This is a genomic window from Lacihabitans sp. CS3-21 (assembly GCF_024343675.1).
Classification (GTDB): Bacteria; Bacteroidota; Bacteroidia; order Cytophagales; family Spirosomataceae; genus Leadbetterella.
In genome coordinates, this window is the sequence record NZ_RJUD01000010.1 from 1 (window position 1) to 57671 (window position 57671).

At 36.8% G+C, this 57671-nt stretch carries 41 protein-coding genes and 1 pseudogene (1 of these 42 running past the window's edge); 23 read left to right on the forward strand and 19 right to left on the reverse strand.

Annotation, left to right across the window (positions count from 1 at the left end):
• Positions 1-365: pseudogene (locus EGI24_RS08085) on the reverse strand (D-aminoacylase); the annotation flags it as partial.
• A 178-nt stretch (positions 366-543) separates the two neighbouring features.
• On the opposite strand from EGI24_RS08085, the gene EGI24_RS08090 reads away from it, so the two are divergent.
• The gene (locus EGI24_RS08090; RefSeq protein ID WP_255047862.1) at positions 544-876 is read left to right on the forward strand and encodes a type II toxin-antitoxin system RelE/ParE family toxin; all 333 of its coding nucleotides are present in this window, start codon (positions 544-546) and stop codon (positions 874-876) included.
• Positions 877-887: 11 nt separating this feature from the next.
• Complete coding sequence (locus EGI24_RS08095; protein ID WP_255047863.1) at positions 888-1190, forward strand: HigA family addiction module antitoxin; 303 nt, start codon at positions 888-890, stop codon at positions 1188-1190.
• A 17-nt stretch (positions 1191-1207) separates the two neighbouring features.
• On the opposite strand, the gene EGI24_RS08100 is transcribed toward EGI24_RS08095, so the two are convergent.
• The 4 genes from EGI24_RS08100 to EGI24_RS08115 all read right to left on the reverse strand — a co-directional run bounded on the left by EGI24_RS08100 (position 1208) and on the right by EGI24_RS08115 (position 10119).
• The gene (locus EGI24_RS08100) at positions 1208-1375 is read right to left on the reverse strand and encodes a hypothetical protein (protein WP_255047864.1); all 168 of its coding nucleotides are present in this window, start codon (positions 1373-1375) and stop codon (positions 1208-1210) included.
• Positions 1376-1560: 185 nt separating this feature from the next.
• Entirely contained in the window at positions 1561-4875 is a 3315-nt protein-coding gene (locus EGI24_RS08105) for a VCBS repeat-containing protein (protein ID WP_255047865.1), read from the reverse strand.
• A 280-nt stretch (positions 4876-5155) separates the two neighbouring features.
• Positions 5156-7012, reverse strand: a complete 1857-nt coding sequence (locus EGI24_RS08110; protein ID WP_255047866.1) for a RagB/SusD family nutrient uptake outer membrane protein — start codon at positions 7010-7012, stop codon at positions 5156-5158.
• A gap of 5 nt (positions 7013-7017) precedes the next feature.
• Complete coding sequence (locus tag EGI24_RS08115) at positions 7018-10119, reverse strand: SusC/RagA family TonB-linked outer membrane protein (protein ID WP_409035473.1); 3102 nt, start codon at positions 10117-10119, stop codon at positions 7018-7020.
• 478 nt (positions 10120-10597) lie between these two features.
• On the opposite strand from EGI24_RS08115, the gene EGI24_RS08120 reads away from it, so the two are divergent.
• The 4 genes from EGI24_RS08120 (at position 10598) to dtd (ending at position 14794) form a co-directional block, all read left to right on the forward strand.
• Positions 10598-11602, forward strand: a complete 1005-nt coding sequence (locus EGI24_RS08120) for a LacI family DNA-binding transcriptional regulator (RefSeq protein ID WP_255047867.1) — start codon at positions 10598-10600, stop codon at positions 11600-11602.
• A gap of 61 nt (positions 11603-11663) precedes the next feature.
• Positions 11664-12872 (forward strand): cytochrome c family protein, encoded by a 1209-nt coding sequence (locus tag EGI24_RS08125; RefSeq protein ID WP_255047868.1) that lies wholly within the window; start codon positions 11664-11666, stop codon positions 12870-12872.
• 109 nt (positions 12873-12981) lie between these two features.
• Positions 12982-14340: a magnesium transporter gene (gene mgtE, locus EGI24_RS08130; RefSeq protein ID WP_255047869.1), complete on the forward strand. Its 1359-nt coding sequence runs from the start codon at positions 12982-12984 to the stop codon at positions 14338-14340.
• Between the two features lies 1 nt (position 14341).
• Positions 14342-14794, forward strand: coding sequence for a D-aminoacyl-tRNA deacylase (dtd, locus tag EGI24_RS08135; RefSeq protein ID WP_255047870.1), 453 nt, complete (start codon positions 14342-14344; stop codon positions 14792-14794).
• Positions 14795-14873: 79 nt separating this feature from the next.
• Here the strand turns inward: dtd and EGI24_RS08140 are convergent, their stop codons facing one another.
• From EGI24_RS08140 to EGI24_RS08150, 3 genes are all read right to left on the reverse strand, one after another.
• Positions 14874-15182 (reverse strand): rhodanese-like domain-containing protein, encoded by a 309-nt coding sequence (locus tag EGI24_RS08140; RefSeq protein ID WP_255047871.1) that lies wholly within the window; start codon positions 15180-15182, stop codon positions 14874-14876.
• 12 nt (positions 15183-15194) lie between these two features.
• Positions 15195-15977, reverse strand: coding sequence for a PASTA domain-containing protein (locus EGI24_RS08145; RefSeq protein ID WP_255047872.1), 783 nt, complete (start codon positions 15975-15977; stop codon positions 15195-15197).
• 131 nt (positions 15978-16108) lie between these two features.
• Complete coding sequence (locus tag EGI24_RS08150) at positions 16109-16705, reverse strand: riboflavin synthase (RefSeq protein WP_255047873.1); 597 nt, start codon at positions 16703-16705, stop codon at positions 16109-16111.
• Positions 16706-16798: 93 nt separating this feature from the next.
• On the opposite strand from EGI24_RS08150, the gene EGI24_RS08155 reads away from it, so the two are divergent.
• Both EGI24_RS08155 and EGI24_RS08160 read left to right on the forward strand, forming a co-directional pair.
• Complete coding sequence (locus EGI24_RS08155; protein WP_255047874.1) at positions 16799-17377, forward strand: DUF1684 domain-containing protein; 579 nt, start codon at positions 16799-16801, stop codon at positions 17375-17377.
• A 14-nt stretch (positions 17378-17391) separates the two neighbouring features.
• Complete coding sequence (locus tag EGI24_RS08160; protein ID WP_255047875.1) at positions 17392-19812, forward strand: zinc-dependent metalloprotease; 2421 nt, start codon at positions 17392-17394, stop codon at positions 19810-19812.
• Positions 19813-19929: 117 nt separating this feature from the next.
• On the opposite strand, the gene EGI24_RS08165 is transcribed toward EGI24_RS08160, so the two are convergent.
• A complete protein-coding gene (locus EGI24_RS08165) occupies positions 19930-20394 on the reverse strand; it encodes an Lrp/AsnC family transcriptional regulator (RefSeq protein ID WP_255047876.1) in 465 nt (154 codons plus the stop codon).
• A gap of 190 nt (positions 20395-20584) precedes the next feature.
• Here EGI24_RS08165 and ald point away from each other — a divergent pair, with 190 nt between their 5' ends.
• Both ald and EGI24_RS08175 read left to right on the forward strand, forming a co-directional pair.
• Positions 20585-21700: an alanine dehydrogenase gene (ald, locus tag EGI24_RS08170; RefSeq protein WP_255047877.1), complete on the forward strand. Its 1116-nt coding sequence runs from the start codon at positions 20585-20587 to the stop codon at positions 21698-21700.
• Positions 21701-21849: 149 nt separating this feature from the next.
• Complete coding sequence (locus EGI24_RS08175; protein WP_255047878.1) at positions 21850-23592, forward strand: metallophosphoesterase; 1743 nt, start codon at positions 21850-21852, stop codon at positions 23590-23592.
• Here the strand turns inward: EGI24_RS08175 and EGI24_RS08180 are convergent, their stop codons facing one another.
• The 6 genes from EGI24_RS08180 to EGI24_RS08205 all read right to left on the reverse strand — a co-directional run bounded on the left by EGI24_RS08180 (position 23593) and on the right by EGI24_RS08205 (position 38639).
• Positions 23593-26829 carry a CotH kinase family protein gene (locus tag EGI24_RS08180; RefSeq protein ID WP_255047879.1) on the reverse strand — a complete coding sequence of 1079 codons (3237 nt, stop codon included), beginning with the start codon at positions 26827-26829 and terminating at the stop codon, positions 23593-23595.
• Positions 26830-27087: 258 nt separating this feature from the next.
• A complete protein-coding gene (locus EGI24_RS08185; RefSeq protein WP_255047880.1) occupies positions 27088-27330 on the reverse strand; it encodes a hypothetical protein in 243 nt (80 codons plus the stop codon).
• 103 nt (positions 27331-27433) lie between these two features.
• Positions 27434-33205: a CotH kinase family protein gene (locus tag EGI24_RS08190; RefSeq protein ID WP_255047881.1), complete on the reverse strand. Its 5772-nt coding sequence runs from the start codon at positions 33203-33205 to the stop codon at positions 27434-27436.
• 273 nt (positions 33206-33478) lie between these two features.
• The gene (gene nagA, locus EGI24_RS08195; protein ID WP_255047882.1) at positions 33479-34579 is read right to left on the reverse strand and encodes an N-acetylglucosamine-6-phosphate deacetylase; all 1101 of its coding nucleotides are present in this window, start codon (positions 34577-34579) and stop codon (positions 33479-33481) included.
• 141 nt (positions 34580-34720) lie between these two features.
• Positions 34721-35986 carry a carboxypeptidase-like regulatory domain-containing protein gene (locus EGI24_RS08200; protein WP_255047883.1) on the reverse strand — a complete coding sequence of 422 codons (1266 nt, stop codon included), beginning with the start codon at positions 35984-35986 and terminating at the stop codon, positions 34721-34723.
• Positions 35949-38639 (reverse strand): DNA gyrase/topoisomerase IV subunit A, encoded by a 2691-nt coding sequence (locus EGI24_RS08205; RefSeq protein ID WP_255047884.1) that lies wholly within the window; start codon positions 38637-38639, stop codon positions 35949-35951. Before EGI24_RS08205 ends, EGI24_RS08200 begins: the two co-directional genes overlap by 38 nt.
• Positions 38640-39006: 367 nt before the next feature.
• Here EGI24_RS08205 and pfkA point away from each other — a divergent pair, with 367 nt between their 5' ends.
• Positions 39007-39981 carry a 6-phosphofructokinase gene (pfkA, locus tag EGI24_RS08210; protein WP_255047885.1) on the forward strand — a complete coding sequence of 325 codons (975 nt, stop codon included), beginning with the start codon at positions 39007-39009 and terminating at the stop codon, positions 39979-39981.
• Positions 39982-40077: 96 nt separating this feature from the next.
• Here pfkA and EGI24_RS08215 read toward each other — a convergent pair whose 3' ends face one another.
• Positions 40078-40842, reverse strand: a complete 765-nt coding sequence (locus EGI24_RS08215; protein ID WP_255047886.1) for a YdcF family protein — start codon at positions 40840-40842, stop codon at positions 40078-40080.
• A gap of 63 nt (positions 40843-40905) precedes the next feature.
• Between EGI24_RS08215 and EGI24_RS08220 the strand changes: the two genes are divergently transcribed.
• Together EGI24_RS08220 and EGI24_RS08225 are read left to right on the forward strand one after the other, a co-directional pair.
• Complete coding sequence (locus EGI24_RS08220) at positions 40906-42336, forward strand: TlpA disulfide reductase family protein (RefSeq protein WP_255047887.1); 1431 nt, start codon at positions 40906-40908, stop codon at positions 42334-42336.
• 206 nt (positions 42337-42542) lie between these two features.
• Positions 42543-43898, forward strand: a complete 1356-nt coding sequence (locus EGI24_RS08225) for a TlpA disulfide reductase family protein (protein WP_255047888.1) — start codon at positions 42543-42545, stop codon at positions 43896-43898.
• A 212-nt stretch (positions 43899-44110) separates the two neighbouring features.
• On the opposite strand, the gene aroQ is transcribed toward EGI24_RS08225, so the two are convergent.
• Positions 44111-44527, reverse strand: coding sequence for a type II 3-dehydroquinate dehydratase (gene aroQ / locus EGI24_RS08230; protein ID WP_255047889.1), 417 nt, complete (start codon positions 44525-44527; stop codon positions 44111-44113).
• A 102-nt stretch (positions 44528-44629) separates the two neighbouring features.
• Between aroQ and hemN the strand changes: the two genes are divergently transcribed.
• The gene (gene hemN / locus EGI24_RS08235) at positions 44630-45997 is read left to right on the forward strand and encodes an oxygen-independent coproporphyrinogen III oxidase (RefSeq protein ID WP_255047890.1); all 1368 of its coding nucleotides are present in this window, start codon (positions 44630-44632) and stop codon (positions 45995-45997) included.
• Positions 45998-46383: 386 nt separating this feature from the next.
• Here the strand turns inward: hemN and EGI24_RS08245 are convergent, their stop codons facing one another.
• Positions 46384-46809: a hypothetical protein gene (locus EGI24_RS08245; protein ID WP_255047893.1), complete on the reverse strand. Its 426-nt coding sequence runs from the start codon at positions 46807-46809 to the stop codon at positions 46384-46386.
• 89 nt (positions 46810-46898) lie between these two features.
• On the opposite strand from EGI24_RS08245, the gene EGI24_RS08250 reads away from it, so the two are divergent.
• The 4 genes from EGI24_RS08250 to EGI24_RS08265 all read left to right on the forward strand — a co-directional run bounded on the left by EGI24_RS08250 (position 46899) and on the right by EGI24_RS08265 (position 53644).
• Positions 46899-47522 (forward strand): ATP-binding cassette domain-containing protein, encoded by a 624-nt coding sequence (locus EGI24_RS08250; RefSeq protein ID WP_255047894.1) that lies wholly within the window; start codon positions 46899-46901, stop codon positions 47520-47522.
• Positions 47519-48619 carry a hypothetical protein gene (locus tag EGI24_RS08255; protein ID WP_255047895.1) on the forward strand — a complete coding sequence of 367 codons (1101 nt, stop codon included), beginning with the start codon at positions 47519-47521 and terminating at the stop codon, positions 48617-48619. The genes EGI24_RS08250 and EGI24_RS08255 overlap by 4 nt, the downstream gene beginning before the upstream one ends.
• Before the next feature lie 237 nt (positions 48620-48856).
• Positions 48857-52090 (forward strand): SusC/RagA family TonB-linked outer membrane protein, encoded by a 3234-nt coding sequence (locus EGI24_RS08260; RefSeq protein WP_255047896.1) that lies wholly within the window; start codon positions 48857-48859, stop codon positions 52088-52090.
• 21 nt (positions 52091-52111) lie between these two features.
• Complete coding sequence (locus EGI24_RS08265; protein WP_255047897.1) at positions 52112-53644, forward strand: SusD/RagB family nutrient-binding outer membrane lipoprotein; 1533 nt, start codon at positions 52112-52114, stop codon at positions 53642-53644.
• A gap of 92 nt (positions 53645-53736) precedes the next feature.
• Here the strand turns inward: EGI24_RS08265 and EGI24_RS08270 are convergent, their stop codons facing one another.
• Positions 53737-54357 (reverse strand): porin family protein, encoded by a 621-nt coding sequence (locus EGI24_RS08270; protein ID WP_255047898.1) that lies wholly within the window; start codon positions 54355-54357, stop codon positions 53737-53739.
• An 88-nt stretch (positions 54358-54445) separates the two neighbouring features.
• Here EGI24_RS08270 and radA point away from each other — a divergent pair, with 88 nt between their 5' ends.
• The 5 genes from radA to EGI24_RS08295 form a co-directional block, all read left to right on the forward strand.
• Entirely contained in the window at positions 54446-55819 is a 1374-nt protein-coding gene (gene radA, locus EGI24_RS08275) for a DNA repair protein RadA (protein ID WP_255047899.1), read from the forward strand.
• A 12-nt stretch (positions 55820-55831) separates the two neighbouring features.
• Positions 55832-56290: an Lrp/AsnC family transcriptional regulator gene (locus tag EGI24_RS08280; RefSeq protein WP_255047900.1), complete on the forward strand. Its 459-nt coding sequence runs from the start codon at positions 55832-55834 to the stop codon at positions 56288-56290.
• 25 nt (positions 56291-56315) lie between these two features.
• Entirely contained in the window at positions 56316-56471 is a 156-nt protein-coding gene (locus EGI24_RS08285) for a DUF5522 domain-containing protein (RefSeq protein ID WP_255047962.1), read from the forward strand.
• Between the two features lie 94 nt (positions 56472-56565).
• Positions 56566-56805: a 50S ribosomal protein L28 gene (gene rpmB, locus EGI24_RS08290; protein WP_255038089.1), complete on the forward strand. Its 240-nt coding sequence runs from the start codon at positions 56566-56568 to the stop codon at positions 56803-56805.
• A 76-nt stretch (positions 56806-56881) separates the two neighbouring features.
• Positions 56882-57671, forward strand: partial view of a purine-nucleoside phosphorylase gene (locus tag EGI24_RS08295; protein WP_255047901.1) — the 5' portion only. The gene runs 26 nt beyond the window's last position; the window shows 790 of its 816 coding nt (coding positions 1-790); it begins with the start codon at positions 56882-56884; its stop codon lies off the right edge, out of view.

Sequence of the window (57671 nt, forward strand, 5' to 3'; positions counted from 1 at the left end):
ATGGAATCCGTCAACGGACCCATGGAATCGCCCTCGCCCATGACTTCGAGCGTAATGCCTTGCATAATGTCACTCATGGAGCGACCGTCGTGTATCAAACTCTCGGTAGCCCAACTTAGCATATTTACAAAACCTGGAGCCACCGCCAAGCCTTTGGCATCAATCGTTTCCAAGCTTGCCGTTTCGCTGGACAAATCCCCAATAAACGCTATCGTATCGTTTTTGATACCAATATCGGCCATAAAAGGGGCTTTTCCATTGCCGTCATACACCATACCATTTTTGATAATCGTATCGTATTTTGGGCTTTTTTGGCAGGAGATAGTGGTTAAAAGTGAGAAAAGGGCAAGCAGGGTTAATCTCATGGGTGATTTTTTTGTTGAAATTAATAAAAAAATGGTTTCTAGCTTAGATTTAAACCTTAAGGTAAGGGGAATTTGATTTTTTATCGCAAAGACTAAATAGAAAGCCGCAGCAGGTTTAAAAGCTGATAATTAAGTCGCTGTGATACTCCGTGGTAAATAAGTGATTGAAATTTTGAAAATGAAAAGTGTAAACTATATCTTTACAGCAAGTATTAAATTTATGATTAAATCCATTCAGCATAAAGGCTTAAAGCATTATTGGACAAAAGGTGATAAAAGTAAATTACCTTCTAAAATGATGGCCAAAATAGAAAGAGTGCTCAATTTAATCGATTATTTAGAAAAAGTACCTGGCGATTTAGAGAATTTAACTTTTTTAAAACCACATCCATTGAAGGGTAATTTGAAAGGATTCTGGGCAATGCAAATTACTGGGAATTGGAGAATAATTTTCAAATTTGACAATAATACTCGGGAAGCAACTGAGGTAGATTTGGTTGACTATCATTAATAATTTACAAAATGGAACGACATAAAAAAACAAACATTCATCCAGGAATAATTTTGAGGGAGGACATTCTCCAACCAGCAGAATTATCGGTAAGCGAAGCTGCAAATTTGTTACAAGTTTCAAGAGTTACACTTTCAAAAATATTAAATGGCTCAGGATCGATTACTCCAAATATAGCTTTGAGAATCGAAGCTGTTTTTGGTGGAAATGCCGATTTTTGGCTTAGAATGCAACGTGGCTACGACTTATTAGAAGAGAAAAGCCGTTTTGAACTAAATCCTCCAAATTTGAAGCCTTTTTTGAGGGTGGGGTAGGATTGTGACTAAACTTCTTATATAAGTGCTATCGTGTCGTTTTTGATACCAATATCGGCCTTAAAAGGGGCTTTTCCATTGCCATCATACACCAATCTATTTTTGATAATGGTATCATATTTCGGGCTTTTTTGGCGGGAGATAGTGGTTAAAAGTGAGAAAAGGGCAAGCAGGGTTAATCTCATGGGTGATTTTTTTGTTGAAATTAATAAAAAATTGGTTTCTAACTTAGATTTAAAAAGGAAAGGTCTCTGAGTTTGATATTTTATCGCAAAGACTAAATAGAAAGCCGCAGCAGGTTTAAAAGCTGATAATTAAGTCGCTGTGAAACTCCATGCAAAACTCTGAGATACTCCGTGGTAAAAAAAACTCACCACCCAGCCCCCACTACCTTCCCACCATTCACCCCAAATAAAACTTTATTATCAAACACCAAAGAACTCCTCACATCTCCCCAAATTTTAAGTCCAGAAAGCGTTTGTGGAATGTAGGTAAAACCGCCCTTGCCATTTCCTTGGAGTAGGGTACCGTAGTTGGCGTCAAATTTTCCTAGTCGGAGTTTTGCGTAACTGTTGTTGCCTGTCAGGAGTAAGTCTTGGTGGCCATCTTGGTTATAATCTATTATGGCTATGCTATTTACAGACGAATATTGGGCTTGTAGCGGCAGTTGGCTTTCTTGGTATTTACCGTCTTTTCCACTCAAAAATAGGGTAGTGGCCATGTGGTTGGCTTCCAAGTGTTGGGCATCATTGAGGTCGTCGTTTTTGAATATTTCGGCCATGATTACCTTTGAAAAGCTCTCAAAATTGGTGTAATTGGGCTTTAGGTAAGGCAATTGGTTGAGCAATTCATCTCGGGTTACAAAAGGGTAGCTTTTCCCTTGAATGTAATAGCACAAAATGGGGTCAATTGAGCCGTTTTTGTCAAAATCTTTGGCATACATTTCTACAGGTTGGTCTTTGGAGGCTCCAAATTGCGTGTTGAGGCCCATATTTCCTATCAAAATATCCGGTTTTTGGTCTTGGTTAAAATCTCCAATGGCTATTTTATTCCACCATCCGGCATATTTTTGGTCGAAATAGTCTTCAGTGGTATTTTCGAAAGCCTGGCCTTTAAGCTGGAGAACAGTTAGCGGAACAAACTCACCTACCAAAAGGAGTTCATTGGTTTTGTCTGCATTCAAATCTACCCAAACGGCATCGGTAATCATACCGATATTGGCCAATTCTGGACTGTAAGCCTTGGTTAGGTCCGTAAATCCGCCCTTTTTGTTGTTGATAAGTAAATAACTACCCGGACTTTGCGGGTATTTGCCAGGTGTAAAACGCGTGCCCACAAACAAATCTAAAAAGCCATCTTTGTTGATGTCGTTTACCCGAACACAAGATTTACTACCTGATAGTTTTGGAAATGCAGCACGTGCGAAAGTGTTATTTCCCTGATTTATATACAGTCGGTCTTGCAATAAACTATCGTTTTCGGCCAATTGGTGGTAGCCACCACTAACTATCAAAATATCGTTTTTCCTGTCATTATTTGCATCAAAAATGACAATATCTCCGTCGTTGAAAGCCTTGTCTTTCTCAAAAATAGCCATGTTTTGCTTCTGGAATTTCCCGCCTTTCTGTTGAAAATATATGGTCGTAGCTTGATTTTTCCCTCCACCAATGGCTATATCTTCTAATCCATCAGCATTCAGGTCACCTTTGGTCATGCAGGGTCCTGAGTAGGAGAGTTGGCTAGGCAAAAGCAGCTGACGCTCAAAGTCGTTCACATTTTCTATTTGATGAACAAAGTCGATTCCTGAGGAGGCATCTTTGAAAATTGGACTTGAAGTTTTTTCGAATCTGTTTATTTTAAGTTTAGCATCTGTTTCGTTCAAAGTAAACGTTTGATTGGCTTTGGTTTTACCGATTTTTTGTGAAAGACCACTGTTCCAAGTTACGACGATGGAATCTACTTCGTTGGCTTTTCCCAATCCAAAATGTAGAATTGGAGAAACCGAAGACAAATAGCCTCGACTCAAATACTGCTCACTTTGCTGTACTTTTCCTTTCACGAATACCTGAACCGTTGCACCTATACCCAAAGTATTTTGTTGACTTCCTTTTAGGTTTATTTTAAGATAGTTAGCGGTTTTGTTGGCTTCGTTTTGGTATAAAAACACGGGTTGGTTGATGTTGTTGATAAGTAAATCCAAGTCACCATCATTGTCAAAATCGGCATAAACCGATCCGTTGGAGTTGGAAGCTCGCTCCAATCCCCAGTTTTTGGTTTGGTTTTTAAAGGTCAAATCGCCTTTGTTCTTGAAAATATAGTTGGATACATTGGAGGCAGGCATTTGTTTGATGATTTCCAAAACATCTTCTCGCTGCAAGCGGCCTTTCATGGCCACGTAGTTTTCCATGTATTTGATAAAATCGAGGTTGGTGTAGTCTCTTAAGTAGCCGTTACTCACGAATAGGTCTTTCCAACCGTCATTGTCATAATCTGCTAAAAGAGCAGACCACGACCAGTCTGTATTGGATACCCCAGCGAGTTGTCCAATCTCCGAAAAGGTGCCGTTTCCGTTGTTGAGGTGTAGCATGTTTCTCATGTATTGGTAGTAAAAACCACTTCGTACATTTTGCTCGAATTTTGCGAAATTGTCGGGAGCTAAAAGTAATTTCTGTCGGGCATTGTCTTCTGGCAACATGTCGAGCGTGAACACGTCGTTGTGGCCGTCGTTGTTGATGTCTGCAATGTCATTTCCCATCGAAAACTGACTAGTATGGCCCATTGAAGTGGACAACTGATTGGTGAAGGTGCCGTTTTTGTTGTTGATGTACAGGTAATCGGGAACGGAATAGTCGTTAGAAACATAAAAATCTGGCCATCCATCGTTGTTGAGATCTGAAATACCTAATCCTAGTCCATAACTCAATTCAGAGCCACTTATTTTAGCTGCTTGCGTTTGATCTTGGAATTTGCCACCGTTGTTTTTATAGAAGCGTAAGCCCATTTCTGGACTATCCACTTTCAACATTGCGGCTGTACCTGTTTCATTTAGTAATGGAAGGTTTTTGGGATTATGATTCAACATCAATGCATCCAAATCTCCATCTTTGTCATAATCAAAAAAGTAGGCTTGGTTGCAATATCCTGCGTGATTCAAGCCAAATTCGGCTGCTTTTTCTTCAAATAATGGTGTTCCTGATGCATCATTTCCTTTGTTGATAAACAATTGATTAACACGTTTTTCGGCTGGTAAACTTCCTGAATAACTCAAGTAAATATCCATTTTACCATCCGCGTTTATATCTACTGAAGTTACACCCGTTTTCCAGGGGCCAGGCCTTCCACCGGCACCTGATTCTATCGTATAATCTTCAAAACGCATTTTTCCACGATTGAGATATAATTTGTTTTCGCCCATGTTGGACACAAAATACACATCCAGTAGTCCGTCATTGTTGTAATCAGCCGTGCTAACTCCAGCACCATTGTAGAAATACTCATACATCAAAATGTTAGTATTGGGGCCTTCCTCTAAGTTGTTTTGAAAACTTAAGTTGGTTTGTTCATTGCTCAATAAAGTAAATAGGGGTGAACCTTCAGATTCTGAGGTACTTTCGCCTTCATTTTTGCATGAACATAAAGAACAGATGATGGCTATAAATGAATATTTTAAGAATTTTAAGGTCATGGTTGATTGGTCAAAAACAAGAAGTTAAATTATTGAATATAAGTATTATGTAAGTTTGGTTAGTGTATTTCTTTGTGGAACTTTGTGAAATTTCTTTGTGTCTTTTGTGGTATGGCTTTACTCAAAATCTTTTCAATACGTTTTTTTTTAACGAAACCAAGATTCTAATTTCCAGGTTAAATCTATTCCATTGACATTTTGTTTTAAGATTCTTTTTCAAAAAAAAACTATCCCAAAAATAGGGATAGTTTTCCGTTTCCATCAAGTGATTGAATAAAAATTAATAACCAGGGTTTTGAATCAATTTATTATTCCTGTTGATTTCATCGCGATGAATCGGTAGGAAATAAATTTTATCATCCCAGTTACGGTTCTCTTTACCCGGGTCAATTTTTCCTACAGTGTAAGAATAATTGTAGTTTTCGGGATCATATTTGTAAACAGCTACTGTTTTACCAGGTTTTAGCGTTCCTTTTACATTTATAATACTTGCCTTACGGCCCAATGTTTGTGCTGGAATCATCCAACGACGAGCATCATGGTAGCGTTGCTCTTCAAATACCATTTCTACTCTACGCTCGTTTCTATAACGATCTCTAAGGGCTGTTCCAGTTTCGGTTATAGCTGGCATACCTGCTCTAAAACGTACTTTGTTTAACCAAGTTTTGGCTTCAGTTTCCTCGCCTAACTCTATACAGGCTTCCACATAGTTAAATATGGCTTCCGTGTAACGTAAGAATGGCCAAGGTATTTGTTGCCAAGAGTTTTGGTCAACAATAGCTGGACTTGGGTTTGTAAATTTACGCATGTAGTATCCAGTGTAACTTCCGTTCCAGTCTTCAATTGTACTTTTACGTGTATCTAAGCCAAAATGTGTTTTCTTAACACCACCTGGATTTACTTCATACTCTCCTGTTTGAATCTGGTTAGCAGGGTCCAACGGTGCAGCAGATGCCGAACGCGGTTTCCAAGGAGAACCTTCATACATGATGGTAGCTTTCATCCTTGGGTCTCTGTTGGCATAAGGATTAGACGCATGCTCAGGTTTTGACCAGTCAAATTTACTTCCGTCCATCATTTCATAATCATCTACAAGCTCCTGAATCGGTGTATTACCTGCCCAGTTGTTGTAACCGTTTGGTCCGTTGAAAAGGCCAATTCTACCGCCATCTTCGTTTTTAGTTGGTATAAAATATCTACCAAAAATCATTTCAGATTGACCGCCATTTTGTGAAAGCGACTGATTCATGTAATTGGCTGTACCTACTTCAGCAGAAACTGGTGCCGTAAGATTGGTTTGAAAACCAAATCCAGAAAGGTCCAAAACAGCTTTAGCCGCTGCTTTGGCTTTTTGCCAACGATCAGCACGACTACCAGAAACATATCCTACCAATTGAGGCGTTGCATAGGAGGCCAAAGCCTTTGATTTTACTTTCGCTGTTGGAATGTCGGCCATATCGCTGGCTGCATAAATCAACACTCTTGATTTAAGAGCTAGAGCTGCAGCTTTCGTAGCTCTACCTTTTTGTAAAGATTTACCATCCAATTTTGTAGCGGCTTCATCCAAATCTTTGATAATGAAATTTACACATTCTTCGTAAGTATTTCTAGCTCCCAAAAAGTCTGAGTCATTCAAAGAAAAAGCTTTGTCAACAATAGGCACACCACCGTAATATCTCAACAACTGATGATAGTAATAGGCTCTCATAAATTTAGACTCCCCTATTAATCTATCTACTATGTTGTTGGTATTAGGAAACTTTGGAGCAGCCAAGTTTTCCAATGCCAAGTTGGCAGCTCTGATTCTCTGGTACATGTTTACCCATGAAAGCGTGCCATTTATCCAACCTGGATCCGCTGGGTTTATTCTGCCCTCGGTGTGTGTCGTAATGTTACGACCTGGGTGGGTAAATATGGCTTCATCAGTAAGTGAGGCCAACATTTGCTCATTAAAACCACCTACGCCAAGGCCACCATAAAGCTCACTTACAAAAGCCTCTGCGAGTGAAGCATCGCCCCAAACCACTTCTTGCGAAAGCTGGTCGAGCGGAGTTGTATTTACAAAGTCGTCGTTGCAACCTGTGGCAAAAAACGAAACTGTAAAGAGTGAAATTATTATTTTTTTATACATTTTCATTTTCATTAAAATTTAATATTCAATCCCATGTTCATAACTCTCGACTGAGGATAGTACTGTCCAGTAGTACTTGCAGTTTCAGGGTCAAAAACCTTCAATTTGTCAACAGTGAAAACGTTGATACCACTAACATAAATTCTGGCACTACTTGATCCGATTTTTTTAGTCAAAACTTCAGGTAATGAATAACCCAATTCGAAGTTTTTCAAACGGATGTAATCTGAACTTCTTAACCAGTAAGTATTGTTGTTTGAATAATACTGATCAGAACGGTTGGCTATTCTTGGATGTACGCTAGATGGATTGTCGATTGTCCAACGATCTTCATACATGTCTAACAAATAGTTGCCTATGTTACCCATTTCACCAGCCGACACGTATTGTTTGGCACCTGCAGCACCTTGGATCAAAATAGTCAAGTCAAAGTTTTTGTATTGTCCACCCAAATTGATACCACCTTGGAACATTGGCAATGTCGTATTGTCAGTTCTTACTTGGTCATCAGGAGTTATTTTGCCATCACCATTGTAATCTTGGTACTTCATATCTCCAGGTCTCAAAGTTTTCACAATTGCTGAATAATCAACAGTTCTAGCATCAATATCAGCTTGGTCTTTGAAAACACCATCGTACAAGTAAGCCATAAAGGTATTCATAGGTTTACCAGTAGTTCTTTGCCATTCAGGTGCACCCGGTGCCTCATCCCAGAATTCTATCTTGTTTTTGGCATAGCCACCATTTACACTTACGTTGTATTTGAAGTCGCCTTTTCCACCTCTATAACCAATGTTAAAGTCGAAACCTTTGTTTGAAACCTCTCCTATGTTTTGAGCAGGTAAAGTAATACCAGTTGATTGAGGAACTGATGCATTTTTAAACCAAAGGATTTTCGAACGGTAGTTAGAGAAATAATCCATTTCGAAGAATACTTTTCCATTCATCAACTGACCCTCCAAACCTACGTTTGAATTGGATGCCACCTCCCATGTGATGTTTTCGTTTGGAAGACGAGTTTCAAACAAGGTTTTTTGCTCGGCATCTCCCAATATATAGCTTCTGAAACCATAAGTTGAAAGATACTGATAGGTAGCTGGAGTTGATGAGTTTGGTAAGTTAACTTGGTCATTACCCAATTGTCCCCATGAACCTCTCAATTTCAAGAAACTGAAAACGTTTTGTTCTTTCATGAAATTTTCTTCAGATACAACCCATCCAGCCATAAATCCAGGGAAGAAACCATAACGGCTTTTTGCAGGGAATCTATCAGAACCGTCATATCTCCAAAGGAACTCTGCCAAATACTTTTCTTTGTAGTTATAGGCCATTCTACCAAAGTAATTGATACGTGCAGTTTCAAATCCGCCTCCGCTGTTGGTTCTTTCTAAGTCGCCTCCAGCAAACATTTGATCCAATGCTGGTGAAATGAAGTACCTTCTGAAAGCACTGAAGTTGTTACCATCAATAGTCTCACGGTTCATACCTGCCAATGCTGTTATACCGTGCACACCAATTTGTTTTTCGTATGATACTACACTTCCAAGTAGAATATTTAGTTGGTCTTCGTAAAATTCATCCAAGCGAGGTTCAGCTGGTCCTCTTTTACTTGCAACAAGCTTAGGAGTTGTTCCATCGGCTTCAAAACCTGAGCCTTGTTGATACAGAGTCCAAGGAATTTGCCATAATTTTCTGAAAACAGTCTTTTTATCTACGGCTGCAGTTCCAGTCCATTTCAGGCCATCGATCCATGGGATTTTGACATTTATCGATCCATTCGTTTGAATATAATCGTCTTTCTTTTTGTCGTATCCCGAAAGATCGGTAGTGATCACAACAGGATTTTCACCATTTTCGATATCCGGACCAGGTAATCCGTTTGGCCAAAAAGCTTGCTGTTGAGGCTTACCTCTCATTTGCATTCTAAAGATCGCTCCTGCACTTCTCGTTGGATAGTTTCTAACTTCCTCTCTTGCCAATAAACCTACATTCATATCAACATATTTGTTGATTTTAGCGTCCAGGTTCAAACGAATATCATACTGTTGGTAGCCTGTCGCAGACTTTTTATAGAAACCATCTTGATTTTGGTAACCCAATGAGGCCAAATATTTAACTGCCTCTGTACCTCCAGATATTTGAAGGTTGTGTTGTGTTTGAGGCGACCAATTCTTAAGTGTAGCCCCATACCAATCCGTATTTGGATATAACCAAGGATCTGAGCCATCTGCGTATTTTTGGATGTCGGTAGGTGAGAAAGGTGCCTTTCTTGTTGTTCCATCTGGGCGTGTATAAGTTCCAGTACTCTTATAAGCGGTATTGGCCGCTGCCCACTCTGTTGTTGGCAATCCATAAATATCCAAATCGTTCAACATACCCACATATTGAGCCGCATTGGTCAATTTTGGAATAACTGTTGGCTGAGAATACCCTTGGTTGGCAGAGTATGCCAACTGTGGCTTTCCTGTTTTACCTCTTTTGGTAGTAATCAATATTACACCGTTTGCAGCTCTAGAACCATAAATGGCAGCCGAGGCATCTTTCAACACCGATACACTTTCAATGTCATTCGGATTGATACGATCTAAACCACCCGCTCTGTTTGGTATACCATCTACAACGATCAATGCATCTCCGTTATTCAAGGTGTTAGAACCACGAATTCTGATCGCAGATCCGTCAGCACCAGGCTCACCGCTACGGTTAACTGCTACTACACCAGCCATACGACCAGCGATAGAGTTACTGAGGTTTACTACTGGCGATTTTACCAATTCCGACCCTTTTACAGATGCAACAGAACCCGTTATGGTTTCCTTTTTTTGCGTACCATAACCCACCACCACAACTTCGTTGAGGCTGCTTACGTCTGGCGTTAGTGTTACGTTGATAATTGAACGACTGCCCACCACTTCTTCAAGGCCAGCATAACCCACAAACGAAAACACCAAAATTGCTGCATCGCCTTTTACGTTTACCGTAAACTGACCGTTTACATCAGTAATAGCACCGTTCATGGTACCTTTTTCGGTTACCGTTACACCAGGTAACCCTGATCCTGTTTCGTCACTTACTTTACCTTTAATTTCTTTGGCAAAAGCCATAGAACTCATCAAGGCAACAATAAGTAAACTAAGCGAGAATTTGGAAATGCCTTTGCCCAGTTTCCAAGGGATAGAAAGCACTCCATTTTTTTTGAGTAATTGTTTCATCATCATAGACGAATGATTTAAATGGTTGAAAAAAAAGAAAATTATAGACCGAAATATTTGGCCAATGAATGCAGCAGAACACCAGTTTTAAGGTATAAAACTAGCAGGTTTTTTTTCTGGGATGCGATGCAATAGTTTAATCTATTAAGGTCAGTAGTCAAAATTACAAAAAATATGAGGTTTGAATTTGCTTAAAAAAATTATATTAAATCATGAAATAGTAAAATATGCGTTTTTGTGCCTTTAAGAATGTTTTTTTAGTATTTTTATTGAAATGCAAATGTTTGCATAATTTTTTTATTAATTTTATAGACACAATTGTCTTATTGATATTCACAATTGACTTAAATCAACCTATTTTATAAAAAAAACCTGAGAAATGAAAAGTGAAATAAATATCAAAAGCATAGCAGAAGCACTGAGCGTTTCTATCTCTACGGTCTCTAGGGCATTGCAGAACAATCCTAAAATAGGTTTAAAGACAAGGGAATTGGTTTTAGAAAAAGCAAAGGAATTGAAATATGTGCCTAATCCCGCTTCCATGTTTTTGAAAGGAAAGAAAATGTTTGTCATCGGAATCATCGTTCCAGCTCTTGATGAAGAATTTTTCACAAAAGTGATCAATACTGTTGAGGATTTTTTTGAGAAGCAAGGCTACCAAGTTTTTGTCTTTCAAACCCGCAACGATATGAAACGACAAGACAATGCCCTAGAACTTATGCTCAAATACCGAGTTGATGGATTATTGGTTTCTTTGGCAGGAAATACAACGGATTACTCAAAGTTTAAAAAGGTGGAGGATTTTGGAATTCCAGTAGTTTTCTTCGACAGAGTTCCTCGTTCATACAAATCGCACAAAATTAAATGCGACATTCAAAAAGGTGCTGTGGATGCCATCGGATTTTTGAAAGACCTCAATTGCAAAAGAATAGCTCTCATAAATGGCCCTTCAAATCTTGATGCCTCCGACGAAAGATTAAATGGTTACCTTTTGGGATTACAAAAAAACAATATAAGAAGCAGTCAGAGTTTGATAAAATCATGCGATTTGACAAAAAAAAGTGCAATGGCTGTTATGGAGGAGTTCCTGTCCCAAGAGAATGTTCCTGATGCGATTTTTGGATTTAATGATTATGTGGCTCTTTATGCCATGTTGGTTTGCAAAAAAAGGGGAATCGTGCCTAACCAAGAAATCAAGTTTGTTAGCTATGGCAATTTACCCATAACTTCATTGATGAGTAATCCGCCATTGGCTTCTGTAGAACAGTTTCCCGATAAAACAGGAATGGAAGCTGCACAACTATTGTTATCTATCATTGACAATAAAGTAGAAATTGATGATTATAGGGAAATGATAATTGAAACAAAACTAGTGGTACATTAGTCACATAACATAGAGGTCAAATAAATGTAATTTGCAAGCCTTCTGAACGAATGGAACAATAATGATAAAAAAATACGCACTTTTGACATTGGCATTTCTGATTTTTTCTGCTGCCATTTATTTTGTTTTGGAAAAAAACAAGGTATTTAATGAGCCGGAGGTGATACTGCCTTTGACCAAATCGTGGGAAAAAGTGGTACCTAACCAAAAAGTGCCACATGGCTTGGTCTCTTTGAAATCGGAAGATTGTGGAACATGCCACAAAGAATATTATGCCGAATGGAAAACCTCAACACATGCTCAGGCTTGGGTCGATCAGCAGTTTCAGGCCGAATTAAAAAAAGAATCCAGCCCTTTTATGTGCATCAACTGTCACATACCACTTCAAAACCAGCAAGAGTTTATTGTAAAGGGACTCATAAACGGAGATATTTATAAACCCGTAAAAGAAAAAAATCCACTTTTTGATAGCGAATTACAAAAAGAGGGTATCAATTGTGCCAGTTGCCATGTTAGAAACAATGTCATTATTGGTAGTAGTGGAAGTACATTAGCTCCACATCCAGTAAAAAAAGATCCCATTCATTTGTCTGAAACGCTTTGCATTTCTTGTCACAATGCCAACGCCGTGGTTACGCCCACTTTGGCATGTACATTTCAGACTGGCGACGAGTGGAAAGCAGGGCCGTTTTATGGGAAGAAAAACTGCATAAGTTGTCATATGCCAGAGACGCATCGTTCATTAATGGAAGGTTTTCCTGCGAAAAAGAGTCATTTTCATAATTTTCCTGCATCTGGTATTCCCAAGCATGACACTTTAAAACCTGCCATGTTGAAAAGTCTGGAATTTTACAGCAGTAATGTTAAAAAAAGCTATAAACTATCTGATACATTGAAGTTTAGCCTTACCCTAAAAAATGAACACGCTGGGCATCGTGTGCCTTCAGGTGACCCTGAGCGGTTTTTGCTGATCGACTTGGTTTTGAAAACTTCAGAGGGAAAAATTATAGCAAAAACACAAGGAAGGGTTGGGGAGTCTTGGGAGTGGTATCCTGTAGCTAAAAAACTGAGCGATAATAATTTAAATCCCGGTGAAGCCAGGTCTTACAATTTTAAACAATTATTAAACGCCAAAGGGAAGTACACTTTAGAAACCAAAGTGACGAAGCATAGAATGACCGAGGAAGCCGCCAAATACAACAAAATAGATAGTTCATATCCAAGATCAATCTCTATTTACGAAAAAAGCTATGGATTCGAAGTGAAGTAAAGAAGGTATTTCAAATATTAGATCGGGTCAAAAAACTTAAATTTTTTAAACTTTTGCTTTAAAGCCAATATTTGTCGAAATTTGCAGCCAATCAAAAAGTTTTAAAGAAATGGCGACTTTCGATTTAACCAAAGAGTACCTAGTAAGTATTGAGGAAGCCATTTCTTCTGACAATACTGAATTTTTACTTTCAGAACTCGACGAACTTTTTCCCGCCGATATTTCTTCTGTTCTTTATGAGCTGACAGGAGATCAAGCACATCAATTATTTTCTCTTTTAGACACCGAGAAAGGTGCTGAAGTTCTTTCTAATATAGAGTCTGATGATCGTAAAAAGTTCATAAAAGAACAGTTTACTGTTGAGGAAATAGCCAAATATGTAAATTTGTTTGACTCTGACGATGCTGTGGATTTACTCAACGAGCAGCCCATAGAAGTCAGAGAAAAAGTAATTGCACTTTTAGAGGACCGAGAACAAGCCCGATTTATTTTGGATTTATTACATTATCCAGAAGATGTAGCGGGTGGACTTATGCAAAAAGAATTGGTAAAAGTATTTACCAATCAAACCGTGAGCGAGTGTGTAGAGGAAATCCGCCTACAGGCAGAAAATGTAGATAAAGTTTACGCCGTTTATGTCGTAGACGCTGAGCAAAAGCTGAAGGGAATTGTGTCTTTGAAGCAAATTGTTTTGGCTAGGAAAAATACCAAAATTGAGAATATAGTTGACGATGAAATAGCTTTTGTAGATACCACACAAAGTGGTGCAGAAGTGGCTCAAATCATGCAAAAATATGATTTAGAAGCTATTCCCGTCGTTAATTCATTGGGAAGACTTTTGGGTGTAATTACTATCGACGACGTTATCGACTTTATCACCGAAAAAGCGGAGGAGGACATCCAGGTAATGGCCGGTATCACTGGTGAGGCCGAAGAAGATGACTCCGTTTGGCATTTAGCCAAAGCCCGCATCCCTTGGCTGGTGGTAGGTGTTTTTGGAAGTCTTTTGGCGGCATCAGTAATTCGTCAATTCGAAGATACCCTTGCCAGAGTTTCGGCTTTGGCCATGTTTATTCCCATTATGGGTTCTACAGGTGGAAACGTCGGGATTCAAACTTCCTCCCTTATTGTACAGTCATTGGCCGAAAAATCTGGAATTAGTATTGGGCTTTGGGAAAGGCTCTCGAAAGTTATTAGAGTGGCATTGATCAATGGATTGGTGGTAGGTGTGGTTACCGGAATATATGTTTATGCCATTGGTGAACCCGAGTTGTTTTGGGTAGTTTGTATTTCATTGTTTTCTGTGGTTATTTTGGCCTCATTTATGGGTACTATTACACCGCTGATATTAGATAAAATTGGTATAAATCCAGCCATGGCTTCTGGGCCATTTATTACAACCGCCAATGATTTGATTGGCATCGGAACCTATTTTTTGATAGCTTATTATCTTTTGCGGTTAAATTAATATGATAGCAGTTATTCAAAGAGTTACAGCATCGTCTGTTGTTATTGAAGGGCAAATCAAAGGTAAGATAAACGACGGCTTTCTGGTTTTGTTGGGTGTTTGTTTAGCAGACACCACGGAAGATGTTGAATGGCTCGCAAAGAAAATTTTGTGTTTAAGAGTATTCGGAGACGAAGAAGGGAAAATGAATAAAGACCTCAACGAAATTGAAGGTAATATACTTTTGATTTCCCAGTTTACACTTCACGCCTCTACCAAAAAAGGGAATCGCCCATCGTTCATAGAAGCTGCAAAACCCGATCAAGCAATTCCACTTTATGAAAAAATGATAGAGTTGTTGAGTGCAGGATTGGGAAAAAGAATCGAAACCGGCATTTTTGGTGCTGACATGAAAGTTTCGATTGAAAATGACGGCCCAGTTACCATAATTATTGATTCTCAGAATAAGAGATAGAAAACTTCCGATTTCTTGAAAAAAAATACGCATCAGATTTTTTTCTAATGCGTATTTTTATTTTTGTTGGCTTTGGGAATTATTCTGAAGCTCTATAAGCCAAAATGCCTCCGACTACATTGTGCACTTTTTCAAAACCTTCAGAAATTAGGTAATGCTTTGCCCTGTCACTTCTTGCTCCACTTCGGCAATGAATATAAATGTCCTTTCCTTTCATAGCTTCTAATTGATCTAGGCTATCGGGTAAATCGCCCAAAGGAATCAAGACTCCACCCAAGTTGTCTTCTTCGTATTCATCTGGATTTCTAACATCCACCAGATTAAAAGGCTCTCCACTTTCAATCATTTCACGCAACTGGTCTACTGAAATATCAAAATTTTCGTTCATTATTTTTTCTTTTTAATTTTCTATCGAATTGCTAGTACCATCCCCAGATACCCAAATATTTACGGGAGAGCCTATTTTTATTTTTTCGTCAATTCCTGCAGAAGGTTGTTGCTTAAACACCGTTCCAGCTGGTTTATCTGATAACTCATATATAATGTTACCTAAACTAAGACCTAGGCCAGAAAGCAGTATATCGGCTTCGTCTTGGGCCATTCCCACTACATTCGGCACGTCAATGCGTTGATTTCCATAGCCATCGCCTACAACAAAAGTGACTTTAGAACCTTTTGGTATTTCGTCACCTTGCTGAATTTCTCTCCCATTAACCTTTACAGCAAGTACCGTGTTTTCTTCTAAAGCTGCAATTTTTTCTTCTCCATCATAAAGAAGTCCAGAGCTAAGTAATTGATTTTGAGCACTTGATGTTGAGCGGCCAATGATATTTGGTAACTTTACCAATGGGGCTGAGGCTGCGGCTACCGTTAAGTAAATTTTACGACCTGTTTTTACGTTGGCACCAGATTTTGGATAATTGGCGATGATACTCAGAGGTTCTGCACCAGAAACAAATACACTATCGCTTATTTCATAGTCCAAGTCAGCATCATCAAGCAAATCTTCTGCGGCATCCATACTTAAACCTTTCAAATTTGGCACTTTAACGGCATCTCCATGATTGGTACTCCAAGGAAGATAAACGAAGAAAAAGCCAAAAAATAGAACCAAAATAATCGAAACTATGATGGCTAGGTGAATTAAAACGTCGGTTTTAGTATTGGTGCTGTATTTGGGCATTTTTTAGAATTTATATCAAAAGACAAAGTAATTTGTTTTTATACGAAAAACCAAATGAAGTATTTTACAAGGAAAGCAATTTAATCTCGGATTTTATGATTTACTTTTTGGTGAGAATTAGGTAGAACAAGCTATTTTACAATAAAAGGCTTATGCAATTTAGCCAAGTATTTGCCCACAATGTCAAATTCCAGATTCACTTTATCACCTTCATTCAAAGCATGCATGTTGGTATGTATCCAAGTGTAGGGAATAATGGCAACTGAAAAGCCGTTTTCTTTGGAATTAAAAACTGTCAAACTTATACCATTGAGACAAATTGAGCCTTTTTCAACCGTAATATTTCCCAAAGTTGCATCATATTCTATGTCCACTTGCCAGCTTCCGCTCAAGTCAGTTATTTTTTTACAAAAACCTATCTGGTCGACATGGCCCTGCACAATATGTCCGTCAAATCTTGCATCGGCCTTCATGCTTCTTTCCAGATTGACAAAATCACCCAATTTCAGATTACCCAAACTGGTTTTTTGTAAAGTTTCTCCTATGGCGGTCACTTGGTATTGATCCTCCTCAATATTTTCAATTGTCAAACAAACGCCATTGTGGCTGACACTTTGATCCACTTTAAATTCATTAGTGAGGGTGCTTTCAAACACAAAACTGATGTTGCTTTGGTTGGGCTTTATTTCAATTAATTTGGCTTTGCTCTCTACTATTCCTGTAAACATCTATTTCTGGTTATTTAAATCGACCCAATAGTTTTAACGTTTGGCCAATTTTACTAATTTTATGATTTACAAAAATAATCAATTTTTAAGTTTATGAATAAATTTATTATTGGATTGGCAGCTTTGGGCATTTTAGGAATAATTATCTACTCGCTCTCAGGAACGCCCAATTACCATGATATCACGCACAAAGAATTTGATACATACAAAGAGAATCTTGAAAACATGGAAGACAGCCCGATAAAAGAAAAGGGTACTTTCGATTTTTTTGAACCCAATGAAGAATGGATTGTTGAAGCAAGCTTTGTGCCATCAAAAGCAAACTTAGATTTTAGCATGGACATGACGGATTCCTCAAAAGTAAGTGCAAAGTTGGCTGGAGAAGCCTCTTTTGAGAAAAATGGACAAAAAATAAAAGTTTTGATTTTTGAGGAGGAGACCAATTATCTTTTGCCATTTAAAGATAAAACCTGTGGAAAGGAATCTTATGGTGGCGGAAGATATGTGAATATACCAAAAGACGATCTGGATGGAGATAAGATTGTAATAGATTTTAACAAATCACGTAATTTCTATTGTGCTTACACCGAATCCTATATTTGTCCTATACCTCCAAAAGAAAACTTTATAAATGCCGAAGTGAATGTCGGCGAGAAAAATTTCATTAAATAAACCTTAGAAAACCAATGAAAAAAAACGTACTCTTCATCATCTTAATTCTATTTATTCCTCTCTTTACTTTTGCTCAAGATATTGATAGTCAATTGAAAGACGCAAAGAAGATAGAGGGCTTTTTTACTTTTTATTGGAATGAAGCCAAAGGAAAAGTCTTTTTAGAAGTCAAAGATCTCGGACAAGAATTTTTGTATTACCCAAGTTTAGCACAAGGTTTGGGTTCTAACGATATTGGCCTAGATCGTGGCCGTTTGAGCGACGAACACATCCTCAAATTTGAGCGGCTGGGTAACAAAATAATGATGATGGAGCCGAATTATAAATTCAGAGCCATCACCAACGACCCTTTGGAGAAAAAAGCCGTGGAGGAATCTTTTGCTAAATCAATACTTTTTGGCTTTGAAATATTGAAAAGTACGGATGGGCTTTTCGTAATTGATTTTACACCTTTTTTACTCAGAGATGCATTGGGAGCAGCTAAAGACATTTCAAGTACTAAACAGGGCAATTACAGTTTTGACCTTTCGCGATCGGGCGTTTATGCACCCATGTGTAAGTCTTTTCCAAAAAACACAGAATTCCAGGCCGTAATTACACTGGGTGGAAGCGGAGCTGGCAATTATCTCTCGGAAGTTGCTCCAAACACTGATTTCGTGACGATGCACCAGCACCATTCATTTGTAAAGCTGCCTGAGCCAGGTTTCAAACCGAGAGAATATGACGCAAGAATAGGCTATGGTGGCATTGAATTTTATGATTATTCTTCACCAATCAATGAGCCCATTGTCAAGAAATTCACCTCAAGACATAGATTGCAGAAAAAGGACCCTTCTGCCGCGATGAGTGAAGCCGTTGAGCCGATTGTTTATTATCTCGATTCTGGAGTTCCTGAGCCTATTCGCTCGGCCTTGTTTGAAGGTGCCACTTGGTGGAACCAAGCTTTCGAAGCTGCAGGTTATAAGAACGCTTTTCAGGTAAAAATGCTACCCGCAGATGCCGACCCAATGGATGTGCGGTACAACCTGGTTCAATGGGTGCACCGCAGCACACGTGGATGGTCTTATGGTACGAGTGTGATAGATCCTCGTACGGGTGAAATTTTGAAAGGAAAAGTAACACTTGGTTCATTGAGAGTAAGGCAAGATTATATGTTGGCTCAAGGTTTGGCAGGAGATTTTAGTCCTGGTAAAAGTGATTCATTGATGAACAAACTCGCTTTAGATAGGCTCAAACAACTTTCAGCTCACGAAATTGGGCACACTTTGGGTTTACCGCACAATTATATTTCGAGTATTCAAGGCCGTGCTTCGGTAATGGATTATCCGCATCCATTGGTATTTTTAAACAATGGCAAAGTGGATTTATCTGAGGCATATGCTATGGGTATTGGTGATTATGATAAAACTTCTATTACTTGGGGCTATCAAGATTTTCCTAAAAATGTCGATGAAAAAGCCGAATTAGAGAGAATAGTGAAGAATATGTTTCGCAAAAATCAACAGTTTTTGACCGATCAAGATGCACGTCCAGACGGTTCTGTACATCCCCAAACACACCTTTGGGACAACGGTAGCGATGCTACTGACGAACTGAAACGTTTGATGGAATTGAGAAACCATGTTTTGAAAAATTTTGATGAGAAAAAAATACCTCAAAACGCTCCAATGGCAACTTTAGAGGAGGTTTTTGTGCCAATGTACATGTTTCACAGATATCAGGTACAGGCGTCTTCGAAGTCAATAGGAGGGGCGTTTTATACCAATGCACTCAATGGAGATTTGCAAAAAACTTATGTACCAGTTGATGCTGTGGCTCAAAGAAAAAGTCTTTCGGTGCTATTAGAAACCGTCCAGCCGGAATTTTTGGCAGTACCAAAACAGTTGTTGCCACTAATTCCGCCAAGACCTTTTAGATATCCAGCCAATCCAAAGGAGACTTTTAAGCGTCACACGGGAATGAGCTTTGATGTCTTGTCGCCTGCTGAAAGTGCCGCACAATTGACTTTGAGCTTGATGTTGGAACCGAGAAGAGCCTCCAGATTAGCCACTCAGCAGATTTATGATAAAAATTTACCGCCTTTATCTGAGGTTCTTACCAAAATGACGAATTCAATCATCAAGAATGAGAGTCTTTCTAAAAATAATTATTTGGGTCAAATAAAAAGAGTAGTGGCTGAAATATACATTACAGAACTCAAAAAACTGACCAACGATGCGGTTGTGAATCTGGAAGCTAAAAGTAATGTGATGGCTGAATTGAAAGATTTAGAGACTTATTTTACTAAAAATCAGGCTATTTTGGGTGGTTTTGGATTGTATATCAATAATTTAATCAAAAATACAGACGCAGCAATTGATAAAAAATCGTTTTTCATTGCTCCGGATGGCCAGCCGATTGATCAGGATTACGATTGGTTGGATTGTGGGAATTGATATGGGTGTATTGGTTAACTGGTAAATTGGTTATTTGTTAACTGGTTTTTGATTGACTGCTAATTGGTTGACTGGACGGATTTTGTTTTTTATTAAGATATTTTGAAACAAATCTTTTTACAGTAAAATTTCAGTAGTACTCTTGACTTCTGACATGACAAAAAAGGAGTTTATCAGTGAAACTCCTTCAATAGTAGAAAGCTTCATTTGGTGAAAATTGTGGTAGGCTTCCATGTCTGCCACAATTATTTTTAATAGATAATCAAAACTTCCTGAAACGAAATTGCACTCAACCACCTCTGGAAGTTGTTTTATGGCTATGTCAAAAATCTGCGAAACTTCTCGTGTTTGTCTAATGAGCGTAACTTGTGAAAATACTGTAAGTCCAACGCCCAACATTTTTTTGTTCAGTATTCCCACATATTTTTCTACAACTCCTTCTTGCTCCAATCTTTTTATGCGGTCATGAACCGGACTGAGTGAAAGATTGATTTTTTGAGCTATTTCTTTGTAGGTCAGCGTAGAATTGTGCTGTAAAAGCATCAATATCTTTTTATCTATTTCATCTATTTTGATCTTCATCCGAAAATATTCCTTTTTTCTTATTAATTTTTTTAAATAATCGAAAAATATTCTGTTTGTAGTGTAATATTAGTATTAATTTTCTTATTTCGAAGCTCAATGCACAAAAATATTCTTTATAATATAATTTTGTTCCACATTTCAATAACAATAAGCATAGGCACGTCGCAATGCATTCTCAACAAACTACATGATTCTCGGAGTACCTAAAGAAATAAAAAATAACGAAAACAGAGTAGCCATGACTCCAGCTGGGGTCATGGAACTGGTTAAGTTCGGTCACACAGTTTACATTCAAAAAGATGCAGGATTTAACAGTGGTTTTGCTGATGCTGAGTTTATAGCAGCAGGAGCCACTATTTTGGAGACTATCGAAGAGGTTTACAATAAAGCCGAAATGATAGTAAAAGTTAAAGAACCCATCGCTTCAGAATACAGTCTCATTAAAAAAGACCAATTGGTATTTACATATTTTCACTTTGCATCCTCGGAGCCACTAACACATGCCATGATAAAAAGTGGAGCTGTTTGTTTGGCTTATGAGACAGTAGAGAAAGTAGACAGGTCATTGCCATTGTTGATTCCAATGTCGGAAGTTGCGGGAAGAATGGCCATACAAGAAGGTGCTAAATACTTAGAGAAACCACAAAAAGGTAAAGGTGTTCTTTTGGGAGGGGTTCCGGGGGTTCCATCTGGCAAAGTATTGATATTAGGTGGAGGAATTGTTGGCACACAAGCGGCCAAAATGGCTGCAGGTTTAGGTGCAAGAGTAGTGATTATGGATATCAGTCTCAATAGACTTAGACAACTTTCAGATATCATGCCTGCCAATGTAACTACTATACTTTCAAACGAATACAATATCAAAGAAGCCATCAAAGAGGCGGATTTGGTGGTGGGTGCGGTATTAATTCCTGGTGCTAAAGCTCCTCATCTCATAACAAAAGACATGCTGAAATTGATGAAACCAGGCACTGTGGTGGTGGATGTGGCTGTAGACCAAGGGGGATGTATAGAAACTTGTAAACCAACCACCCACGAAGATCCCGTTTTTGTAATTGATGAAGTAGTTCATTATTGTGTTGCAAATATGCCGGGTGCTGTGCCATACACTTCTACTTTGGCTTTGACCAACGCAACTTTACCGTATGTGTTACAATTGGCCAATAAAGGCTGGCAAAAAGCATGCATAGAAAATGAAGAACTTAAGAAGGGACTCAATGTTGTACAAGGAGCTGTAGTTTATAAAGGCGTAGCTGATGCTTGGAATCTAACCCTAAGTGAGTTAGAGGACCAATTTAATTAAGGATTTCCCCAAACGTTATATTTTTTGTCATGATAAATCCCTGAAGTTTTCGGGGATTTATTTTTTTTATTAGAATATTTTAACACACATTTGTTTAAGAATATCTTATGCTTGGTGATTCTTAACATACAGAGTGTTAATTCCTATCAATGAAATCTAAAGTCGCCTTCTTATGGCTGTTGGTAGTGTGCCAATTTGCCTTCTCTCAGAGCGTTGTTCGAGGGCCATACCTTCAGCTTCGTACGCAGTCTAGTATTCAAGTCAGATTCAATACCAGTTCATGGTGTAATGCAAAAATCAAATATGGCTTAAGCCCCAACAACCTTGATTTTGAAACTCCCAATACAGCAGGAGGACTAACACATGTTGTTGATATTCTAAGTTTAATACCCAAAACAAAGTATTATTATGCGATTTATAATGGTGCGGTAAAGTTGGAAGGTACTGATCAAAATTATTTCATAACCTCACAGGCCACTGGCGATACGCAAAAAGTTAAAGTTTGGGTAACAGGCGATTGCGGCACGACTGATCAAAATAATAATCAAGCCAATGTTAAGAATCAATTTCTAAATTATATTGGTGATAGTTATGTTGATGCATGGCTTTTGCTTGGAGATAACGCTTATAATGATGGTACGGATTATGAATATCAAACCAACTTTTTTGGAGTATATCAAAATGATAGGATAATGAAACAAACGGCTATTTATCCTGTGCCGGGAAATCATGATTATAATGGAACCACACAAATAACCCACGAAATGCCCTATTATGACATTTTTGCGAATGCAGGAGCGGGCCAGATGGGTGGAGTGCCTTCAATGCACAAGGAGTATTATTCATATAATATCGGTAATGTGCATTTTGTGGCTCTTGATTCTTATGGAATGGAAACAGTTAATAATTTTAGACTTTCCGATACGCTTAGTCCACAGGTAGCTTGGCTTAAAGTTGATTTAGCAGCCAATACTCAGAAATGGACGGTGGTTTACTGGCATCACGCACCCTATACAATGGGTACACACAACTCAGATACTGTTTTTGAGCTTGTTCAAATAAGAGAGAAGTTTTTACCTATTTTAGAGAGATTTAATGTAGATTTGGTTTTAACGGCACATTCGCATACCTATGAAAGGAGTAGACTTATCAGAGGGCATTTCGGCATGGAAAATACCTTCAATCCATCTTTACATCAGCTGAGCTCTTCTTCTGGTTATTATGATGGTTCTGTCAACTCATGTCCCTATGAAAAAAAATCAGATGGATCAAAAAAAGGTACAGTTTATATGGTTTCGGGAACTGCAGGTAACAGATTAAATTTTAGAAGTCCAACTTATCCACATGATGCTTTACCTATTATTGAGGAGGTACATGGCGGAAGTTTACTCCTTGAGGTGGAAGGTAATCGACTAGATATGAAGATGATAGGGTCCAATGGTGCCGTTATTGATAAATTTACAATGGTAAAGGATATGAACCAAAAATCGACTATTGATGTGCCGCTCAATTCTTCATCTTTTGTACTTAAAAGTCCGTATAAAGAACCTTCTGTTTGGGTTGCTAGCCAATCAGTGGTTCCATCAATAACTATAGATAATCCAGTTGGCGGAATGGTCTTTCATGTGGAAGATACCAAAGGATGTTTTAAAGATACCCTTACCTTAAATACTTTGAATCCTTGCTTTAATGAAAGAAAAATTAACTCGTTGATAGAAAATGGATCTTTGATCAACTTGAAAACCTCCAATAAAATAATTGGTGCTTCTATTTTGTCATCCAATACCCATGTAATTTTGGACGCCCAAAATCAAATAGAACTATTGCCAGGGTTTGAAACCAAGGCTAATACTATTTTTTATGCTAAAATTGGTGGCTGTTCCAGTCCATAATCAATTACATGTTTTAATTTCAGCCTTAAAAGTTGATCCTGTTTTAGCTTCGAAACCTGGATGTAGGGTAATGGCGTCGCTAGCTTTTGTGCTTACATTATTTCCATTGGTTATTTGCCCTTTTCCATAAATATGGTTGGGCGTAAGAGTTGGGTCAAGACCAGATGTTATATTGCCAGATAGAACCTTTACCCCTTTTATTAAAACATCGTCTATGCCTAACTGATCTCTAGCACTGGAAGCTGCAGAACCCGTATAATAGTATTTCCAGAGTAGCTGTACATAAGGCTGATTCATAATTTCTTCAGGCAAAATGATGTCTCTAAAAGTTTGACTATGACCTGAGGTGATGCTTCCATTGTATTGTATTACAGGATTAAAGTCTTGGAATGGTTGGACATCACCAATTCTAAAGTACAATCGGATATTATATTTCCTTGGATTGGCTGTTATGGTTCTTCCTGTCCAAGTAAGTTTAATCGTATCAAGATTCATCGTATTTATGGCTAAAAGGAAACCTCCAAGTTTATTGCCAGGATATCCAACATTAGCATCGCTGGTATTTATAAACGAAAAACCATTTGCTCCTAATCCATTTATTCTGGTTTTACTTGAAAAATTAAAAACTCCCGAAGTATAACCTTCAATTTGGGCAGTTATGAGTGGATTTTCTGTGTCTAGAAAAACAAATTTTGAATTGGCTGGAGATCCCCCCGCAGCTTGGCTAGCATCCCATTCTGTTATTTTATACCCACATTTTGCAATTTCTGCAGCCGTTGAAGGGATTGGATTGTTAGATAATATAGCTGGTTCAAAGAAAGCTTGATAAGTTACATCATTGCTAGTAATTATTGAAATTGTGGAGTCGGTCAAATGTGTTCCGTTATATAACCAGTAGGAAAATTTGAAGCCAGACTTTGGAATGGCTGTGATTTTGATTGGCAAATTATCAAAGTAACTTCCTGTCCAAGTTTGGTAGTTGTTTGGTATTCCCTTTGAAGTATTAATGATAGGCAAAGTGTTCACTCTTACATAGCCTTTGAGTGTATCATGCGTAGATACCGTTAAATTGTATTCGCCGGTTAAGTTAAAAAAGTTTTTGAGCTGAATGGGAATCTCATTCGGTCTAATGGTTAAATAGGTGGATACAATAGCACATTGAGCTTCCCAAGCCGCTAAATTGGGTAGGTTTTTCCATCTATTTATATGATAGGAAATCTCAGGCGAATAGGTATTTTTAAATGTGTTGAAAATGGGTAAGGAATGAGCTGATTTTAAAGAACTGTTCAGTAAGTCAGCATACCTATTAATAAAGTTCGTTCTGAATTCTGGATTGTCTAATAGCTTCTTGAAAATGATGTTTTCAATTTTATTTATTAAAGTTTCTAAGTCTCCATTTTGAGCATTTACAACCTCACCAAGAGCCCTATCGGTGTCGTAAAATATCCATCTCCATCTACCGTCTTTTGTAGGAGGGGCTGTTGGGTCATATGGATTACGAGTCCGCCAGAGTCTCACATTGTTTTGAGGCCAATCTATATTTCCAATAAATATCTCAGCCAATTGATAATCAATTAAACTTACCGGGTCGAGCATTTGTTTGACTTGGTCAAAGTTGGCAGTAATGGCCATGTCATTGGTAGTGATAAAGTTATACATATTTGTATAATGTACAGAATCACCTTCTTCAACCTCTGCTGGCTCGTTCCATACAATTTTTCTGAGATCTAAATTGTTTTGATCTACGCCATAGAGTGCATTAAGGTAGTACCTGTCTATTCGCTCTCTGATGTTGTGAATGCCCCAATATTCACCATTCAGAAACATAATAGCAGGTCTTGATTTTTGAGATGAAAAATTCAAATAACCTAGCCAATTGTGAATAAATGCATCTTTAAACATGGTTTGGTTGTAATCATTTCCCGAGTTTCTAAGTAATATTCTATCTGAGAGTAAACTAGGGTAATTTGGAAAAAATGCATACTTGTCAAATTCATTACTACTGTAGAATCTGAGAGATTTATATGGAGCATTGGTAGAACAAGAACCATGTATTCTGATGTCCAAAGGCTGATTTACAATATTTTGCTGAGTTTCTACCAATTCCATGTTCCCTGGTCTTTCCCACAAATCACCATCGTTCATATAATTACCAGGTGTACATAAGTCTACAAGGGTCAATGGATTCTGTATTCTATAATTGTCAAATGTTACACCTGCTGTATAAATGCCTTGGTTGTACTCAAAAAGGTGATTTTCTTGCATGGCAACCGAAACCACCGGGAAGCTATAAGGGTTACTTCCTGTTGGGCTATATATAAAAGTGCCTGTCTTTATTTCACTGGCCAAAAATCCTGTTTTTACTGCTACGGCTCTGATTACAGTTCCTTTTTTTATATTAAAACTGGGTAGATAAGTTGGATTTAAGTGCCAAGTGCTAGAGATATTGCTTATTTGGTTGGGTTCATTGGTTTTATCTTGAATGTTGATAGGTAAATTATAAGCGATGGTACTATATGATCTGCTTGAAAATGAACCAAAAGGATCTCCCGGATGCTCAGGGTAGCTATTTTTATAATTATAAACTTTACCGCCCAAATTATTTGGGTCAGGTTCAGAGCCATCTAAAGTATAATAAATACTTACTAGAGGTTCGGGATGCGAAATATTTAATGTAAAATTTGAACTAAAAAAGCCTCCATTTCTTGAAAATACTGGGGGATCTAAAAAACCTTCATAAGCATTGCTTGCATTGTTGGTTGTAGCAGGACTGGCTGGGAAAAAATATTTTAATGTACTTCCGCCATCGTTAAGTCTGCCAAAGGAAACATTGTCCCTTTGAGGAAGAAACTTCAGAGAATCTAATATCGATGTCCCATCTGGGGCAACCATATAAAGCGTTTCTCCAAAAGTGGAAGATAGTGAGAAATTGGTATGGTGATATCCTCCTGCGACATTATCACTTGCCCAAATGATTAAATACCCATTTGCGGGTAAAACAACTTGACCACTCAGTGACGTAAATCGAAACTTTGTTAAATTGCTTTTTAAATCTGTCACATAAAAATTGGATAAATCTATCGGCGTTCCGCTTGGATTATATAACTCAAACCAATCAGAATAAATACCATTGTTGTCCTGAATAGTTGAGGTATTCGAGGCCATAATTTCATTTATCTTTACTTGGCCAAACAACGAAGAAGAAACTAATAGAAAGAGCAAAATCTTATTTTTCATTTTACAGCAATGTTTAGGTTGATTTGATAAAACACCATCGAAAAATAAATAAACTACTAGACGGATTGAACCATTTTAAATGAGCTGTTCTTTCTGATTTAGTAAAATTGAATCAATTTTACTTTTTGGTTGAAGAACGGTCTTTCGGTATATATTTTACATTAGAAAGTTGAGGATTTATCTTTCAATAAAATATGGGTAAAAGCAGAAAATTGTATGAGTTAAATCAAGTTAAATCGATATCAGAAAATATTTAGATTACTGGTATTTTATAAGTAATTCTTCTAATTCTTGTTCGATTGAAATTTTAGGAACGGAAATTTTACACCTGTTGTACCAATATTTGGCATTCCATTCATCTCCTTCCATTCTATGTAAAAGAGCGTGCAGTCTATCGTAATCTGGATGGCCTTCGTTGGTTTGAGCGATGTTGTGTGAACCTTCCCAGTCGCCAGCCTTTGCTAACAATAGTCCTTGATGTATAATTGCTTTAATATTCATATTGTTTTAAAAATTCTGTAGTTTCAATAAATAATGAAAACAAATCTTCTGTTTTAAAATTCTTCTTCTAAGAAACTGTACAAATTTATGCAAAAATAATTGTCTATTTTTTTACAGTAATGAAGTTAGCATATACTTTGGGGTCATTTTCTATTTTATATGTGTAGAAGTAAGTTCCTTCATCAACTTTATATTTTGAAGTTTCGTTTCCACTTTGACCATTCCAGATTATCAGATTTCCAATTCTGTCATTATCGTCAAATTCGGCAATTTTAACTCCCCATTTATTGAAAAAATGTATAAATTCGATAGTAATTCCGTTCGGAATGAAAATCGAAAGTTCATCATTAATCTTATCATCATTTGGGGAAAAACCGCCATTTATTATTATTTGGTCTTTGTAATTATGATGAAGTCGAACAATTGTGGGGTCTGAATATTCGGGAATTATTTGAAAACCATTGTTAGAAGTATCCATCACAGTTTGACCACCACTGCCCACTGCTGATACCACCACATTATGAAAAAACGGCCCAAATGTTTCTTGGTGATTGATGTTGATGGTATAAAACAGGGTATCTATTTGTGCGGGTTTTAGGCTGAAATTTTCATTGGAATCCAATAAATCCGTATTCTGAATTCCGTCAAAATCCTTGTTTACATTCAAAAAAGAGGATTTACTTACTGAAGCTTTTCCAATTTTATTGACCAAAACATCTTTGCCAAAACTTTCAGCTAGGTTGTTACTTATTTTTACATTTTTAAGGTCAGTTTTTCCAGTATTTTTTACCAAGACCATGAAAGTAAATCTTTGATTATAGGAATTGGTTTTTACAGAATCTACAATTGTTTGTGATGCAGCTATCCCGTTATACTTTGAAGATAGATCAAACTTTAATTTGGTAGGTTCATGGTTATTTGTAAAATTACCATCAAAGTCTGGGTCTGGATATTGTCCTTCTGTGGAGATATCTAAAAGACTCTTCTTTGAAAATAAGCTGCCATTTAAATGGAATTCTGTTGTGTTTGAACTGCTCAAATCTAGCCTGAAAGTAATTTTCACTTTTTGTTTAGCCTTTGATTTTAAGATACTTAGGCTATCAATAAACAATTGTTCGTTTTCAGCTTTGCCATCGAAATCTTTGTTTATTGCAAATCGGTCTTCAGTTTCTACTTTTAGGCTTTCTGAGCTGAAGTTCGCCCCATTGCCAAATGCCTTATTTAAATTGAGATTCAGTTGAATCGGCGAGATGTCTTGATCTCCCAAATTTTCTATAAAAACATCTATAGATTTTTCAAATATTTTATTTGATATTAGCCTCGTTTCCCCTTCCAAAATACTCAAACCAACATGGTTAAGAGAATTTATTTTTATTTCGTCACTGTTGTTTTTTAAATCTGAATCGTGCTGGTCAAGGGCAATAAGTTTTGACAATATTTTGATTTGACCAAGTTCCTGAGCTTTTGCCTTAAACTTTAATCGGGTCTCGTTTTCTGCATTTAATGATAAAATATTAAATGATATTCTTTGGCCTATAACAGCTCCATTATTACTATTTCCAATGTACTCAACGTTTGGAGGTAAATCCACTTCTATTTTTATGTTGGTAGCCTTCATTTTGCCAATATTTTTAACATTTATCTGAAATTCTATTTCCTCATTTTTAGTAAATGTGGTATTTGATGTGCTAATTTCAAGAGATAAATCTGTGGCGTTTTTTGAGTTGTTATCTATTATTTCTTTTATACAGTCGTTTGCTTTTACGTTTATTTTTGAAGCCAATGACATACAACCCACTTTGTTTTTCTTGTAAACATAATAAGCACCAGGATTAACATTTTTTGTAGTTGTGATTGGGCTGCTCGAAAAAACACTGGAATTATGAAAAATATATGTAAAATCACCAGTTTTTACGCTGTCTAAAATGGCCTCCCTTAAATCAATTTTAGGGTTTGAACAGTCATAAATTAGCTCCGACAATGTTTTTGGGGCAGTTTCTGCAGTATTTACTTTTATATAAATCGGGTCAGACCAGTCACCCAAACAATCTCCACCAATGGCTTTACACCTAGTTCTGTATAATAACTCTCCTTCTTTTTCAGCCACTATTTTTAAAACTTCCCCTTGCATGTTATTCGACCATTCCACTATTCCATCGCAGTTTTCGGCCGTTAAATAAGCAGTTTGGCCAACACAAATATTTTGTGATTGCGTTTTTATCCTTGGCTTATTGGGCAGACCAATTGCAATTTTTTTCACCAAAGACTCATCACTATTGCATTGATTGGCAAAACAGCTTGCCGTATAACTTGAATTCTGTTCAGGTTTTACAATGATCTTTTCTCCAGATAATCCGTTAGACCAAAAAACCTTCCCTGCACAGTAGTTTGCTCTGAGCGTGATAGATTCTCCAAGACATATTTTTTCTTTGCTGGCCTCAATTTGAGGAGTTGTAGTTTTCGAAACTCTTGAAATTTGTAAAGTATTTGAGTTTTCTGAAATACCACAACTCGCACTGCAATATGCATAATAAGTACCTTCTGTTACCGTAATTTCTCTGCCAACCTCACCATTCGACCAAAACATTGTGCCGTTTGTGCATCCACTGGCTCTTAATAATAGCTTTTCGGTTCCACAGATTTCTGTTTTTTGTGAACTTACAGAAGGTTTTTTAGGTCTAACGCTGGAGAAATTCTCTGATGTTACCTCAAAGTTGTTGTTTTGAACAACAAAATTATTTGTACCCACAATAGCACCCAAGTTTCCCAAAAGGTTGTTTGAAAGATTGCTATTGGGTTTTATGATTGGCTCGTCGAGATTAGTTTCAAAAATTATATCATCAAGGCCCAGTTCATCTCTTGAACCACTTTTTCCTTCTCCAGTATAATAATATTTCCAAAAAAACTGAACATAAGGCTGGTTTATAGTGATTTTTGGAAGTGCTATTCTCTCGAATTTTGAAGAATGCCCAGCTGTTTTTTGTCCAAGATAATTTGTATTTACGACAAATTCCTTAAATTCCTCGTCTGTTCCTACCCTATAGAATAATTTTATTCCATATTTTCGATCTCCAGGTGTAACGGTTTTAGCTGTCCATGAAATCCAGGCTGAGTCAATTCCTTTGGTGTTTGTAGCAATTACAAGGCCGCCCAATTGACCAAATGGAAAACCTTCGTTTTCAGATGGCCCACCTGTATTTATGAAAGATATTCCATCTTTTTCTCTACCCTTCACCCTTGAACGGCTTAAATGATTATATTCTCCTGAAGTAAATCCTGCAATTTTTGAATTTATACCAGGATCTTTTTGGTTTAAAAAGATAAACTTGGAATTAGGCGGGGAACTTCCTTTGGCAGAAAACGAACTCCATTCTTTTATGAAATATCCACAATCTGCTAGTGATGTAGGTACTATATTTTTTTCATCTGCCAAAGCAATTTGCTCAAAAAATGCTTTGTAGCTTTGATTTTCATTGAGAAAAATAACTAAAACACTATCTGTTATTTTTTGATTGTTGTGTTCCCAATACAAAAATCTGTACCCAGCTAAAGACTTAGCAACAATGGTAAAAGGTATTTCGCTGAAATATTTCCCTTCCCAAAATCCATCGTTTTTCATCAAAACACCTGGTTGGTCGTCGTTTATATTGATAGAATTTACTTTTACGTAGCCCATGGTATTATCCATAGAACTAACATTGAGCGTTTTCTCATTAAAATTTCCAAAACTATTTTTCAGAAACTGCCTTGTGTTTTCTGGGCGTTCTTCTAAATATTTTTCCACGATTTTGCAATTGGCTTCCCATTGTGCCATATTGTTTACCGTGTTCCATCTGCTCAAATGGCTCGGAACTTCCGGGCTGTATTTTTTTGTCAAAGCCGCGAATACTTTAAGCGTGTGGTTTTTGTCAAAAGCAGTATTGAGTTGATCTTGAAACCTGAGTATAAATTTATTTCTAAAACTTTCATTTTTTATAAATGCTTTAAATAGGGCATTTTCCTCTTTTTGTAAGGCAGTTTGCAATGCATCATCTTTTGCGTTTACAATCATTCCCAAACTTTTGTCGGCATCATAAAAGAGGAATCGCCATCGTCCATCCAATCCATAGGGTGCAAAGGGAGCGTAATTCGGAGTTCTATTCCTCCAAAGCCTCACATTGTTTTGTGGCCAATCCACATTTCCAATAAAAATTTCGGCTATTTGATAATCAATTAGACTTTCTGGATCAAGAAAGGTAATCGCTTTTTCATAATTTTGATGGATGCTTAAATCATTGTTAATAACATAATTAAGCATTTGATTGTAATGTATATCATCTCCATATTCGGTTTCATGGGGTCCATCCCAAATGACTTTCCTCAGGTCTATATTTTCTAAATCTACACCATAGTGTTTGTTGAGGTAATACTTGTCTAAGCGTTCTCTGATATTTTGAATACCCCAATATTCACCATTGATGTAAACCACTGATGCTTGGGTTTTTTGGCTGCCAAAGTTAAAATGGCCTACCAAATCGTGGACAAAAATATCTCGTAACAAAGTCCCTTTGTAGTCGTCCCCTGAGTTTCTGAGAATAAAATTATCTTGGGTTAAATCAGGTTGATCTTGAAAAAAAGGAAAATTTTCAAAACTATTTTTCCCATAAAGGCGTAAACTTTTGTAAGGAATAGATCTTGAACAGGCTCCGTGAATTTTAAAACTTATGTTTTGATTGATAGCTTGTTTTTCTGATCTAAATAGTTCAAAATTTACAGGTCTTTCGAAAAGGTCGCCCTCATTTGTGAAGTTTCCAGGCGTACAATAATCAGAAATCGAACTCGGATTCTTAATCCTATATTCTTCGAAAAGTTTCCCTGCCGTGTAGACTCCTTTTTCAAATGAAAACAAATGGTCTTCCTGGATATTCAATGAAATGACATCGAATTCTGGATTCTTGCTTTGATTTTTTTCCAAAAAATAAGTCTCAGTAACTATTTCACTATTTAAATATCCTGCTTTTGTAGCTACTGCTCTTATCACAGTGGCTTTTGGAATGGGGAAATTTGGAAAATAATAAGGTGAGAAATGCCAAGTGGACGATATTCGACTTATTTTATTTGGAATATCCTTTTTGCTTTTAACTTCTATGGCCGTTTGAAATACCTTACTTCTGTAGTTGCCGGTCAATAATGGACCAATAGACTGACCTGGAAATTCGGGGTATTGATTTTTATAATTATATGATTTGCCGCCGAGATTCTGTGCATCTGGAATAGAGCCGTCCTCCGTGTAAATCAACCTAACTGTGGGGTCTTCGTGCGAAATGGTTAGGTTGATTGAATGGTTATAAAATCCACCTTTTTGAGAAAAAATTGGCGGACTTAAAGCCCCCAAATAGGTTGGAATTCCTTTATTAGTTTTATTAGGACTGGCTACTTGGAAATATCTAAGGTCTGTTCCAGCATCAATAGTTCTACCAAAAGAAATATCCTTTCTTTGATCTTTGAAATCAACCTTGTTGACTATCTTTAATTCGGGATTGGATAGTATAATGGTCTCACTTTCAGCAGATAGAGAAAATGATGCATGGTTTTCTCCTCTTGAAGTAAAACCACTGCACCAAATGAGTAAAAATCCTTTTGGGCCAATCTGAAAGCTACCAGTACTACTTTTAAGCTGGAATTTGTCTAGTTTATCGGGATTGTCGCTTAAAAAATAATTGTTTAAATCTACAGTTGAGTTGCCAATATTGTAAATTTCAATCCAGTCAGAAAAGGCTCCAGTGTTGTCTTTTATGGTAGTGTAATTAGAGGCCATAACCTCATTCACCACAATTTGGGCATAGCCAAAGTAGTTTATAGAGATTAGTAAAAACACAAAAAGCCTGACTTTCATTTTATTTCAAAAGAATACAACCAACGGAACTTCGCCGCAGTCAATTTTATTAAAGAAAGCACAAATCTAAATTTCTAAACAGAGCCAAATAAAGACAATAAGAGTTTTTTATTCAACGGTTAATGCCTTACAATGAGCAAGTTCTCATGTAAGTGTAAACAATAACTATTCCAAAAAAAACAGTTAAGCTTAATTTATGAATCAGCGTGAGATTTTCAATACCTAAATTATTGGAAAAAATAAAAATACTGAATTTTCAATAATAAATGAAAATTAATATTCAATGAATGAAAAGACTTCCAAAGAATCTGAAAATGAGCAAAATTTAGCCTTTGACCCAATTTCAATATTTCCTATGGCTTCGTTTATGACCTTTGCGGGTGTATGTGTGGCCATTTTGATGGCATCTGTTGTATCAATTTCTAGCCAGTTTTTTGCATTTTTTACAGCATCGGCCATAGAAATTGTAGCTCCCGCCAAGTTTCCATCAGAATTCATGTAATTTCCGTTTTGCAAGAAAGCGTCAAATTCGTCCCAATTAAAGTTTTGCTTCTTGTGGTTTTGAAACAAAGCGTCAGAAATCAAAAACAGTTTGTCTTTTTTTAGTTTGAAAGCGAGTTTTGCTGCTTCTAGTGCCACATGTACATCATCAAGAATAATGGGTGTATACACGTTTTCATTGGCCAAAGAAGCTCCAGCCAAACCTGGTTCACGGTGGTTAAATGGCGACATCGCATTGAACAAATGTGTCACCAAGTTTATACCCAATCCAAAAGCCTCTTGAGCTCTTTCAAAACTAGCATTCGAATGTCCTAAAGACACTTTTACGCCAGATTCTACCAATAAGTTCAGTTGGTTATTGGTGAAATGCTCGGGTGCCACCGTAATCATTTTGAGATATTTACCGCCAAAATCTATGATTTCTCTGAGTATTTTTTCGTCTGGTATTTTGATGTACTTTTCTAAATGTGCTCCGCGTTTCTTAACCGAAATAAACGGCCCTTCCAGGTGCATGCCTAAAACTCCAGAGTTAGGATTAGCTGAGCAATAGATTTTTATCGCTGAAAGTCCCTCAAATATATTTTCAAATGAGGAGGTAATCAGTGTGGGCAAAACATATCCGACACCATTTTTTTTTGCAGAATATTCTATGTCTTTCAGCGTTTCAGCGTTTGGCTGATGCGTAAAATGGAACTCCTCTCCACCATTGATGTGTAAATCGATCAGGGCTGGAGCTAAATTTTCGAAATCAAAAACAGGTGTATTTTCAACAGTACCAATAGATTCTATTTTGCCATCAGAGATATTAATAGATTGATTTACAAGTTTTTGTGTGCCTGTATAGAGGTTTTTACAAGTAATGGTTTGTTTCATGTTTTGCGATTGAATTAGCAATTGTTTGTAGGAATATTCAGAAAATGTTCTAAAATATCATAGTCAAATATAAAATTCTGAGCATCTAAATTAGCAAAAAAAGCTTAATTATTTGTTAAGACCGCTACAAGGTTTGGTCGCCTATCGTATTTTCTGGAGGTTGTTTGACAAAGTTATGGCTTCTTTAGAACTGATCAAATGGTTGTAAGGTGCCCAATACTCATGATTCAGTGATTTTGAATTTGAGAAATTATTGGTAGATGAGAGGATTTCATTCGGAAATATGCCTGACTTTATGAGCGGTAAGTTTTCAAAGGCTACATAACGCATCAAAATATGTGTGTCAATTTTATACTTTTTGTCGAGTCGGTCTTCAAAGTTTACGTCGAAATCAACCCTTGATTCCTGCAAACACCATTTGTTTCTAAATTTTCGATATTGAAAAAATGCACTTGTTGCACTTCCTTCTATTTTTACGGCTCCGGTTTTGGTATCTATCAAATCTTTGATGCCGTTCTCGGTTAGTTTATATTCAATTCTTACAATCGCCTTCGTTTCTGGTTCCAAATAAATGATTCCCTCTTTGGCTCCTTTGGTTTTGGCTTTAAATGGCGAAAAATGGATAATAAATAGGGGCAAACCTTCGAATGTGGTCATGACCGAATCTAACCTGAAATCGTATGCATCCATTTGTTTTTTTTGCAAAAAATCTGGAATTGTCGTTTCGAGCGACCTACAAACCAAATCTGAGCCATTTTGAAAGCCCCAACCTTCGATTTTCTGTGTCTGGCCACTCCAGTCTAATCTCCGGCCTCGCAGGAGTTTTACTTTTTCTATTTTTGGTTTTAAATTTGGGAATCGCTCCACTCTCAAAATTCCTTCGTTTACTTTTATGGCACCCACAGTTGGCAAGTTGACTTGCTCAAGATAAAATCCATTTTGATAATAGGGTGTATGGTTGTAGTTGGCGGGTATACTGTCGATGGCCGCTTGCAGCATAATTCTTACATCAGACAGCCCATAATTGGCATCATAATTAGGGATTTTTTCTAAGAAAATTACATTGTCCTCGCTTTTGAGGTCATTGGCTTTGAACGTAACGCTTTTGTAGCCAATGTGCGAAACCATCACAACGGAGTCTAAACTAAGGTTGGGGAACTGAAAAATAAAATCTCCGTCAAGATTTGGTGCAGTCCCATAACCCGTACTCGGAATACAGATATAGGCTTGATTGAGAGGCGAGAAGTTCTCTTTTTCTAATATTTTTCCTTTGGCTATAAAATATCCACCTTGCCCAAAAAGATTATTGGATGCCCAAAGAAAATATACACATATCAAAAGTTTTTTAGTGGTAAACCTTATTACATGCTTAAAAAAGACCCAATTGTTCACCTTCTTGTGTTGCATTATTAGATTTGTTTTCATCGTCGGAAGGCAGGTCTGGCAATTTTAATTCTTGCTCCGCTCGATCAGACTTTTCCTCTGTTTCAATCTCTAATTCTTCGTTGTTTTCTTCAATATCTGCATTTACAATGTCCGATATTTCGTCTTCCTCGTCTCCTTCTTCCTCATCTATTTCTGGATTCAAGATTTTTATTTCAACAATCTTATCATAGACCAATTTGTTTCCAAGAGCTTTCCAGCCTTTCACCTCAATCATCTCATCCACCTTGAAAAGCTGCGTTTCAACTTCGGATTTTCGTTGTTTCTTAAATTTTATTTCAATTCTTGGACGCTTCTCAAAGGAAGCCATCAAAAGCTCCGATCGGTTATGATCGGTGATAAACATAAATTTCTTATCCAGCGTAGAAGTTTCTATCAAGAAACGTTTGATGTGATAGTTTTTCTGGTCGCCGTCGTAATATATGCATGATATTGCTCTTTTTTCATCAAATTTAGAAATGGTATGTACTTGTCTTGGGTCATAATGGTTGGTTAATTCAAAATTAGTAAGCTCATATTCACCAGTTTTATAAATCACCAATATCTTGTCAGTGGCTCCAAAATTCCCCAAATACATGCCATGTTCATCCTTATTAATTCTTCCAAGGGTACTTGTGTACCAAATGTCCACACCACCCAAGGTAGATTTCCCCGCTGTTTTAAATGCAATCTTTCTAACGGAGTATTTGGTGACTAAATTGCCCATGGCAGAGCGATTTTTAATCAACAATTCCGCAAAGTCGAAGTCAAATACCTTCTTTTTTGCGGTTGAGCTGGCCGTGAGATTTATGGTAACAATCTCAGCTTCGCCGTTTTCATTAGCAGAAAAATATAGAATTTTGGATCGAGGTGACCCCTTAGTAATATCATATTCTTTGTCACGCGTAATTCCTGTTACTGCGAAACGCTTAGCAAAAGTACGTCCAGTTTTGCCATCTAAGTATATGACATTGTATATTCTCCTTTCGTCGTTTTTACGAAAAACCGAACACGAAATGATATCTTTACCGACAAATACCTTCTCTTGGATTTTAACCACTGAGAGTTTGCCATCAGCTCTGAATACTATTATATCGTCTATATCAGAGCATTCCATTACAAACTCATCCTTTTTAAGGCCATAACCCACAAATCCACTGGCTCTGTCTACATAAAGTTTTTGGTTGTTGGCTGCTACTATGGCCGCTTGTACTTCGCCAAACTGCGTTATTTCAGTTCTTCGCTCTCTGCCTTTTCCATATTTTTTAATCAAATCATGGAAGAAATTTACCGTGTACCTTACGATGTTGTTGAGGTTGTCCTCCACTTCAAGCAGTTCTTCTTCAAGACGTTTCATCAAGTCATCTGCCTTGAAACCGTCGTATTTAGAAATTCTCTTGATTCTGATTTCAGTAAGTCTCAGAATATCTTCTTTGATGATTTCTCTATAAAAATCTTTCTTGAAGGGATCTAAGCCTTGGTCAATCGTGTCTATAACCGCATCAAAAGTTTCACATTCTTCAATGTCTCTATATATACGATTTTCAATGAATATTTTCTCTAAAGAGCTGTATAGGAGCTTCTCCATGAGCTCGGATTTTCGTATCTGAAGCTCTCTTTTGAGTAAAAATAAGGTTTGGTCCGTAGAACTTTTTAGGATTTCAGATACCCCTAAAAAACGTGGTTTTTGATCAATAATGACCACCGCATTAGGCGATACCGACATTTCACAGTTGGTAAACGCATAAAGTGCATCTATGGTAATATCAGTAGAAGTGTTGGGAGCGAGATGAATGATGATTTCCACATCTCTAGCTGTGTTATCTTCTACTTTTTTAATTTTAATCTTCCCTGTATCGTTTGCCTTGATAATAGACTCAATGATACTTCCGGTAGTTGTAGAGAAGGGGATTTCTGTTATTTTGAGTGTTTTTTTGTCTGCCTCAACAATTTTAGCCCTCATTTTTACCTTTCCTCCACGAGCCCCGTCGTTGTAATTGCTCACATCTACTTGGCCACCTGTTAGAAAGTCAGGATAAAGTACAAAGGGTTCTTTTTTGAGGTATTTTATTGAAGCGTTACAAAGTTCTATAAAATTGTGAGGCAAAATTTTAGTCGAAAGTCCAACTGCTATACCTTCAACGCCCATTTCCAAAACCAAAGGGAATTTAGCAGGAAGCGTCACGGGTTCACGCTTACGACCATCATAAGACATCTGCCATTCTGTGGTGTCTTCATTGAAAAGCACCTCCAAGGCAAATTTCGAAAGTCTAACCTCGATATATCTTGGTGCTGCGGCAGAGTCGCCAGTCCTTATATCGCCCCAGTTTCCTTGTATATCAAGGAGTAATTCCTTTTGTCCAATGTTTACAATGGCATCTCCAATAGAGGCATCACCGTGCGGGTGAAATTGCATGGTAGAGCCAATAACATTAGCTACTTTATTGAAACGGCCATCGTCCATTTCTTTTAAAGCATGCAAAAGCCTCCTTTGCACGGGTTTTAGGCCATCTTCGCCTGCAGGAACGGCTCTTTCCAGAATTACATAAGAAGCATATTCAAGGAAATACTTCTCAAACATGTCATCAATTACTTCGTTTTGCTGGGTAGGGTCGTAGTTAGCAGTCTCGTCGCTCATCTATTTCAAAAACTATATTCACTTTAGGCAAATATAGGGAAAATATAAATTTTTTTAAAGTTATGCTGTTAAATTCGGAGAATCTTAGCAAAAATGGATGAAAAGTAAATCAATAGAATTTTTTTGTGATTGAAATTGAATATTAATTTCAAAACGTTGATTTTTTTTTGTTTGTATAAATATACTGAAATTATCCAATCAATCTTTTTTATGTTATTTTATCACTTTTCCAATAATATTTTGTAAAATCAGAATAATCAGAATAAACTTTCTTCAAAATAGGGTAGGGCAAAATAAAATTAAGTTTTTAGGTTTTAATAAATCTCCTTATTTTTGCCTTTAATCAAAATAAGCAGAAAAGTAATAGATGAAAAAAATAGCGGTTTTTACTTCGGGTGGAGATGCTCCAGGAATGAACGCCTGCATAAGAGCAGTAGTGCGTGGAGCTATCTATCATGGAATTGAGGTTTACGGTATTAGAAGAGGATATAATGGAATGATTTCTGGGGATATTTTTGAAATGACCTCCCAGTCAGTTAGTAATATAGTTCAAAGAGGTGGCACAGTTTTGAAATCGGCTCGTAGCAAAGAGTTTATGACACCTGAAGGCCGAAAAAAAGCCTATGAAAATTTGATGTCTAATGGCATTGAGGGTTTGGTGGCCATCGGTGGCAATGGAACTTTTACAGGAGCGGAGGTTTTTTACAATGAGTACCAGATTCCCACTGTTGGATGCCCTGGAACTATCGATAACGATTTGTACGGCACAGACTACACCATTGGGTTTGATACAGCTGTAAATACCTCTTTGGAAGCGATTGACAAAATCAGAGATACAGCGGACTCTCACGATAGAATATTTTTTATAGAAGTAATGGGTAGAGACTCAGGCTATATCGCCATCCAGTCGGGTATTGGTGGTGGAGCAGAAATTGTTATGGTTCCAGAGACCCATACGCCTTTGAAAAAAGTTGTATCAACCCTAAAGGAGGGATGGACAAGGTCTAAATCATCTTCGATTGTGGTGGTGGCTGAAGGCGACGAGGAAGGTCACGCGGCTGAGATCGCCGAGAAAATAAAAGAGCAAGTGGGAGATAAACTGGATATCAGAGTAACGACACTTGGTCATATTCAAAGGGGTGGTTCTCCTACTGCTTATGATAGAATTTTGGCTTCAAGAATGGGTCTTGCAGCTGTGGAAGGTTTGATGAAGGGTCATAAAAATGTGATGGCAGGTATTGTGAACAACGACTTGCTTTACACGCCATTTATAGATACCATCAAAAAACAAAAACCAATTCACGATGATTTGTTGAGAATGGTTCACATTCTAAGTATTTGATATATCATATTTTATAAAAAGGACCTTTCCAAAGGTCTTTTTTTAAATATTGTATTTAAGTATATTGCTAAATATTTAAATATAATCCATCAATATTTAAATATAACCCATGAATTTGTAAACTACCATTCCAACGAGTTCATTTGCAATAGTTTCTGCATCACTAAGGGTGCCTGAAGAAGGAATTAGGTCTTGGAGTTTGAAATTGTAATTTCTGGAAATCGGACTAGTAGCATACCAATCGGCCTTTAGTTTTTCCTTTTCAAAGCAAGCCAAGGCTCTTTTAAGATGAAATGCCGAAGTTATTACCAAAACGGTTTTTTTGTAATTGGGCAGTAATTGCTTACTGAATTTAGCATTCTCATGTGTATTTATAGCTTTTTTTTCTTGAATAATATCTTCGGGATTTACACCAACTTTGATTAAAAAATCTCTGCTTTTATCGTTTTCGGTAGGAATCAAGGGGTCGATTTTATGAAAACCATCGCCTCCTGAGATCATGATTTTAGTGATTTTCTTGGCTTTATAAAGCTCAGCAGTTTGCCAAAGTCGATCGCTTTGAGGTCCCAAATGAATATTGTCACCCAAGCTTTTAGACTCATTGATTAATCCACCAGTCAAAACTATTCCGAATTCGTAGTTTTTTGAATTAACAATCTCATGGGTGGGGAATTCATACATCTTTAGCATATAATTAATTATGGCTGGGCATGAAAAAATGTAAAGAATTACAAGAAAACCAATGGTCATGCGTTTATTTTTGGTACGGTTTTTAAGCGATAGGTTAAATAACGTAAGAATAAATAGTATTCCGATAGGTTTTAGAAGGAATGCAAGGGTTTTGGAAAGTACAAAAAACATAATGAATTGTTAAATTATATAACCAAATTGGTTAATTTTTTAAATTTGCAAAAAAATCACTGTATGAAAAAATTTGGCCTAATAGTTTTTGTTTTCTTCACAATTATCGCTTCAACTTTTGCCCAAGAAAAACCTGGCTACCACATTTCCGTTAAAATGAATGGTGTTGAACCAGACAAGTTCGTTCATTTGGCCCATTATTATGGATACAATCAATATTTGAAGGTCGATTCTGCAAAAGTTGAAAATGGCGTTTTACATTTTAAAGGTGCCGAACCTTTAAAAGGCGGAATTTATCTAATCGTATTATCTCCAGCAAAATATTATGATATTGTTGTGAGTGGAACTGAGGCCAATTTCACAGTGGAAGCTGATACCGCTGATTTTATAAAAAGTGTAAAGTTTACTGGCACTAAGGAAAATGAGATTCTTTTTGGCTATAGAAAATTTTTAGCTGACAAATCAGAAACTGCTATGAGCATTCAAAAAGCCATGCAAACCCAACAAGACCCTGCTTCGGTTGAACTCAACAGAACAAAAATGAAGAATCTTCAAGAGGAGGTTTCTTCTTACATGAAAAATGCTGTAACCTTAAACGAAAATACCTTTGCAGGCAAAATAATAAAGGCCAATATGGAGCCCGAGTTGCCAAAGGAAGCACCGATATTACCAAATGGAAAGAGAGATTCTACCTATTTGTTTAATTTATACAAAAAGAAGTTTTTTGAGAATATTGATTTTTCTGATGAAAGAATGCTTCGTACGCCATTCATACAATCAAAAGTGGAGAAATACTTCAAGGATTTGGTGTATCAAGTGACAGACTCTATTAATGTGGACGCCGACAGGGTGCTAAAGCTTTCTAAAAAAAATAAAGAAGTGTACCGATATGTGCTTTGGATGGTCACCAATAAGTACGAAAACATAGATATCGTTGGACTTGATGGCGTTTTTGTTCATTTGGCAGAAGACTATTATTTGAAAGATGCCGACTGGTTGGATAGCACTCAAAAGGCCAAATTTCAAGAAAGGGTGAATGTATTGAAGCCTATCATGACTGGAAAAATTATGCCGACCTTAATATTATCGGATACCCTAGGTGTAGAACAAAATTTGGCCAATATTAAGGCCAAATATACTATTGTTTATTTTTATAGCCCTGATTGTGGTCATTGTAAAGACCACGCACCTGAGTTAGTTAAATATTACGAAGAAAACAAAAGCAAAGGAATTGAAGTGTTAAATGTCGCGGTGGATTATGAACTTGATAAAATAAAGAAGTTTGTGAGTACTTATAAAACCGGCAAAATGAGAAACCTTTGGGATGCTAAAGGAAGATATGTTTTCAGAAATAAATTTGATATTTATTCTACTCCAACTAGTTATATTTTAGATAGTGAAAAGCGAATTCTTGGTAAAAGAATTCCTATAGAGGAATTCAATAAATTTATTGAGTTTCATGAGAAAAAATCAATGACACAAAAGAAATTATAATTCAAAAGCCAGTAAATCTGGCTTTTTTTATAGGCCTCTTTTTATTTTAACATTTTATTAAATACCTGTGGCACAAAACTTGAATAACTATTAATATTCAATATTAAGATAAATAAATAATGGTTTTTAGATTTTGCCTTTTCCTTTTTATTATTTGTGCTTCAGTTTTAACGAATGCTCAAGATACATTTACATATGATATTAAAGTGAAATTTAAAGGAATTGAAACCTCCAAAAATGTACAATTGGCTCACTATTATGGTAACGCACAGTTTCTTAAAGTAGATTCTGCCAAGGCTGAAAATGGCATCATCAGATTTAAAGGAACGCAAGGTTTACAAGGTGGAATGTATGTGATCGTACTATCACCATCAGTATATTACGATTTTTTGATAAGCGGTACGGAGCCTCAAATAACCATAGAAGCAGATACTTCAGACTTTTTGAATACAGTGAAATTTACCGGTTCAAAAGAAAACGAAATATTGTACAATTATCGGAAATATTTGGCTGATAAAACCAAGGAAGCCATGGAAGTTCAGAAAGTATTGCGAACCAGTAAGGAGCCGTTGGTTCTGGATGAAAATAAGCGTAAAATGAAGGCAATGCAGGAAGAAGTAAATGCCTACATCAAAAATACTGTAAAAACGCATCAGGACACATTTGCTGGAAAAATCATAAAGATAAACATGGAGCCAGAGCTTCCCACAGAAGTTCCTTTATTGCCAAGCGGAAAGAAAGATTCCACTTTTATGTATAGAACCTACAAAAATAAATTCTTTGAAAATGTAGATTTTTCAGACGAAAGAATGCTGAGAACCCCATTTATTCAGAACAAAGTCGAGAAGTATTTTAAGGATTTGGTTTATCAGGTGACAGATTCAATAACTACAGATGCTGATAGGGTATTACGTTTAGCTCAAAAACACAAAGATGTTTACAGGTTTGTACTGTGGATGATGAGCAATAAATACGAAAATATTAATGTAATTGGCCTGGATGGAGTGTTTGTCCATTTGGCAGAAAACCATTACTTAAAAAATGCTGATTGGTTAGACGCCACTCAAAAGGCTAAGTTTCAAGAGAGAGTGGATATACTTAAACCGATTATTACGGGTAAGGTAATGCCACTGTTGATACTGCAAGACACTTTGGGCAGAGATGTAAATCTAATGGATATTAAGTCTAAATATACGCTTGTGTACTTCTACCGTTATGACTGCGGCCATTGTCAAGATCACGCACCAGACCTAATGAAATTTTATGAAGAAAATAAAGATAAAGGTTTTGCTATTTATCATGCTGGAACTCATGAAACCGGCGATATGAAAGAGGAATTGGAAAAAACAAAAGGCTTTATTAAAAAATATAAAACCGAGAAACTAATCAATGTCTTAGACTTGAAACTTAGGTATGACTTCAGAAAAAGATATGATGTTTACAAAACTCCAACCATATTTCTGCTAGATAGTGAAAAACGAATACTGGCAAAGAGTATTCCCCTTGAAGATGTAAAAGGCTTTGTTGAATTTCATGAAAAGAAATTGGCGGCAAAAAAGTAAGAGACTTAGTGACAGGTTCGACTTTTCTTTGGAAGGCATACTTGTTTTGCTGAGTATGTCGAATCCCAAATCTATTGGCAAAATTAGAGTATTATGCTGAACGTCCCTTTATCAAGCTCATGGCGACGCTTTCACTAGCCCAAAAAGGCACATCGATTTTACTGAGCAGGCACGTTCAAATAACCAATTTCCTAGTAATCAATAACCAGTCTCTACCCAACCAAATAACTTACAGCCAGTTCATATCCCTTTAATCCGAGGCCGCAAATGAGTCCTTTGCATTTGGGCGTAAGGTAAGAATGTTTTCTGAATTCTTCTCTGGCGTGTATGTTAGAAATGTGTACTTCTACAGCAGGGGTTTTTACGCCACCCAATGCATCAGCCAAGGCCACTGAAGTATGTGTGAGTCCGCCTGCGTTTAAGATTATACCATCATAACTGAAACCAATTTCATGGATTTTGTCAATAATTTCTCCTTCATGATTAGACTGAAAATACTCCAATTCAATGGCTGGAAAAACAGTTTTTAATTCGCCGAAGTAATCTTCAAAACTCTTGCTTCCGTATATTTCTGGCTCACGTTTTCCTAAAAGATTGAGGTTGGGGCCGTTAATAATTATTATTTTCATAAATGACAAAAAAACTTAAAAACTACATTATTATTCTCCGAGTGACAAATATCATAAAATATATCTGTTATGATGAGATATTTTTGTCAAAAATTGATTGGAATGAATAATAGACAGGAGTATCTAATAAATAAATATAATGTCGCGGGGCCACGTTATACGAGTTATCCAACCGTACCATTTTGGGATTTGGACAAATTCAATCTTGATAAATGGAAGAATGGAATGCTTTCGTTTGGCAAATCCGAAATTCTAGCGAACGGATTAAGTCTCTACATTCACCTTCCTTATTGTGAAAGCCTTTGTACTTTTTGTGCATGCCATAAAAGAATTACGAAAAATCATGGGGTAGAAACGTCTTATATCGACGCACTTTTGGCTGAATGGCAAATGTATTTGTCCATTTTGACTATTAAGCCTACGATAAAAGAAATTCATTTGGGTGGCGGTACACCCAGTTTTTTTTCAGCCGAAAACTTAGAAAGACTATTGAAGGGCATCTTAAATGGTGCAAATGTTGGTGAAAATCAAGCTTTTAGTTTTGAAGGGCATCCAAACAACACGACAGCAGAACATTTACAGACGCTCTACGATTTGGGATTTAGAAGGGTAAGTTTTGGCGTGCAGGATTATGACCCCATTGTTCAAAAAGCAATACACCGCTTTCAACCCTTTGAGGCTGTTGAAAAAGTTACAAATCTTGCGAGGGAAATTGGATATACTTCCGTGAGTCATGATTTAGTATTTGGCTTGCCTTTTCAAAAACTTGAGTCTGTTAGAAATACCATTTTGAAAACCCTAGAACTTAAACCAGACAGGATTGCTTTTTACTCCTATGCTCATGTGCCATGGATAAAGGGAAACGGTCAAAGGGGTTTTGAAGACGAGGATTTGCCATCAGCAAACGAGAAAAGAGTCTTATATGAAGCTGGAAGGGAGCTTTTTGAGCAGGCAGGCTATGGCGAAGTAGGTATGGATCATTTCGCACTACCTGGAGATGAGCTTTTTGAAGCCATGAATAAAGGGAAGCTTCATCGAAATTTCATGGGCTACACTACGCAAACTTCGCGGGCAATGATCGGTCTTGGGGCTTCTTCCATTAGCGATATTTGGGGAGCTTTTGGCCAAAATAATAAGGATATCGAAGTATATAAAAAAGCTGTTTTTGAAGGCGTACTTCCAATCGATAAAGGGCACATTATCAGTGATATAGACTTGTTTGTGAGAGAGCAAATTTTGAATTTGATGTGTAATTTTAAAACCAAATGGACATTCAAGGAATACGAGACTATTCATACTGATGCTTGGAAAGAAGCCCTTGAGGAAATGGAGCAAGATGGGATTCTAGAAATTCAGAATAACGGGTTAATTGTCAAAGAAAAGGCATTTGTACGGAATATATGCATGGTTTTTGATCGGTATTTAACCAAAAATCAAAAAACAGAGAAGCTATTTTCTCAAACGATTTAACTTAATGTAACTGGTAAAGCTCCAGAATCGCCTGTTTGATAAGTAATGATGATTAGATTCGTTTTCGTAGGCTTCCTTTTCGAAAGAGATGTTTCTATAAGCGACATCCACGTTTTTGTATTTTATTAGGAGCAAAAGCCACTCTGTCAAATACCAAGCATAAAAGGGCAAAATAAGCAATTCTAGTTGCTGTCGGAGGTGTATTTTTTCATGATTTATAATTGTTTTACTTGGGCTTTTATGCTTCAATAAAATAAAAGGCCACAAGGCAATACCAGTTATTTTGGGAAGTCTTATGCCTCTAAGAATAATCACTTTTGCGTATTTTTATTCAAATGTAATTATTTTCAATTTGAATATGAATGTCAACCAATAATCTTTGTGTATCAATATATTTTTTCTAATACCTTCAATTCAATTTTGCCAGAAACTAATCCACCTGATTTTTTTATCGAAACTGTGTACGTTCCACTTTGATTGGGGTTTACATTTTCCAGCAAAACATTTTGTGAATATGACCTAAAACCCGCTGGGCCTTCCCAAAGATATAGAGCATTGGCATGGAAGATTGGTGATTCTAACAATACCTGAGTGCCTTTCAAGACTACTAATTTTTCGTTTTTGATTAGGCTGTCTTTTAGGCTAAGATCTACCGTTTTATTTTTAATAAATGAATAATAGAAAACTCGGCTTGTATCCATCGTTTTACTATTACTGCTATCATTCAAATTCACATGCTTTGCCCTTTTTTCAAACAAAAAAGTAAAAAGAGTTGAGGCCATTATCAATAAAATGGTAAAAAGTTTAATCATATTGTTTATTTTTGGGATACTTGACATATAGGTAAAGCAATTTTTAGACCAAAAGAATTGAAGATGAATATTAATGAACCACCCTTACAATGCTAACCATTAATCGATTTCGAAAAGAATACAATAGTCATGTGGTTTTGGATATTCCAATGCTGCGAATAGCCAAAGGAATACATTGGTTGGTGGGAAAAAATGGATCGGGAAAATCTACCTTTTTTAAGGCATTGGCGGGAATTATTCCATTTCAAGGAGAAATTCTATTTGAAAGTTTTAAACCAAGCCAAGTTGCATGTAAGTTTTTGATTAATTATTCAGAAGCAGAGCCAAAGTATCCTGATTTTGTAAGTGCTAAGGATATTTTAAAGTTTATTGCTTATACCAAAAAATCACCTTCAGGTCAGCTGGAACAGCTAGTCAAACATTTTGGAGTTGACGAATATTGGGAAAATAATGTGGGTACTTATTCAAGTGGAATGCTTAAAAAGGTGTCTCTGGTTTCAGGCTTTTTAGGTAAACCAGAACTTATAATTTTAGATGAACCCTTTATTTTGGTGGACGCTGTTTCTATCGATAAATTATATGAGATCATTTTTCAGACACATGCTCAGTTTGGGACAAGCTTTTTTCTGTCTTCTCATCAAGATTTACTTCCCGAAAAATTACAAATAGATAGCGTATTAATAGTTGATAATAAATCTATTGTTGCAAAATGAATGCTTTAATATCTATATTTCAAAAAGCCATTGTTTGGGATTATTACCGAAGAAACGTTTTGTTTTTATTGGTAATTGTTTTGTTTTCTTTTGGTTTTTTGAGTGGTCAAGAACACAAAACCATCGTAACCCAGGCCTTGGCAGCTTATAAGTTATTGATATACATTGGCTTATTGTGGTTGCTTTATGGTTTTAAATTTTATCTCTTTGTCTTAAGGTCCTTGGGTGATTCAAAATTTCAGTTTTTACACCATATCAGATTGGTCTCTTTTTGGAAAAGAATGATAGTTTGGTTTTATGTCTGTTTTGCATTGAATCAGCTTACATTTCTCTATGCCTTGTTTATGGTTTTTATGGGATTAAGTCTGGGAAAGATTTCAGAAGTGGCATTTATTTTGGGTTGTCAGGTGGTCATTATGATTATTGGAATTACAATTTTTGAGTTTCGAATTAGGAAAACTGCTGAAACTGATTCCAATTTTTCTTTAAAACTTCCTGTAAGCTTTCGTTTTACATTGCCATTATTCTTGTTTTATCATAAATATTTAATCTTTAAAGAACCCGTTTTATTTTTACTTACCAAAGGCTTCAGTATTTTTTCGCTTTTATTCTTTGTTTGGCTATTTCCTACAGATGAATACGATGACAGACTATTCGGAATTGCAGCCATAATTATTGCTGTTTCTCATTTAAAAATATGTTCAGTTTGGCTTGATTTTCAATATAATAGCCTACAGTTTTATCAAAATCTTCCTTTGACTAATTGGATTAAAATCAGCATTCTTTTTTTAATCTATTTAATACTATTAATTCCTGAAATTTATTTAATATTGATCAAAACGTCCAATTATATCGGTATTGGCTTTCAAATCCAATGGGTTTTCTTTGTTCTATCCCTACTTTTATTTACACACATTTATCAGTTCATAATTGTCATTTCGGAAGAAATTAGAATGAAATGGTATTTTTATGGGACCATTTTCTTGCTGATTTTAGTGATGTATAAAACCCCAGTGAGTTTGCTTGTTTCATTCTTACTAATGATTAGCATTTTTCTTTTTTTTAAATTCGAAAACAAATTTGAACTTGAGAAATAGCCAAATGGTCTTCTAATTTAGTTAATCTTATTTTAATCTATGTTTTACCTATATTAAAATGAGATTAAGATTTTATTAAAAAAAATCTAAAAAAATATTTAAAAACCCATAAATTATTGTGTTTTTTTAATATAATGTTAACATTTCTTAACTTTTCTGCTTTTTCTCATAGTGTTATTAATAATTCAAGTCTAGATTAGACCTTTATTATTTTCTTAAACTTTATAAACAGACTCTATGAAAAAAATTCTACTTGTCAGCTTTCTGCTGATTTTGTTGGGTAAGACTTTTGCCCAATCTGTTAACATTTCAGGCCGAGTTACTTCTAGTGATGATAATTCTTCATTGCCAGGTGTGAGTATTGCCGTGAAAGGAACTTCGAAAGGTGTTACTACAGATGGAGACGGGAAGTACAAAATTGCTGCTAATAAAGGCGATGTTTTGTTGTTTAGCTTCATCGGTTTTACAGCACAATCTGTAACAGTGGGAAGCCAAACAGTGATTGATTTGAGCATGAAACCAGATGCCTCGCAGCTTGAAGAAGTGGTGGTAACAGCTCAAGGTATTCGTAAAAACCTTAGAGAGATAGGTTATGCTTACTCTAAGGTAGCTACAGATGATATTACAGTTGGTCGTTCGCCTCAATTGGCACAGGCACTTTCAGGAAAAGTGACTGGTTTGGCAGTTTACAACATCAACAACAGTGTTGACCCGGCAGTTAAAGTGGTTTTGAGAGGCTATAGGTCTTTGACTGGTAACAATGAAGCCCTTGTGGTATTGGATGGTATGCAAACTACTTCAACCGTTTTGGCTCTTATCAACCCTAATGACATAGAGAGTGTTTCTATCTTGAAAGGTGGCCAAGCGGCAACTTTGTATGGTTCTGCAGGTATCAATGGTGCCATTGTAATCACTACCAAAAAAGGTACACAAGGTAAACTAAAAGTAAATTACTCAAACAGTACCAACTTGGAGCAAGTAAGTTTCTTACCTGATTTTCAAGATAAATACGGTTCAGGTTCACACTATTATCAATCATTTGGTTCAGCTGGTTACAGCAGTGACATAGCCACTAGAATGGCTGGAAACTGGAGACCTTATGAAAATCAGCAATATGGCGATGCATTTGATGGATCAGAGAGAATCCAAGGTAGAGTAGCCGAAGATGGTAGCAAATTGGTGGTTCCTTACGCTGCTATTCCTGGTATCAGAAACAAGACTTTCGATACTGGTGTTTCTTCAAATAACCAAATAAGTTTTCAAGGTGGTGATGCTACAAGTTCTTATTACCTATCACTTGAGAATCAATCGATTCGTGGTGTAGTTCCTGAAGATAAAAGCAATAGAACAGGTGTGAGAATGTCGGCTACAAAAGAGCAAGGTAAACTAACTTCAAGCTTTACTGGAGCTTACACACAAGCTAACTTCGACAGAACTTCTGCCGATTTTTACAGTGAGGTTTTGAACCAACCAGCCAATATTCCATTAGACGAATTGAGAGACTGGAGAACAAATCCATTGGCTAGCCCGAACGGTTATTACAACGACTATTTGAACAATCCTTATTTTGTGGCTGGAAATAACAGAAGCAAATATAAGGATGCCAATATCTCAGGAAACATCAGTTTAGTGCACAAAACTACAGATTGGTTGCAGTTTACCAACCGTCTGGGTGTTATGAACAATACCAGAAGCGGAAAAAATACCACAGGTAAATTCTTGTATTCTGACTGGGCTAAAAACAAAGCATACATTCCTGAGCCTTGGACCCATGATGATGATTATGATGGTATCTACAGAGCTATCACTGATATCTTAGGTTCTGTTCAAGATTTTTCAGGTACTGAAAACGTAATAAACAATGAATTCCAAATCCTATTGACCAAAGATTTCGGTTCTTTAGCCAATAAGTTGGTATTGGGAAATAGCGTTTACCAAAGAACTACAAAAGGTATATCTGTTGGTTCTAGCTCTATCGTTGTGCCTGATGTGTATAATGTGGCTAACCGTCAAGGTGAGTTAGGAGGTGGTGAAGCCAATACCATGGAAAGGAAATTTGGATATTATGCTGACTTAACAACCAATTATAAAAACTGGTTGATTTTTAACGGTACATTCCGTTATGATGCTACTTCAAGATTCTACAAGGCGGATCGTCCTAAGTCTTCTTATATGTATCCATATTATGGTGCGGCCTTGTCTTTTATCGCTACAGATGCTATTCCTTCGCTTAAAAGTTCTTTCTTGAACTATGCCAAATTGAGATTCAATGCCAACAAAAATGCTAACGATAACATTTCATTGTATGGTTTGGACTTGGTTTATGGAAACGGAGCTAACTTCCCTTACGGAAACACAGTAGGTTTGACTGTTGGAAACACGCTTCCTGATGGAGGATTAAAACCAGAAACGGTTTACTCTTATGAAGTAGGTGGTGAGTTTCAGTTGTTGAACAACAGAATCACTTTGGATTTGACAGCTTATACCCAAACTTCTAAAGATCAGGTGATTACTGTTAAGGTTCCTAATACCACTGGATTCCCTTTCTTATTAATTAACGTTGGAGAGACTAAAAACTGGGGTTATGAGGCTGATTTGAAGTACTTGATCTTCAGAGATGGTAAATTTAACTGGGATTTCAATGTAAGATATTCGTTTAATGATAACAAGGTAATTGATTTGTATCCTGGCATCACAGAGTTCCAATATGGTGGATTTTCTTATGCTAACACCAACGTTATCGTGGGACAAAGATTCCCTATGTTGAAAACAGACGGTTATCAACGTGCTCCAGACGGTTCTGGCCAAGTTTTGGTTAACGCAACTACTGGATATCCATTAAGACAAACTACGCTTTCAACTAGAGGCGGTACATTACCACGTCACATTGCTGGTCTTGGTTCTAAAGTCTCTTACGGAAACTTTGCTTTCAATTTTAACTTTGAATACAGAGGTGGTAACATGATGTTTAGTGACCTTGGTCGTCAGATGACATTTACAGGAGCTGGCGGTTGGACAGAAAACAGAGGTGCTCAAATATTCCCGAACTCGGCAATTTTAGGTGCTGATGGCAAAACAGTTACGCCTAACACGTCGGTGTATGTACGTGAGCCTGAGTATGCTCTTTGGGTGGATAACTACCGTTTGATTTCGGAAAACTTCGTAAACAAAGGCTGGTTTATCAAATTGAGAGATGTAAACTTGGCATACAATCTTCCAGAAAAACTATTGGCTAAAAGCAAATTGTTTTCAGCTGCTAGTTTGTCGGTTTATGGAAGAAACTTGTTTACAATTGTTGATAAATTCAATTATTATACAGACCCTGAATTCAGTACAATCTCAAGTAACCAATTCAGCGGAGACATCAACGTATTGGCCGGAACAAGCTCAGGCAATGGAATTGGTTTGAACTCTACGAGACAAACTCCTCCTGTACGTCAGTATGGTGTAAACATTAATTTATCGTTCTAATCATCTTAAATTGGATCTAAAATGAAATTTAAAAAATATATTATTCTTGGATTAGTGGCGTTTATAGGAACTTCGTGTTCTGAGTCTTTTTTAGACATCAACACAAACCCTAACACGCTTCCAACGGCCTTGCCTAGCTTTGTATTTTCAAACTCGCTAAACACCTCGGCAGCTAACATGGTTTCGCCAAACGAAACGGGTTCTTATTGGTCGGGACAATGGACACAGTCAAACGGTTACATTATCTCAACTACTACTTTTGCCTATAATTTTACCAATGGTGATTTTAACTATTGGGATGGTTATTATGACAATCTAAATGATTATCAGTTTGTGATCAATAATGCGGATGCTCAAAACCAAAAGTTTTTGAAAGGGCCTGCTAAAATTATGAAAGCTCTTTTGTATCAGCAATTGGTGGATATGTATGGTAGTCTTCCTTACAGCGATGCTTTGAAAGGTGTGGCTTCTTTGGCTCCAAAATTTGATGATCAAAAAGCTGTTTATGATAATTTAATAACACTTTTAGATGAAGGTATCGCTGACGCAAAAGCCAACGCCTTTGCGAGTGCTTTTACCGGCTCTGATTTGGTTTTCAAAGGCAACACCACTAAATGGGTTAAATTTGCTAACGGCCTAAAAATGAGAATTTTGATGCGTCAAGCTCGTGTAAGCGGAAAAGATACTTTTATCAAAGCTGAAATCAACAAAATCGTTACTGAAGGTTCTGGATTTTTAACCTCAGAAGAAGTTGGTGCAGGTGGTGTAGGTTTCTACTTGGCAACTGCTGGTAAATTAAACCCTGTTTATGACAGATGGGGTTATGATGCCAACGGTGCTAAAAGAGCTTTGAATAATTATCCAAGATTAACGCAGTATCTTGTAAATTCAATGAAAGCTTCAGGGGATACTGTTCGTTTGAAAAGAATAGGTTATGCAATAGGCGGTGAGGGTTCTACAGCAGGAGTGAGTTCAAAAGCTGAAGTTTCAGCGAATTATGTTGGAGCTCCGTTTGGTACTAGCTCAGGTTTCTTGCCTGCTGCTTGTAGTGCAATTGGACCAAGTTTATTGGTTAAAGGTGAATTTAACAGACCATATATCCTAATGACAGCAGCGGAAGTAATGTTGCATTTGGCTGAGGCTAAAGAAAGATACGGTGCTGGTGTTAATTTGACTGGTACTGCACAAGAGTATTTTGAAGAAGGTTTGAAACAATCTTACAGAGCTTTTGGTGCTAATTCAGCTTTATCAGCAAACTTCAAAGGTAGTGGAGTTGATAACTATGACTATGTAGCTTCGAAAAACAAATTGAATGCCATTGCTATTCAAAAATGGTTGGCATTGTGTAACTTCAACGGCTTGGATGCTTGGAGTGAATATAGAAAAACTGGTTTGCCAGTAACTCCTCAGAGTATTCAAGTACCTGAAAGTGGACAGAAACGTCCGGTTAGATTCTTTTATCCAAACACGGAGTCAGGATCAAACGCTGAGAACGTAAAAGCCCAAGGAACAATCGATGTGTTCGCTACCAGATTATTCTGGGATGTGGATTGATTTAGGTTATATCAAAATTAACAAAGGTCGCCTCTTTCGAGGCGACCTTTTTCGTTTTAGTAGAGGTTGTTTTAATGATTTTGGGCTGAAATTTAAATAATTTTTCTTCCAATTGTCAACTGCCAGCCAGAAAGTCTTTGACTAAATTGATTGCCATCAAATTGTTTTGATGATACATCAGAAAGACTGCCATCTTTTCTTAAGTCTATATCAAATCCCAATAACTTTATTCCAACTCCTGCTTGATAGCCAAATGTCGATTTTTCAAATGCCTCGTCAGGATTTGCTGTGACTGCTCTTAATTCATCCAAAAATTTACCATCCTCATTTATTTTTATTGAAGCCACTGGTCCTGCGTTAATTCTAAGTCTGTTGAATAACTTATAACCAATCAATACTGGAATATCGATGTTGCTAGTCTTAATATTGACCGAAACAGGACTTCCTCCTCCCAATGGAACCACATCTATTTTCCCACCTTTAGTGGCAAACATCACCTCGGGTTGTAAATATAGTTTCTTTCCAAATCTAGTAAACACGCCAAATGAATAACCTGTTTTGGTGTCTAGGCTCTCATTGAAGTTATTTTTGAAAGAGCCTTCATTTGTATAAATTTTAGAAACGTTTACACCTCCTTTGATACCTAATTGAAACTGTGCGTGAGAATTTTGGATTACTATCAAAGTTGCCAAAACAAAAAATAATTTTTTCATAAATGTGATATTAATTAATATTTTCAAGAATTGTACTATTAAACGTATATTGCGATTTATTAGTACAAAATTAACGAGTCTTTAACAAATGGCTAAGCTAAAATCGGCCTATTTCTGCCAAAGTTGTGGGTACAACTCACCAAAATGGTTAGGTCGCTGTCCCTCATGCAACGAATGGAATACCATTGTAGAAGAATTAATAGCAAAAGACGAGCCAGAAAAGGGTTCGTGGAGGTTTGGGAAGTCCTCCAAATCAACAAGTAAGCCAAGGCTTATTTCTGAAATCAATAAAACGGAAAAGTATAGAATAATAACTGAGGACGCTGAGTTTAATCGGGTATTAGGTGGAGGCTTGGTGCCTGGTTCACTAACATTGGTAGGAGGGGAGCCAGGTATCGGAAAATCAACGCTCATGCTGCAATTGGCACTGAGCTTATCCGATTATACAATTCTATATGTTTCTGGCGAAGAAAGCGAGCAACAAATAAAAATGCGTGCCGAACGATTGGCTTTTTCAAACGACAGATGTTATGTACTAACTGAAACCGCCACAGATATTATTTTCAAACAAATTGAACTCATAGAGCCTGATATTGTGATTATTGATTCCATTCAGACTTTGGTTTCACCTTTGATAGAAAGTGGGGCCGGAAGTGTTTCACAAGTAAAGGAATGTGCGTCTGAGGTTATGAAATATGCCAAAGAATCTGACGTGCCAGTTATCATGATTGGACACATCACCAAAGACGGTTCATTGGCTGGCCCAAAAGTACTCGAACACATGGTTGATACAGTTTTGCAGTTTGAAGGCGATCAGTTTATGACTTACAGAATCCTAAGAACTACCAAAAATAGATTTGGAAATGCTTCAGAATTAGGAATATATGAGATGCTAAGCAATGGGCTACGTCAAGTCAGCAATCCTTCTGAAATATTGATTTCAGAGAAAAGCGAGAGCATCAGTGGAGTGGCCATAGCGGCCATGATTGAAGGAAACAGACCGCTACAGATTGAAATTCAATCATTGGTTAGCACTGCCAATTATGGAACTCCACAGAGAAGTAGCAATGGTTTTGACCCTCGCAGGCTTCAAATGCTTCTAGCCGTTTTGGAGAAAAGAGGAGGCTTTCGATTGGGTACGCAAGATGTTTTTTTGAACGTTGCGGGTGGTCTGAAAGTAGAAGATCCAGCTATTGACTTGGCGGTATGTGTTTCGATTGTATCGTCTTATGAAGACTTGCCCGTGAACCATTCATTTTGTTTTTGTGCAGAATGTGGCCTTGGGGGTGAAGTTAGGCCTGTAAACCGCATAGAAAGCAGGATTTCGGAAGCCGCTAAGCTGGGTTTTGAAAAAATATTTATTGCAAAAAATAATACCAAAGGTCTAAATTTCGAAGACTTCAATATCAAAATAGTTCCAGTAAGTAAACTAGAAGAAGTTTTTGCTGAGCTTTTTGGGTAAAATCGTAAAAAAATGGAGCTAGACGAAATAGATAAACAAATACTTGAAGCACTTCAAAGAAATGCTCGGATTACAACCAAGGAATTGTCTTACGATTTAAAACTTTCACAAACGCCAATTTATGAGCGTATAAAAAGACTTGAAAGAGAAGGAATCATTAAAGGATATGTAGCCCTTTTAGATAAAGAAAAGGTTGGAAAACCGATGTTAACCTATTGCAGTGTTCAATTAAAAGAACATGCTAAGCCTTTTCTTGAACAATTCGAAAGAGAAGTAGTTACATTCACAGAGGTGGTAGAGTGTTATTACATTGCCGGAAATTTCGACTATTTATTGCGGGTTTTGGTTAAAGATATTAGCCAATATCAAAACTTTCTCGTAAACAAGTTAGCTGCACTAGAAAACATTCAAAATGTGCAGTCAATGTTTGTAATGACTGAAGTGAAATGGTCGACGGAAACGCCTCTTTAACTATAATTAGTAAAAGAAGTTTTTGATGAAAATATTAAAAAAGAAAATTTCGAGAAAAGCAGATTTTTATTTCAATAATGAGGGTCTTATGGTCTTCACGCGTGAATACCATCTTAAAAGAGGCTATTGTTGCAAAAGTAACTGCTTAAATTGTCCATATAAGCAAGAAATTAATAACTAGGATTTTGTTTTTTAAATATAAATTCGGATATTTGCAGCCCAATTAGGTGTTCGTTTCGAGTAAACGAAGTTTCAAAAATTAAAAATAAACAATCATGTCAAAGGTTTGTCAAATAAGCGGTAAGAGAACAAGATCTGGAAATAATGTTTCGCACGCTAACAACAAAGTTAAACGCAAGTTTTTCCCTAATCTTAAAACCAAGAAATTTTTTCTTGAGTCTGAAGGTGTTTGGGTGGAATTGAAAGTAGCTACAAGTGCTATCAGAACTATCAACAAAAAAGGTTTAGAAGCTACTTTATTGAGTGCTGCTCGTAAAGGTACATTAGCTCTATAAAAATATTTTTTTATTTTTTTTTAGATTGAATTTTGGACTATTTTAGTTTAGAATTCAATCTTTTTTTTTATCGAGAATGCAAAGAATTACAGAAACCGCAGAGTTTTTAAAAGCCAAAATCGGAAGCTTCGTACCACAGTTTGGTATTGTTTTAGGCACAGGACTAGGTAAATTGGCGGAGGAAATAGAGATAGAGTTTGAGTTTCCGTACTCCGAAATTCCCAATTTTGTGGAGGCCACAGTTGAATTTCATAAATCCAGACTGATTTTTGGCAAAATATCTGGCAAAAATGTGGTTTGTATGCAGGGTAGATTTCATTACTATGAAGGCTATAGCATGGCTGAAATCACTTTTCCGATACGGGTCATGAAATTGCTCGGCATAGAGTGTCTTCTGATTTCTAATGCAGCAGGAGGTTTAAATCCGGCCTTTCAAGAAAGTGATTTGATGATTATCAACGACCATATTTCTCAGTTTTTGCCAAGCAATCCACTTTTGGGAGACAATATATTGGGAGATAGATTTCCAGACATGAGCGAACCATATAGTTTTAAGCTTATAGAAAAAGCAAAAAAAATAGCTCTTAAGTATGGAATAACAACACTCAAAGAAGGAGTTTATGTAAGTGTGACTGGCCCTCAACTCGAAACCAAAGCAGAATATCGTATGATGCGAATGATCGGGGCTGATGCAGTAGGGATGAGTACCGTGCCCGAGGTTATTGTAGCCAGACAAATGAACATTCCAGTTTTTGGGGTTTCTGTCATTACAGATATGTGTATTCCAGACACGCTTCAGGTAGCCGAAATTTCTAAAATTATTGCTAACGCTGCTAAAGCAGAACCTGTTATGACTCTTATTTTAA

What these genes read in the sequence shown, in the direction of transcription:
- EGI24_RS08090 (WP_255047862.1), top strand. Translation starts at nt 544, where the DNA reads ATGAAAAGTGTAAACTATATCTTTACAGCAAGTATTAAATTTATGATT.
- EGI24_RS08095 (WP_255047863.1), top strand. Translation starts at nt 888, where the DNA reads ATGGAACGACATAAAAAAACAAACATTCATCCAGGAATAATTTTGAGG.
- EGI24_RS08100 (WP_255047864.1), bottom strand. Translation starts at nt 1,375, where the DNA reads ATGAGATTAACCCTGCTTGCCCTTTTCTCACTTTTAACCACTATCTCC.
- EGI24_RS08105 (WP_255047865.1), bottom strand. Translation starts at nt 4,875, where the DNA reads ATGACCTTAAAATTCTTAAAATATTCATTTATAGCCATCATCTGTTCT.
- EGI24_RS08110 (WP_255047866.1), bottom strand. Translation starts at nt 7,012, where the DNA reads ATGAAAATGTATAAAAAAATAATAATTTCACTCTTTACAGTTTCGTTT.
- EGI24_RS08115 (WP_409035473.1), bottom strand. Translation starts at nt 10,119, where the DNA reads ATGAGTTCTATGGCTTTTGCCAAAGAAATTAAAGGTAAAGTAAGTGAC.
- EGI24_RS08120 (WP_255047867.1), top strand. Translation starts at nt 10,598, where the DNA reads ATGAAAAGTGAAATAAATATCAAAAGCATAGCAGAAGCACTGAGCGTT.
- EGI24_RS08125 (WP_255047868.1), top strand. Translation starts at nt 11,664, where the DNA reads ATGATAAAAAAATACGCACTTTTGACATTGGCATTTCTGATTTTTTCT.
- mgtE (WP_255047869.1), top strand. Translation starts at nt 12,982, where the DNA reads ATGGCGACTTTCGATTTAACCAAAGAGTACCTAGTAAGTATTGAGGAA.
- dtd (WP_255047870.1), top strand. Translation starts at nt 14,342, where the DNA reads ATGATAGCAGTTATTCAAAGAGTTACAGCATCGTCTGTTGTTATTGAA.
- EGI24_RS08140 (WP_255047871.1), bottom strand. Translation starts at nt 15,182, where the DNA reads ATGAACGAAAATTTTGATATTTCAGTAGACCAGTTGCGTGAAATGATT.
- EGI24_RS08145 (WP_255047872.1), bottom strand. Translation starts at nt 15,977, where the DNA reads ATGCCCAAATACAGCACCAATACTAAAACCGACGTTTTAATTCACCTA.
- EGI24_RS08150 (WP_255047873.1), bottom strand. Translation starts at nt 16,705, where the DNA reads ATGTTTACAGGAATAGTAGAGAGCAAAGCCAAATTAATTGAAATAAAG.
- EGI24_RS08155 (WP_255047874.1), top strand. Translation starts at nt 16,799, where the DNA reads ATGAATAAATTTATTATTGGATTGGCAGCTTTGGGCATTTTAGGAATA.
- EGI24_RS08160 (WP_255047875.1), top strand. Translation starts at nt 17,392, where the DNA reads ATGAAAAAAAACGTACTCTTCATCATCTTAATTCTATTTATTCCTCTC.
- EGI24_RS08165 (WP_255047876.1), bottom strand. Translation starts at nt 20,394, where the DNA reads ATGAAGATCAAAATAGATGAAATAGATAAAAAGATATTGATGCTTTTA.
- ald (WP_255047877.1), top strand. Translation starts at nt 20,585, where the DNA reads ATGATTCTCGGAGTACCTAAAGAAATAAAAAATAACGAAAACAGAGTA.
- EGI24_RS08175 (WP_255047878.1), top strand. Translation starts at nt 21,850, where the DNA reads ATGAAATCTAAAGTCGCCTTCTTATGGCTGTTGGTAGTGTGCCAATTT.
- EGI24_RS08180 (WP_255047879.1), bottom strand. Translation starts at nt 26,829, where the DNA reads ATGAAAAATAAGATTTTGCTCTTTCTATTAGTTTCTTCTTCGTTGTTT.
- EGI24_RS08185 (WP_255047880.1), bottom strand. Translation starts at nt 27,330, where the DNA reads ATGAATATTAAAGCAATTATACATCAAGGACTATTGTTAGCAAAGGCT.
- EGI24_RS08190 (WP_255047881.1), bottom strand. Translation starts at nt 33,205, where the DNA reads ATGAAAGTCAGGCTTTTTGTGTTTTTACTAATCTCTATAAACTACTTT.
- nagA (WP_255047882.1), bottom strand. Translation starts at nt 34,579, where the DNA reads ATGAAACAAACCATTACTTGTAAAAACCTCTATACAGGCACACAAAAA.
- EGI24_RS08200 (WP_255047883.1), bottom strand. Translation starts at nt 35,986, where the DNA reads ATGCAACACAAGAAGGTGAACAATTGGGTCTTTTTTAAGCATGTAATA.
- EGI24_RS08205 (WP_255047884.1), bottom strand. Translation starts at nt 38,639, where the DNA reads ATGAGCGACGAGACTGCTAACTACGACCCTACCCAGCAAAACGAAGTA.
- pfkA (WP_255047885.1), top strand. Translation starts at nt 39,007, where the DNA reads ATGAAAAAAATAGCGGTTTTTACTTCGGGTGGAGATGCTCCAGGAATG.
- EGI24_RS08215 (WP_255047886.1), bottom strand. Translation starts at nt 40,842, where the DNA reads ATGTTTTTTGTACTTTCCAAAACCCTTGCATTCCTTCTAAAACCTATC.
- EGI24_RS08220 (WP_255047887.1), top strand. Translation starts at nt 40,906, where the DNA reads ATGAAAAAATTTGGCCTAATAGTTTTTGTTTTCTTCACAATTATCGCT.
- aroQ (WP_255047889.1), bottom strand. Translation starts at nt 44,527, where the DNA reads ATGAAAATAATAATTATTAACGGCCCCAACCTCAATCTTTTAGGAAAA.
- hemN (WP_255047890.1), top strand. Translation starts at nt 44,630, where the DNA reads ATGAATAATAGACAGGAGTATCTAATAAATAAATATAATGTCGCGGGG.
- EGI24_RS08245 (WP_255047893.1), bottom strand. Translation starts at nt 46,809, where the DNA reads ATGATTAAACTTTTTACCATTTTATTGATAATGGCCTCAACTCTTTTT.
- EGI24_RS08250 (WP_255047894.1), top strand. Translation starts at nt 46,899, where the DNA reads ATGCTAACCATTAATCGATTTCGAAAAGAATACAATAGTCATGTGGTT.
- EGI24_RS08255 (WP_255047895.1), top strand. Translation starts at nt 47,519, where the DNA reads ATGAATGCTTTAATATCTATATTTCAAAAAGCCATTGTTTGGGATTAT.
- EGI24_RS08260 (WP_255047896.1), top strand. Translation starts at nt 48,857, where the DNA reads ATGAAAAAAATTCTACTTGTCAGCTTTCTGCTGATTTTGTTGGGTAAG.
- EGI24_RS08265 (WP_255047897.1), top strand. Translation starts at nt 52,112, where the DNA reads ATGAAATTTAAAAAATATATTATTCTTGGATTAGTGGCGTTTATAGGA.
- EGI24_RS08270 (WP_255047898.1), bottom strand. Translation starts at nt 54,357, where the DNA reads ATGAAAAAATTATTTTTTGTTTTGGCAACTTTGATAGTAATCCAAAAT.
- radA (WP_255047899.1), top strand. Translation starts at nt 54,446, where the DNA reads ATGGCTAAGCTAAAATCGGCCTATTTCTGCCAAAGTTGTGGGTACAAC.
- EGI24_RS08280 (WP_255047900.1), top strand. Translation starts at nt 55,832, where the DNA reads ATGGAGCTAGACGAAATAGATAAACAAATACTTGAAGCACTTCAAAGA.
- EGI24_RS08285 (WP_255047962.1), top strand. Translation starts at nt 56,316, where the DNA reads ATGAAAATATTAAAAAAGAAAATTTCGAGAAAAGCAGATTTTTATTTC.
- rpmB (WP_255038089.1), top strand. Translation starts at nt 56,566, where the DNA reads ATGTCAAAGGTTTGTCAAATAAGCGGTAAGAGAACAAGATCTGGAAAT.